Here is a 57,055-nt window from a genome sequence, read left to right on the forward strand (position 1 = left end):
AACGCCAGGTACGGCGCCACCAGCGCCCATTCTTCATCGGACACGTCGGACGGGTAGGCGGGGCGATCGGCGCTCATACCCCTCAACGCCCACGCTACGTCATAAGTTCATAACACGCTCTAGTGTTAAGAGGTATGACGGTGGGGAATGCCCCTTGTATCTTGAGACGCTCTTTCCTCTATTTTTCGTAGAACAAAAGGTTGGGTGGTCAGCGATACCTGGGGCCATTCCTACTCAGTTCCGCATTCGCGAAGTACAAAGACGCAGTGTTGAATATTTATTGGATTTTGATACTCATGATATTGAACTTAGACGTCAAAACATCGAAATGAATATGAATTCAGTTCGAGCCGAATGGACAAAAATCTTTGATGCCACTGCCGCTATGGCATCGATTTCCGGGCTGCGTATTTTAGGACTCCCAATGCATCCTTCTGCATTTTTAGAAGACGTCACACAAGCTTATTTGGAAGTTTTCGAAAATGGCGAATGGCAACGACTACAAAGCTGTATAACGTCCCTTTCAGATAGGATTGAAAAACTTACTCACGAAAGCGTGCCCGACGTTGAGTCTGTCTCTGACGATATCTATTCAGAAATCGAAGATATTTCGCAGCAGATTACTGTTCTAAACACAGAAAGAACCACTCTTTATAGAAATCGTCAAGCCGAAAGGACACAGTACGAAGCTACACAACTGCGCATTATGCAAATTGATGAGGATCTTCAAAAAAATAAAGACGCTTTGAAACTTCAAAATTTTGGATCTACGCTATCCAGGAGGCTCAATCCAAGCCATTGCCCGACATGCGATCAGCCAATAGATCAATCACTTTTGCCACAGGGATCCATCGGATCTGTAATGTCGCTAGATGATAATATTGATTTCCTCGATGCACAACGCAAGGCCCTTAGACGCCTACTAGTAAGATCAGATACTGTAATTAAAGATATCAGTCTTGAGATGATAAAAATTGCCGAAGATGTTCGCAAATTATCAGGACGTTTACGCGCTCTTAAGGCCGATCTTATCGCGCCATCAGAATCGGCGTCCTCTGCCTTCATCGAGCAGCGTTTGAGGCTTGAACAGCGCTTGATTCAACTCAGGGACGTTCAAGCGCGTTTCGATGAAAAAATTACGCATATGTGCGATCAGGTACTAATTTGGCGCGGCTACTTAGCCGAACAGAAAAACTTACCCTCAGACAAGCTCAGCGATGCCGACCGATCAAAGATCCGGTTGCTAGAGAGCTCCATTCGATCGCAGCTTAGTCGATATGGATTCATCACATTCCCGCCTAAAGACCTCACAGTCTCTGAAGACTCCTATAGGCCCGAGAAAGAAGGCTTCGAGATTGGATTCGAACTATCGGCAAGCGATAGCATTCGCTTGAAATGGGCATACCAGCTCGGCCTTCTCGATGTTTCCAGCAAAGCCCAGACGAACCATCCTCACCTAGTCGTCTTTGATGAGCCTCGACAGCAGGAAGCAGCAGAAACAAGCGTTGCTGGACTTCTGGTTGAAGCGGCACGCATGTCTCAGTCTGGCGCTCAAATCATAATTGCTACGAGCGAAAATTTCTCCAATATCACGAGCGTGCTCGAAAAAATACCATGCCAAATTTGCAGTTTTTCTGGCAGAATGATAGGACCTGTAAATTGATCTACTAATTACGCAATGTAGATACTCCACATCGAACTGGTCGGCGAGGCTGACAGTTGACGTGCGCCTACCTTTGAGCTTCAAGCTATATCAAAAAATGAAGATGTGGGGGACAAGTAACTTAATGAAGATTAAAAAAAACCGGCTACAAACTGGTCGCTTGCAGCCGGCAAATATTATTTCAAGAAGCGACCACCAGCGGTCAGCTCTTAACCGCCCCCGCCGTCAACCCACCCACCATATACCGCTTGAATACATAATAGATCGCAGCCGGCGGCAAGGCGTAGATCAACCCGGTGGTCATCAGCAGCTCCCACGGCGAGTCATCCGCCGCCAGAAAGCTCCCCAACGCCACCGGCAGGGTCACGTCGGTGTCGCGGGAGAGGAGCAGGAAGGCGAACAGGTACTCGTTCCAGGCGAGCAGCAGCGCGTAGACGCCGATCGCGACCAGCGACGGGACCATCAGCGGCAGGTAGACGAAGCGGAAGAGCTGGGGCGGCGAGGCGCCGTCCATGATCGCGGCTTCGTCCAGCTCCACCGGCAGCTTGTCGGAGGCCTGCTTCAGCACCCAGATCGCGTAGGGGCTGGCGATCGTCACCATCGCGAGGATCAAAGCCCATTTCGAGTTGAGCAGCCCGTAGGCCCCCATCGTCTTGTACATCGGCACGGCCAGGAACGCGGCCGGGATGAAGTAGGTGAACAGCGCCATGTTCATCACGGTCCGGCCGCCCTTCACCTTCAGGCGGCTGATCGCGAAGGCCGCCGCGGTAGCGACGAGCAGCGTCAGCACGCCGGTCGCGAAGGCGATGACCGCCGAGTTCCAGAATTGCTGCCAGAAGTTCGACAGGAAGTAGTGCTGCTGCCCGAACACGACCTTGAAGTTCTGCAGCGTCGGGTGGGCCGGGAACAGCGCACCCGACATCGCGTCCTGCTTCGGCGAGATCGCGAACAGGACGAGGTGGTAGATCGGGATCACGGTCCAGAGCAGGACCGGGATGCCGACGAGGAGGAGCTTCGCCTCCGTGCCGGCCGCCCGCAGCCAGTTGGTGCGGGCGGCGGAGCGCTCTTCCGCGGAAGGCGCGGCGAGGGGGGCGCGGGCGGTGGTGGTCGTGCTCATTTCGAGAGCCTCTTCATCAGCACGTAGACCAGCGGCAGCACGAAGGGCATCGCGCAGACCACCGCCGCCATCGAGTGGTCGACCTGGTCGAGGCGCAGGTACCGGATGCCGAGCGTCGCCAGCACGTGGGTCAGGTCGGCGGGACCGCCGCCGGTGAGCAGGTAGACCGAGTTGAAGTCGCCCAGCGTCCAGATCATCGACAGGATGGTGCAGGTCACGTAGAGCGTCCGCATCGACGGCCAGGTGACGTGCAGGAACTTCTGCCACTTGGTGGCGCCATCCACCGAGGCCGCCTCGTAGAGGTCGGCCGAGATGGCGAGCCGGCCGGCGAGCAGGATCAGCGTCCAGAACGGCAGCGACTTCCAGATATGGACGCCGATGGCCAGCGTGAGGGCCAGCCACGGGTCGTTGAGCCAGTTCGGGCCGTCCTCGCCGGTGAAGCGGAAGATCAGCGAGTTCACCACGCCCCATTCGGGGTTCAGCATGAACCGCACCGACAGGATGGTGGGGATCGACGGCACCGCCCAGGGCAGGATGAACAGCACCGACAGCCAGCGAATCCACTTCCGCTCGTTGGTGAAGAAGCCCGACAGGAGGAGCGCGATCGCCATCTTCACGTTGATGCCGACGATCAGGAACACCAGCGTGTTGACGACGGCGCGGGCGAAGATCGGATCCTCCGCCAGGTGCACGTAGCTCGCGGGGCTGCGGGCGAGCCACAGGCCGTAGCCGATCGGGTAGATGACGAAGAACAGGAAGATCAGCAGGTAGGGCGCGATCAGGATCAGCCCCCAGGCCTGCCACGAGGTCAGGCGGAAGGGCTGGGCCGCGGCGACCGGCGCTGCCTCAGCGACCGTTGCGGACATGGTCTGGCTCCCTCACGAGACCGGGATGGGGTTGGGGTGAAAACCGAGAGCGGGCCCCGATCAGGATGTGATCGGACCCCGCCCGGGATGGGGTGGATCGAGGCATGTGCGCCTCTCCTTGTGTTCCGTGGGGCCGTCTTCAAAAAGAAAGCGCGGGCTTCCCCTCTCCCCGCGGGCGGGGAGAGGGCTGTGTTCCCGTCCAGGGAACGCAGCGAGGCGTCAGCCGAGGGTGAGGGGGTGTCGCCGGATGAGGCTCGTCCGGAAACACCCCCTCACCCTCGCCCTTCGGGCTAGCCGCGCCGCCTGAACGGCGGCTCGGCCCTCTCCCCGCCCGCGGGGAGAGGAGTATTCCCGCGCCTCGTCCTTCCCCGGGCAGCCCCGTCCTCGTTACTGCCCGGCGATCTGCTTCACCCGGGCCAGCATCTCGTCGGCGGCCTTCTCGACCGGGACCTTCTCGCTCACCACCCGGTTCATCGCCTTGGCGAACACGTTCTCGTTGTTGACCAGCGTGAACTTGTAGTTCTTCACGTAGTCGAACGGCTCGGTGCCGGACTTGAACTGGTTGTAGACCGCCTTGCGGTGCTTGTCGGCCTGCCAGAACGGGCTCTCGATCGACTCCTTGGTCACCGGGAACCAGCGGCCGATCGCGCCCTCGACGTAGGGACGGAGGTTGTCCTCCTCCATGATGAACTTCACGAACTCCTTGGCCGCCGCCTTGTTCTTGGCGCCCGAGAAGACGACGCCGTGCTTGACGTCGGCGCGGTAGGTCATCGGCTTGCCGTCCGGCCGGTTCGGGAACGGCGCGGTGATGATCGTCTCCTCGTAGGCCTTCTTGGCAGCCTCGCGCTGCTCGGGCGTGTTGTTCGGGTTGACGCTGTCCTCGTACCACTTGGCGGCGATCGAGATGGTGAAGTTGTGCGTCATCACCGTGGTGCGGTTGTGGAAGGCGACGTTGTTGTCGGGGTCCTTCCAGGTCGTGGCCGACGGCGGCACGCAGCCCTTCACGTAGGGGTCGGTGTAGTCCCTCAAGGCCTTGATCAGGCCCTCGCGGGTCTTCGGGTCGTCGACGGTCAGCTTGCCGTCGTTGTCGACGAGCCGGGCGTCGTAGGCGTCCATGAAGGCGTAGAAGGACTGGAAGCTGTCGGTCGATTCCACACCCATCGGCGCGCCGATGCCGTAGGTGCGAGTGCCGGACGCCTTGCGGTAGGCCGGCTGGACCTTGTCGCACCAGAACGACCAGTACTCGGCCCAGTTCTTCGGCACGTCGGTCGGCTTGAAGCCGGCCTTCTCGAGCATGTCGCCCCAGGTCTCGGTGTGGAGCGTCTGGCGCTTGAGCGGGAAGCCGTAATAGGCCTTCTTGCCGGTCTGGCCGTTCATGAGCAGCACGTGCTCGACGGTCTGCGGGGCGAAGCGCGGCATCATCGGCTGGAGGATGTCGGTGAGGTCCTCGAGCTTGCCCTCGTAGGCCCACTTGCCGGCGGCCTGGTTGTTGTAGGTGTCGGAATAGCCGACATCGGGCGGCGAGCCGGAATCGAGCGCCGCCACGGTCTTCGGGATCATGTCCTGGATCGCGTATTGCGACAGCTCGACCTTGATCCCGGTCTTCTGCTCGAACTTCTTGATCGTCGCCCAGAGCGACTCGTCCTCGGAGCGGTAGAAGCCCTTGCTGAACCAGACGGTGAGCGTCTTGTTGTCCTGCGCGACGGCCGGCAGCGCTGCCATAATCAGGGCGCCAAACGACAACGCTCCCGCGATCACCCGCTTCATCGATCGAATCCTCCCACCCGCCCCGTTGGCCGGGCGGTCTGCCGGCATATCAGCACGGGACGGCGCGGGAGGCAATTCGGCGGAAGTCAACACAAAGTATGACCGCGCAAAACCCGATTGCGCTCGATCAATTCACCACTGCGAGTATTTCCGCCTTACGACACAATACTCTTGCCGACAATACACCCCGCCGCATCGATCAGGCATCGCCGCCCTGTCTTGACGATGCGGCTAACCGCCCATAGGCCCTGGTCACAACACCGGGCTCACCTGTCCGGGAGCGGCCGAAGAGCTGCGAGATCAGGAGGAACGCCATGCCCCGCATCGTTTCGCTGGAGGCCGGCTACTACCGCGTGCCGCTGGCCGTGACCCTCAGCGACAGCATGCACGGCGACATGCGGGCCTTCGAGCTCAACACCGTGGTCTTGCGCGACGCCGACGGCGCGGAGGGCGTCGGCTACACCTATACCTGCGGCCGCAACGGCGCGGCGATCGACGCGATCCTGCGGCGCGACATCCCCGAGCAGGTCGTCGGGCAGGAGGCCGACCGGATCGAGCGCCTGTGGCAGCGGATCTGGTGGGGCCAGCATTACGGCGGCCGCGGCGGCGCGGCGGTGCTGGCGCAATCCGCCATCGACATGGCGCTGTGGGACCTGAAGGCGAAGCGCCTCGGGCAGCCGCTTTGGACGCTGCTCGGCGGCAACGACCCCAAGGTGCCGTGTTACGCCGGCGGCATCGACCTGCAACTGCCCCTCGACCAGCTGCTGCGCCAGACCGACGACAACCTGGCGAAGGGCTTTCGCGCCATCAAGATGAAGGTGGGGCGGGCGCGTCTCTCCGAGGATGTCGAGCGGGTGCGGGCGATGCGCGAGCACCTGGGCGAGGGCTTTCCCCTGATGGTCGACGCCAACATGCGCTGGAGCGCCGACGAGGCGATCCGCGCGGCCCGCGCCCTCCAGCCCTTCGCGCCGTACTGGCTGGAGGAGCCGGTCATCCCCGACGACGTTGCCGGCCAGGCTCGCGTCGTGCGCGAGGGCGGCCTGCCGATCGCCGCCGGCGAGAACCTGCGCTCCCTGTGGGACTTCAAGCAGCTGATCGCGGCGGGCGGCGTCACCTATCCGGAGCCGGACGTGACGAATTGCGGCGGCGTGACCCCGTTCATGAAGATCGCGCACCTGGCGGAGGCCTTCAACCTGCCGGTCACCTCGCACGGCGCCCACGACGTGACGGTGCACCTGCTCGCAGCCAGCCCCAACCGCTCCTACCTGGAGGCGCACGGCTTCGGGCTCGACGCCTACATCGCCGAGCCGCTGGCGATCCGGGACGGCTTCGCGGTGGCGCCCGACCGGCCGGGCCACGGCATCGCCTTCGACTGGAAGGGGCTCGACGCCATCCGCGCCTGACGCCCCAGGGTCTCAGGCCCGCCGCAGCCGCAGGGCGTTGCCGAGGACGAACACGCTCGACAGCGCCATCGCGCCCGCCGCCAGCACCGGCGACAGGGACGGCCCGCCGACCACCCGCAGCAGGCCGGCGGCCACCGGGATCAGCGCCACGTTGTAGGCGAAGGCCCAGAACAGGTTCTGGCGGATGTTGCGCATCACCGCCCGCGACAGCCGCAGGGCCTCGGCGACGGTGGCGGGGTCGCCCGCCATCAGCACCACGTCGGCGCTCTCCACCGCCACGTCGGTGCCGGTGCCGATCGCGAGCCCGATCTCGGCCTCGGCGAGCGCCGGGGCGTCGTTGATGCCGTCGCCCACGAAGGCGACCGGGCCGTGCCGCTCGCGCAAGGACCGGACGGCGTCGCGCTTGGCCTGGGGCAGCACCTCGGCGAGCACCGTGCCGATGCCAAGCGTCCGGGCGACACCCTCGGCGGTCCCCCTCGCGTCACCGGTGACCAGCGCTACCGCGAGGCCCTGGCCTGTGAGCGCCCGCACGGCCGCCGCCGACCCGGGCTTGACCGGATCGGACACCGCCAGGACCGCCGCCGGCACGCCGTCGAGGGCGACGTAGAGCGGCGAGCGGCCCTGCCCCCCCAGGCGCTCGGCCTCGGGCGCCAGATCCGAGAGGTCGAGACCGGCGAGGTGGCGGGCGTTGCCGACCGCGACCGTGCGGTCGCCGGCCCGGCCGGTGATGCCGTGGCCCGGCACCGCCGCGACCTCGCTCACCGGCGGCAGGCTCAAGCGCTTCTCCGCGGCGGCGGCCACGATGGCGCGGGCGACCGGGTGCTCGGAGCGGGCCTCGAGAGCGGCGGCGGCGGCCAGGACGTCGTCGGGGTCGAAGCCGGGGGCGGGGATCAGGTCGGTGAGCTGTGGCCGCCCTTCCGTCAGGGTGCCGGTCTTGTCGAAGGCGACGACGCGCACCCCCTCGAGCGCCTGGAGCGCCTGCCCGCTGCGGAACAGCACGCCGCGCTCCGCCGCCCGGCCGGTGCCGACCATGATCGAGGTCGGGGTGGCAAGCCCCATGGCGCAGGGGCAGGCGATGATCAGCACCGCGACGGCGTGGACCAGGGCCTCGCCCAGCGCAGGAGCCGGCGCGAGCGCGAGCCAGGTCACGAAGGTGACGAAGGCGAGCGCCAGCACCGCCGGCACGAAGCGGGCAGTGACCCGGTCGGCGAGCGCCTGGATCGGCAGCTTCGCCCCTTGCGCCGCCTCGACCATGCGGACGATCTGGGCGAGCGCGGTGTCGGCCCCGACCCGCTCGACCGCGAGGGTGAGCGCGCCGGTGCCGTTGACCGTGCCGCCGGTGACGGGGTCGCCCGGCGCCTTCGCCACCGGCATCGGCTCGCCGGTGAGCATGCTCTCGTCGATGCGCGAGCGGCCCTCGATCACCCGTCCGTCCGCCGGCAGGCGCTCGCCGGGGCGGACGCGGACGTGGTCGCCGACCGCGAGCTCGGCCGCCGGCACCTCGGTCGCGACGCCGTCGCGCAGGCGCAGCGCGGTCTTCGGCGCGAGGCCGACGAGGCGGGCCACCGCCGCGCCGGTGCGGCCCCGCGCCCGCGCCTCAAGGCTGCGGCCCAGCAGGATCAGGGTGACGATGAGGACCGAGGCCTCGAAATAGACGTGCGCCGCCCCCGCCGGCAGCAGGCCGGGACCGAGGGTCGCGACGAGCGAGAACAGGTAGGCGGCGCCGGCGCCGAGCGCCACGAGCGCGTTCATGTCCGGATGGCCGCGCACCAGCCCGGGCAGGCCGCGGGAGAAGAAGCGCCAGCCTGGGCCGGCGAGGACCAGGGTGGCGAACACCGCCTGGATGCCGGCGCTCCAGGCCCCCGGCAGGAGGCCGTGGCCGGCGAGATGGCTGCCCATGTCGAGTACCACGACGGGGAGCGAGAGCAGGGCGGCGAGGACCAGGCCGCGGGTCAGCGCCGCGGCCTCGCGGGGTTTCTCGGGTGCCGTCATCGCCGCCGGCACGGGGCGGGGCTCGTAGCCGGCGTCCCGGATCGCCGCGTCGAGGGCGTCCGGCGGCACGAGGCCGGCGGGGTGGCGCACGGTGACCCGGCCGGTGGCGAGGTTGGCGCTCGCCTCGCGCACGCCGGGCACGGCCCTGAGCACCCGCTCGACCCGGCCGGTGCAGGAGGCGCAGGTCATGCCCGCGACGGACAATTCGCTCACCGCCTCCGGCACGGCGTAGCCGGCGCCCTCCACCGCGTCGGTGAGCGCCGTCGGGTCGTTGTCGGGAGACAGATCGAGGGTGGCGCGGCCGGTGGCGAGGTTGACGGCGACCGCCTGGACGCCCGGTACGCGGCTCAGCACCCGCTCGACGCGGCCGGTGCAGGAGGCGCAGGTCATGCCCTCGACGGGCAGGGTGAGGCGGCGGGCGGGTGCGGTCATGGTGCGGTCTCCCGCATCCGATGTGGGGGGCGGGGCAGCGGAGCGACATGGCCGGGATCGCCGACGGCCGTTGCGTCCCGAACATGGTTTCGCCGTGCTCGAGCCTCAGAGCGCAGCGGGCCGCCTCGGGAAACCTCCGGGACATGATCCAGGCGGTTTCGGAGGCGGGGCGAAGCGGGAGCGGGCGATGATCGGGCGGGTTGCGGCGGCAGTGGCGATGCTGTGCGGCGGGGCGGGGGCGGCGCTGGCGCATCCGCATGTCTGGGTGCAGGCCCGGGCCGAGCTGGTGCTCGACCAGAAGCGCAACCTAGTGGCTGTGCGCGAATCCTGGACCTTCGATCCGGAATACTCGGCCTTCGCGGTGCTGAACCTCGATTCGAAGCGCGACGGCGTGCCCGACCAGCCCAAACTCGACGCGATGGCGGCCGAGCGCCTGGAGGCGATGGCGGAGACCGCGTACTTCACGCAAGGAAAGCTCAACGGGCGCCCGCTGGCGCTGAAGGGCGGGCCCGCCCCGAAGGCGAGCTTCTCGAACGGCCGGCTCACCTTCGACTTCACCCTGGTGCCTCAAGGGCCCACCGGCCCGGTGCGCACCCTGGTGATGAGCGTCGACGATCCGGATTTCTACGTCGCCTTCGGCTTCCCGCCGGGCGAGGCGGTGCGGCTGTCGGGCGGGCCCGATTGCGTCCTGAAGTTCACCCGCCCGCCCCAGCAGGCTCGGGAAGGCGAGCAGCTGATCCCCGACGGGGAGGCCACCGGCACGCCGGGCGCGGCGGCAGCGGCCGCCGCCGACTATACCGGGCGCCTGCTCGTCGCCTGTCCCTGATCGGCGAGCGCCGCCGGTTCGCCGAGCGCCGGGATGAGCGCGCGGAACGTCGCCCCCTCCCCCGGGGTGCTCTCGATCACCAGCCGGCCGCGGTGGCGGTTGAGGATGTGCTTGACGATGGCAAGCCCGAGGCCCGTGCCGCCCTGCTGGCGGCTCGACGCGGCGTCGACCCGGTAGAACCGCTCGGTCAGGCGCGGCAGGTGCTCGGGGGCGATGCCGGGTCCCTCGTCGCGCACCGCGATCTCGACCTGGGGCGGCCGGCCGTCCTCCGCCGGCAGGGTCGCGAGCCGCAACTCGACCCGGCCGCCGTCGCCGCCGTACTTCACGGCGTTCTCGACCAAGTTCTCGATCACCCGCAGGAGCTCGTCGCGGTCGCCGAGCACGCGGTGCGGCCCCGGCCCGGACTCGAGGGTGAGGGCGACGCCGCGCTCGCGGGCGATCAGCCCGAGCGCGTCGGCGATCTGGCGGGCGAGCGGGCCGACATCGACCCCTTGCGTCGGCGGCACGTGGGCGCGCAGCTCGATGCGCGAGAGCGACAGGAGGTCGTCGATCAGCCGGGTCATGCGCAGGGCCTGGACCCGCATGATGCCGAGGAAGCGCTCGCGCGCCTTGGCGTCCTCCCGGGCCGGTCCCTGCAGGGTCTCGATGAAGCCGAGGAGCGAGGCGAGCGGCGTGCGCAGCTCGTGGCTGGCATTGGCGACGAAATCGACCCGCATCGTCTCCAGGCGCTGGGCCGAGGTGAGGTCGCGCAGGAACAGCACCAGGTTCGGCCCGGCCCGACCGGCCTCGCCGCCCTGCATGGCGCCGATCTGGACCTCGAAGGTGCGCTCGGTCGGCACCCGCGGGGAATAGACCGTCTTCAGCGGCTCGCCGGTGCGAAGCACCGTCTCGATGCCGGCGAGCACGTCGGGATCGCGCAGCGCGAAGGAGAGCGGGTGGCGGGGCCGCAGCGACGGCAGGAGCGCGCGGGCGGCGGCATTCGATTCGATCACCAGGGCGCGGCGGTCGATCAGGATGACGGGGTCGGGGATGTTGGCGAGGAGCGCCTCGGCGAGGCCGTGGCGGCCCCGGCCCGGCGCCGCGTCGGAGCGCGGCACCGGCTCGCCCCGGCGCGGCGAGGCCGCGAGGCCGCCGGCCACGAGCGCGACGAGGCCGGACAGCGCGGTGCCGAGATCGAAGCCGTGGTGCCAGGCATGGATGGCGAGGACGACCAGCACGGCGACGAGCGCCCCGCGCCAGGCCGCCCGCCGGGCGGAGGTGAGGGCGCCGGAGGCGCCGGGCAGGATGGGGGGCACCGCCGGATCGTCGGGAGGCGCGTCGTCCGGAACGCCGGCGTCAGGACGTCGGGTCGCTCTCGGCATCATCGTCGGGCGCCTCCCGCGGGGTGAGGCGCGCCCGCTTGGCGATCTCATAGGCGCCGAGCGCGGCGAGCGCCACCACGAACGGGATCAGGTAGTAGCAGACCCGGAACAGCAGGAGCGCGCCGAGCACCGATTCCCGCGGCAGGCCCGAGAGGGCGAGCAGCACGGTCGCCTCGAACACCCCGAGCCCGCCCGGCGCGTGGCTGGCGATGCCGAGCATCGCGGCGAGCACGTAGATCGCCACGAAGGCCTCGAAGCTGACGCCGTGGCCGGCCGGCAGCAGCACGTAGAGCACGCCGGCCGCCGCGCAGACGTCGCCGGCGCCGACGAGCATCTGGCTTAAGGACAGCTTCAGGCCCGGCAGCTCCAGGCGCCAGCCCCGCACCTTGACGCTGCGGCGCTTGAGCGAGACCCAGGCGAGATAGGCGACGACCGCGGCGAGCGTCGCGAGCCCGAGGCCCTGGTTGAACAGGACGCTGGTATAGGTGAGGTGCGAGAGCGGCCCGGCCTCGCGGATCAGGCTGATGCCGAGCACCGCCCCCATGCCGAGCCAGAAGGTGAAGCCCGCGACGATGGTGAGCGCCGCGATGCGCCCGGGGCTGAGCCCTTGTCCGGAATAGATCCAGTAGCGCACCGTGCCGGCGGTGAGCAGCGGGAAGCCGAGGTTGAAGCTCACCGCGTAGCTGGTGAAGGAGGCGAGCGCGGTGGTGCGGTAGGGCACCTTCAGCTTGAGCTGTCGCAGCGCCAGGGCGTCGTAGCAGGTGAGGAACGTGTAGCTCACCACGACGAGGGCGATGGCGATCCCGACCTGCTCGGGCGTCGCCGCCAGGAAGGCGGTGCGCAGTTCGGCCCAGGTGACGGTGGAGACGAGCTTGCCCAGCACCCCGAGGGAGATGACGAACAGCACCACGCTGGCGAGCGTGCCGATCCAGGCGTAGCGGCGCCGGTGCCGGGCCTGGCGCGCGGCTTGAGGATCCTGCTGGGGATCGCGAGGCGCGGGGTCGCGGCCCGGATCCTGCCCGGCCGGGTCCTCGTCGCGCGGCATCCCGGCGCCGTCGTCGCGCAGGGGCTTGGCCTGCGCGAGGTTGTTGTCCTGCGTGGCGAAATTCATCGCGTCGGCGTCAGACCCCGCTGGTCGCCGGCGCGAGCCCGCGGCCGATCGCGGCCAGGCTCGCGCACAAAAGTGCCCGGCGGCACTCCGACCGAGCCCCGCTCGCATACCGGGCCATGTAGGCCGTCTGCCGGCGAATGACCAGCCGGACCATGCGGCAGGCCAGGAGGAACGGGCGGGAAATCAACCGGAAGGACGGAGATGGCGCGCCGCCTCCGCGAGCCCCGCGGCGATGCGCTGGGCCACCAGCGGGCTGGTGCAGACGTAGGTCGGGCTCGGATGCGGGATCGCCACGGTGGGGAGGTCGGGCCGGATCCCGGCGAGGTCCGGCGCGAGCGTCTGGGAGACCCGGCCGGACAGGACGACAACCGCGAGCCTCGGCATCAGGGCGAGCAGCGGCGGCAGGTAGGCTCTCGCTGCCCGGATCTCCCCGGTGCGCGGCGCCCGGTTGCGGGCCCCGGGCTCGTGGATCACCCACGGCACGGCGTTCCAGATCAGGGTGTCGGCCCGCGCGATGCCAGCCTGCGACAGGAAGCGAAACAGGTTGGCGGCGGTGCCGGTCGGGTTGTCGCGGGAGACGAAGGCGGTGCGGCCGGTCGCCGGGCCGGGCGTCTCGAGCAGCAGCAGCAGGCGGGCCTCGACGCCGCCGTCGAGGGGATCGGCCTCGGGCACCGGCCGGTCCCGCTCGGTCCGGATCCGCCCGGCGAGGCGGCGCAAGGGGGCGAGGTGGGGGCTGACCTCGACGAGGGCGTGGCGCGCCGCGACGGCGCCGGGATCGGCGAGGCTCTTGGGCGTCGCCGGCCCGCCGCTCACGCGAGAACCAGCCCCTCGGGCACGGCGCCGGCGAGGCGGAAATGCTCGCGGGCGCCCTCGGCGTCCAGGCGCTCGGCGAGGCCGTCGGGACCGCCGAACTGGAAGCCGATCTGGCTCGTATACGCTGCGCAGGCCGCGTGCTTGGCCGCCGCCTCATCCGGGGACAGGCGCACGGTGAGGGCGGGAAGGCCCGCGAAGGTCTCGCGAAAAGGCTCCTTCGGGTCGGGGTGGCGCACGGTGTAGGGAAAGTCGCGCCACCACAGCACCGGGCAGGCCGGAGAGAGCGCGGTGAGCGCGCGCACCAGCTGGACGTGATCGACGTGGCCGCCCACCCCTTGCGGGGCGAGCAGCAGGTCGGGCGCGGCCTCCTCCATCAGGCGGGCCAGCACCGGGGCGAGGTCGTCGGCGAGGGAATCGTCGGGCCGGGTCCCGGCGAAGAGTTCCGGCGCCGAGGCGTAGCCGCGATGCGGCGCCTCCCGAAGCGCGACGTGGACCGGGGGGTTCACCCTGAGCGCGTCGGCGGCGACCCGGTCCTCGTCGCGGCGCAACGCCATGTAGTCGATATCGGGCCCGAGCCCCTTGTCGAGTTGGCAGGCGAGCGCGAAGCCGGTGGGATCGGGCACGCTGGCGGTGAGCAGCGTCACCATCACCACCCGCCAGCCCCCGCGCGCGAGCTGCGCCAGGGTGCCGCCGCAGGAGAACGCGGCATCGTCGAGATGGGGCGAGAGGGCGAGGGCTGTGGGCATCGACTCACATATTAAGAGGAAACCAGCAGAGCGCAGGGTTCTCCTCTCCCCGCGGGCGGGGAGAGGGCCAAGCCCTCGTTCAGAGGGCGCGGCAAGCCCGAAGGGCGAGGGTGAGGGGGTGTTGCCGGATGAGGCTCCTCCGGAAATACCCCCTCACCCTCGGCTGACGCCTCGCTGCTGACCCGACAAGGGGTCAGCAGCCCTCTCCCCGCCCGCGGGGAGAGGAGATATGCGCGTAGCCCAGGAGGGAAACTTCCGTCCGCGCCGGAATTGCCCTCACAACAGATGCGGCTCCGCCCGGAACCGGCAGCCCGGATCGTGCGGCAGGTTCGGGTCGAAGGCCGGATCCGGCCGCTCGCCCTTCACCGCGGCGTAGACCTCCATGATCTGCCGCCCCACCGCCTGCCAGGAATAGACCCGCCGGCACTCCTCCAGCGCCGCCGCGGCGAGGCGGGCGCGCAAGGGCCGGTCGGTGATGATCCGGTGCAGGGCCTCGGCCAGCGCCGGCACGTCGCCGGGCTGGACCATCAGCCCGTTCTCCTCGTCGCGCAGGCAGTCCGAGACGCCGACGGAATGGGTCGAGACCACCGCCTGCCCCGCCGCCATCGCCTCCAGGATGGTGTTGGAGAACCCTTCCGCGTAGGTCGGCGAGACGAACACGTCGCCCATCGCGTAGAGGCCCGGCACCGCGTCGTATTCGGCGTAGCCGGTGAAGCGCACCTGGCTCTCCGAGAAGCCGAGATCGGCGGCGAGCGCGCGGGCCGGCTCCACGTCGGGGCCGATGCCGGAGATGATGGCGGCAAACGGCGTGCCGCGCAGGCGCAGCAGGCTGAGCGCGTCGAGGAAGTCGAGCACGCCTTTCCGGCGGTCGACCCGGCCGTGATAGAACAACCGCACCGGGTCAGTCGCGTCGCCCGGCTTCCATCCTTCAGGCGGGCGGAAGCGCGCGGTGTCGACCGCGCCCGGCACGATGGTGAAGCGATCGGGATCGCTGCCGAGCCGGTCGCAGACCTCGGCCACGAAGGAGCGCCCGCCGATCAGGAGCGCGTTGGCGTGGGCGAGCACCCGCACCATGGCGAGGCGGTGGGTCTCGCAGCACGAGCCGACCCAGTGGCCGTCGCCGCCCTGGATCGAGACGACGTTCGGCACGCCCAGCCTCTTCGAGGCGATCAGCGTGGCAAAGCCCGTGGGGTAGCCGTACTGCGCGTGCAGCACGTCGAAGGGCTTGCGCGCGTGCTCGGCCGCGATGGTCTCGACCATCGTGGCGATGTCGCGCTCGAAGTCGCCGCTCTCCTGCTCGCCGACCTGCTCGAGGCCGACCACCCGCACGCCGGGCACGGGAGGGGGCGGACCGCCGCCATAGACCTTGGTGCCGAAGGCGTCGCCCCGGTACTGGCTCACCATCGTGACGTCGTGGCCGGCCCCGGCGAGCTCGCGCAGCAGGTTCTGGGCGTAGACGCTCATGCCGGAGATGGCCGGGAAGTAGCGCCGGCTGACGAAACACACCCTCATCGGCGGCACTCCCGGAGGTAGCGGAGCGAATCCGGGATCATCCGGTCGGCCCGGTGGCTCTCGCGGGAGAGTTCCACGCAGACGAGCTTGTCGAAGTCGATCGCCTCCAGCGCGTCGAGCACGCCCGGCACGTCCATGTCGCCCTCGCCGAAGGGCAGGTGGATGTGGGTGCCCCGCGCCATGTCCTCGATCGCCACGGTACCGAGCCGGTCGGCGAATTCCTTCACCGCGGCGGCCGGCTCGCGCTCCTGCGTCACCAGGCAGTGGCCGGTATCGAGCGCGAGCCGGAGGCCGTGCACGTCGAGGGCGACGTAGTCGTCCAGGGTCTCGACCAGCATGCCGGGCTCGGGCTCGAGCGCTGCGACGACCCGGCGCTCGGCGGCGTAGGCGACGACCTGTTCGAGGCCGTCGCGCAGCCAGCCGCGCGCCTGTCCCGGATCGACGCCGGGCTTCGGCACCCCGGCCCAGAACGACACCGCCTCCGAGCCGAGGATCGCCGCGATGTCGATCGCCCGGTGCAGGAAGGCGACCCGGCGGGCGCGGCCGGCGGGATCGGCCGTCACCAGGGTCGGCTCGTGCTTGGCGCGCGGATCGAGCAGGAACCGGGCGCCGGTCTCGATCACCGAGCCGAGATTCAAGTTGTAGAGCCGGCCCCGGACCCGCTCGGCCGCCTGCGCCCAATCCTCGGCGAAGGGGTCGAGGTGGTGGATGTCGAGGGTGAGCGCCACGCCATCGTAGCCGGCATCGGCGATCAGGCCGAGCGCGTCGTCGAGGCGGTGGTTGGCCGCCCCGTTGGTGTTGTAGGCGAAGCGAAGCGTCATGCCGCCCTCCCCCGGCGCTCCAGGCGGAACGGCGCGTGGTGCGATTCCGGCTCGCGGTAGAGCGGATAGAGCGGACCGACGATTTTTTCCGCCAGTGCGACGTCGAACAGCGGCTGGCCGCCGAAGCGCTCCAGCGCCTCGGGCGTCAGGCGCACCGGGCGCAGGGACTCGCTCGGCTCCCCGAAGCGGATCAGCGGGTGGTCGCGCTCGATGAGCTTGGCGGTGTTGCGCTCGCCGATGCGGTAGTAGCTCATGGTCTCGACCTCGAGACCCGGCACGATCGCCTTGACGATGCCGACCCCGCCGCCGGGCGGCGAGGCGTCGACGTAGAGAACGTCGAACCCTTCCGCCTCCAGCCGCTCGCGGGCGATGCGGCCGCGGTCCTGGCCGGTGGGCGCGGCTTGCGTCGGCAGGTCGGTGAAGCGCTTGGTCGCGCGCTCGGAATAGACGGTCTGGCTAAGGAAGCCCCGCAGGGTCTCGGCCGGCTTGTCGATCCAGTCGAGCATCGCGGCGAGCGCCCGGCCCTCCTCCAGGTCGAGGCTCGGCAGCGCCTTCTCGATGAAGGCATCGACGTAGCCCGGCGGGGTGATCGAGCGGGCGAGAGCGAGCGGCCCGTGCCCGAAGGTCTTGCGCACCCGCGCGGCCTGGAATTCCAGGATCGCCTTGCGCAGGGCACGCTCGCGGTCGGGGTCGCAGGCCTCGCCGCAGGCCGAGAGCGCGATCGGCGCCGGCGTCCGGGAGGCGTCGAGGTCGTAGCCGACGCAGTAGACGTTGGTGAAGCCGAACTGGTCGGTGGCGAATTTCGGCATCGCACGGATGCCGAACGCCTCCAGCCGGTCGAGCATGCCCCGGGTCTCGGGGCCCAAGCCCTCCGACACGTCGAGCATCACGCCCTGGTCGAGGGCGCGAAACAACAGGCCGTTGCCGTCGCGCTGCAAGAGTTCGAGCAGCCCGTGCCCGAGGGCGAACGCGACGTCGGGCCCCGCGCCCAGACCGTTGGTGATGAGGTTGGTGAAGGGCTGGTAGCCCTCCGACAGCTCGAAATAGTCGGTCGCCGCGAGATCGAGCGGCATCAGCACGGTCTCGCCGGTGCGCGCCCGCACGGTGCCGGTCCATTCGAGCACGGTGTCGCGGTCGACGGGGCTGCCGGCCGGCAGGCCGAGGGTGAGCGGATCGGCGACGGAGTTCGCGCCGAACACCCGCACGAGGTCGTGGTAGCTGCCGCGCTCCTTCTTGCGCGGGATCAGCGCCAGGCTCGGCATCAGGTTCTCGGCGATCTCGGCCACCGAGCCGATGATCGCCTCGTCGTCGGTGGCGCCGTAGCCGATGCCGCTCGGCATCGCGCCGACGAAGTACGGATCATCCAGGAACAGCGACACGAACCAGCACGGCACTCCGGTCCGGTCGAGGGGCGCCAGGGGAAAGCCGACGATCTTTCCGGGCGGCAGCACATCGAGATAGGCGCGCACGGCGTCCGGCAGGCGCTCGGGCAGGCCTTCGATGACGCGGCTCGAACCGTACGAGTAGGGGCGGGGTGCGGCGGGTTTGTCCACGAGCGATCAGACTCCTCGGGGGCCGTCAGGCGGCCGGCACGACGGGGGATGGGTCAGGCAGATGCGAGGGCGAGGCGGCGTAGGCGCGGGCGAGCAGCCGCATCGTGTGCAGGTCGCGCGCGGCCGACCAGGCCTCGCGCCCGGCGGGATCGCGCAAGGAGCGCCCGAAGGCCCGCACCTGCTCCAGGAACGGCGAGGCCTGCGTGTCGAAGGAGAGCGGCATCGTCCCGCCGGTGGCGCCGTCGGTGAAGGTGACGCTGCCGCCCGCCTCCTGGCCCATCGTATCTTGAGCAACCAGCAGCCCCTTGGTGCCGGCGATCTCCAGGCGCCGGCGCGGGAGGGCGTCGGGGCAGTTATAGGCGACGTGCAGGCTCGCCAGCACGCCCGAGCCGGTCCGCCCGATCAGCAGCGCGCCGTCGTCGACCGCGTAATCCTGCGCCCTCGCCTGGGTCAGCGCGGTGACGTCGAGGACCGGCTCGTCGAGCAGAAAGTCGGTCAGGTCGAGGCCGTGGGGGGCGAGGTCCATCAGCGCGCCGCCGCCGGCCTGGGCCTGGTCGATGCGCCAGTTGGCCTGGCCCGGAATCGCCGTCCAGCCCCGGTCGAGCCAGCAGGCATAGACGATGCGGACCGCAGTGACGGTGCCGACCCGCCCGTCGCGGATCTCGTCGCGAAGCAGGCGGTGGGCCGGGTGGTGGCGCTGGTCGAAGGCGGTGCCGTAGAGCGTGCCGGTGCGGGAGACCGCCGCCGCCATCGCCTCGGCGTCCTCCAGCGCCGCCGCCATCGGCTTCTCGCACAGGATCGCCTTGCCGGCATGAGCCAGGGCCTCGACGGCGCCGCGATGCAGGTGGTTGGGGGTCGCGACGTAGACCGCCTCGACCTCCGGCTCGGCGATGAGCCCGGCGAGGTCGGCATGCGCCCGCGCGCCGCGCGCCAGCGCGGCCTCCCGCGCCTCGGCGCCGGGATCGCAGACCGCGACGAGGCGGTGGCCGGCATCCCGGATCGCCGGGGCCATGAAGTCCCGGGCGACCCAGCCGAACCCGACGATGCCCCAGCCGATCGAGTCTCCCATCACCAGCGCTCCGGCAGGTCGACGAACTCGCGGATGCGGGCGCGTTCGATGGTCTCGGGGCTGGCCTCCAAGGTCTCGGGGCCCTCGGAATGCAGCGGATAGGTGGCGCGGGCCGCGTACTCGTCGCGGTAGCGCTCGGAAGGCCAGGCGATGGCGTAGCCCCCGGCCGGGTCGGGCGCGTAGAGCGGGTTGAGCCGCAAGGTCGCGCCTTCCCGCGGCAGGGTCAGCCCGTCGACGAGGGGCCGGGGCGCCGGGCGCATGCCGGGGCCGCAGACGACCGAGAACGCCTCGGCGTGATCGAGGGCGGCCGCTTCCGCCGGCACCGGCGCGCGCGCCTCGACCAGCGCCCGGGTCAATTCGTCGTCGTCGTAGACGAGGCCGTCGGGAAACAGCTCCTCGATCTCGGCTGCCGAGACCGCGTGCCCGGCCGAGAAGCCGGGGCGGGCGCTGTTGTGGACGTGGCTCAGGGCCAGCCAGCCCTCCTCGCCGGCGGTCTTGCGCAAGGCTTCGAGGATGCGGGCCTTCTCGGGCAGGAAGTAGAACGCGTCGTGGCACATCACGAGGTCGACCGGCGCCTGGTCGATCGGCCAGTGCGGGCCGGCGGCGTCGAAGCAGACGAGCTGCGGCCGCTGCCCGGCGACCCAGTGGCGGGCGACCCAGAGCTTGGCGAAGACGACGTCGCCCCCCGACACCCGCACCCCCCGCCCCTGCAACTCGCGCAGGTAGTGGCCGATGCCGCAGGCGAGCTCGAAGGCGCAGAGAGGCTTGTTCCAGTGCGCCTCCAGCAGGGCGAGCCCGGCGAGGTAGGTCGGGTCGGTCCAGCGGTTGACGAAGTAATCGCCGACCCGGCCCCAGCCGAGGCGGGCACAGGCCTCGCGCAGGGACACGTACTTCATCTCGCGCACGAGGTCGCGCAGGGCCGCCGGATCGGCCTTCGGACCGGTCCACCAGTCGTCCTGGTCGGCGAGCAGCAATTCGAGGGCGTGGCCCGGCGCACCCTTGTCGAGGTGCCCCAGCACTTCACCCACCAGGCCCTCGCGCCCGACACGCAGGTAGGGGATGCCGTCGACCACCGGCCAGCGCGGGCCGCGCTTGCCCTCGCGCAGGGAATGGGGCGTGTCGTGGTGCAGCGCCTCGCCGGTGACCGGCGAGAGGAGCCCGAACGGGATCACGGATGCGTTTCCTCGCGGCGCCCGCCCAACAGCAGGCTCTGACGTGAGATAGGGCGCGGGCACGGACGCCCAAGGACGCGCGGACCCCGAACGGCGTCCGCGATCCTCGTCACGGCAGCCGCATGTCGGCGAGCACCCGGTCGTGAAAGCCCTTCACGGGGCCGTCGTGGACCAGCGCCATCTCGCCCAGCACCGTGTCCATGGTGAGCGAGGCCGCCCGCAGGTGCTGGGCGATCTGCAACACCCGGTCGATCACGTCGGCGGCGTGGAAGGCACGGCCCTCCGCCGTGCCGTCATCCGCCAGGATCTTTCGCGAGGAGACGACCGTGGCGCGCAAAGGCGCATCGAGTTCGGCGAGCGCCCGCTCGCTCAAGGTCGCGATCACCGCATCGAGGTGGTCGCCGAGCAGGATCTCGCCGGTGAAGCCGGCATCGGGCATCAGCGCGTTGTGGAGGTGGTGGGCGAGGGCCGCCACGAACACCGTCGTCGGGTCGGCGCCGTAGAACGGGCTCAAGGCGACGCCGTAGGCCGCCACCATCAGGCAGTGCTCGGCGTGGTTCTCCGGCGGCTCGAGCAGGATGCGCGGCTTGCCCGGACAGGTGACGCCGGCCCGCGGCTGGCCGGCCTGGAGCACGGCGAAGTGCGGCAGCGGACCGGGCGTCCAGTCCCGCGGCGCGGCGAGGCAGGCGCGCAGGCGCTGCGCCAGGGCAGGATCGAGCGGGCCCGCCACCTCGTCGAAGCCCCGCACCAGCACGGCTGAGGCCTGATCGGGCGAGAGGCCGGCGACGGAGAGGAAGGCGGCGTCGAGGTCGCCGAGGCGGGAGGCGGCGAGCGCCTTGGCGGTGATGTCGAGGGCGAGCGCCTCCGGGTCGGCCCCGCCGGTCAGCGCCGCCCAGGCCTGGAGGAAGAGGCGCTGGGCGATCGAGCCGTCGCGCCCGGCGGACCGGACGCGCTTGATGTCGTTGAGCTCGACCAGGAGCTCGCGCAGGGGAAGCGGGGCCGTAGCCCCGCCCGCCGAGTCGTTGCTGCCGGCCATCCCTAGTGGACGCCGAGCCAGTCGAGCAGCATGCGCTCCTGCGCGCCGAAGGCGTGCTCGGGGCCGTGGCCGTTCTTGACCATCGGCGCCTTGAAGAACAGCGACAGCTGCTCCTGCACGCCGCCGTCACCGCGCTTCTTGGCGAGATCCAGCACGCGGGCGATCTCGATCACCAGGGGAGCGGCCAGGATCGAGTCCTTGCACAGGAAGTTGATCTTGATCTGCATCCGCTGACCGAGGAAGCCGGTGACGTCGATGTTGTCCCAGGCTTCCTTGTCGTCGCCGCGCGGGCGATAGTAGTGGATGTGGACCAGGTGATCCTCGACCGGATAGCCGAGGATCGAATCCAGCACCGTGCCCTTGGTGTTGAGCTTGGACTGGAGCGAGTCCTTGTCGTTCAGCGCCAGGCCGTCGCGGTTGCCGAGGATGTTGGTGGAGAACCAGCCGTCGACGTGGAGCGCGCGCGACTTGAGCGCGGGCGCCAGCACCGTCTTCATCATCGTCTGGCCGGTCTTGCCGTCCTTGCCGGCGACCGGGACGTTCATCTGCTTGGCCAGATCGACGAGCGCCGGCACGTCGGCGGCGACCGACGGGGTGAAGTTGGCGTAGGGAATGCCGTTCTTGATTGCCGCGTAGGCGTAGAGCATCGCCGGGCTGATCGCCTCGTCGCTGGCGTCGAGGCCGCGCTCGAAGGCGGCCGCCGAGTTCAGCGTCGGGTCGTCGAGGTCGGGCCAGCGCTCGGTCGAGGCGAGGTTGACCACCACCACGTCGTCGACGCCCGATTCCTCGCGGAAGCGCTTGAGGTCGTCGGCGATGCAGTCGACCGCCTCGCGGTGATCCTTGGCGACGATGCGGTTGCCGCCGTCGATGTTCTTGCAGAACTTGGCGCTGCCGACCGCCGGCCACGGCTTCATGCCGTTGAGCACCTGGGCGCCGTTCTCGATGTCCTGCTTGGTGAGCACGCCGTGACCGGTCGCCGCGGCGCCGAGATCGTCACCGTTGAGGTCCCAGCCACCGAAGACGAGATCCTTGTACCCGACCATTCCGGCCACCGCGTGGCCCGCAAGGGGCAGACCGTCGAGACGATTCGAACCGGACTTGATCATCTCGATGCCGGCGATGGCGGTGGTGGCGACAGCCCCACCCATGCCGACGAAAGCGACGCCAACGCGCCGACCGGGCTGCATGCTCATCGGTAGGGTTTGTCCTCTTCATGGCCCGCGGACCCCGGACGGGGCGCCGGGGCAATCGTTCGCCCACTCCGCGTGGCGACTGGAAATGCCCCGGGACGTGTTTGGTTCCGGCTCTTGCGCGATTTTTTCGTGCCCTCGCGGTCGGCCGGGACGACCCGCCGGGCTCGCGCGCAACGCCTCGTTAACCATCCCGAGAGAAACGGTGCCGCAAAATGACCTCACGGCTCGCCGCGGCCTCGTCCCATTCTGGACACACCGGACGGCCAGAGGTGCCGGCGAGCGAAGCACGAAACACGGCGCGGCCCTCCAGGACAGGACCCGTGCCAAGGACAAAAGGTTGGAGATGGGGGTTTACCCGGAGCCGGCGCCCCGCGCCGACGACGCTGGCCGACTCGTGCCCGAGACGGGCACCGACACCATCCGCTGGCTCGATGCCCGCGAAGGCCACCATTCCGTAGCGCGCGGCCGGGCCCTGTCCCTGACCGCCTCGCTCGGCCGCAAGGCTGCCGCCGTGCTCGCCGTCGGCGTCGCCTTCGCGGCCTGCCTGCCGCAGGACGCCGTCGCCCCGGCGGCGGAGGCGCATGACCGGATCGACTTCTCCGCCCCCCGCCCGCCGGCGTCCCGCGGCGTGACGCCGGACTGGCAGGGCCCGGCGCCGGCCGAGGAGACCCCGAGCACGACGGCGCTGATCCGCGACGACCTCGAGCGCCTGCGGGCCGAGATGCGGGAGACGGTGCCGGCGCTGACCGCGCCGGACGAGGCGGCCGGGACCGCATCGGCCCGGGAGGCCGCGTTGCCGCAAGGATCCCCCGCGGCGCAGGAGCCTTCCCCGGTGCAGGAATCCCCCTCCGCTCAGGACCTCCCCTCGACGCAGGAGATCCGCCCGACGCCGGAGGCGTCGCTGTCTCAGGACGCCCTCGCGTTCGACGAGATCTCCCTGCCGGAGGTCACGGCGCTTCCCGAGGTGACCGCCGACGGCCGGGTGGTCTTCGGCGACAAGAAGGTACCGCAGGCCCTGGTCGAGACCATCGTGCGGGCCGCCCGCGAGACCGAGACCGACCCGGTCTACCTGATGGCGCTCGCCGACAAGGAATCGAGCTTCCAGCCGAGCGTGCGGGCCGCGACCTCGACGGCGGAGGGGCTGTTCCAGTTCCTCACCGGCACCTGGCTCGAATTGCTGCGCAGCTTCGGCGCCAAGCACGGCTACGCCGCCGAGGCGGAGATGATCGAGAAGCGCGGCGGCACGCTGGTGGTGCTCAAGGAGGCCGACCGGCGCCGGGTGCTGGCCCTGCGGCGCGACCCCTACGTGGCGAGCCTGATGGCCGGCGAGATGATGAAGCGCGACCGCTCGCGGGTCGAGCAGCGCCTCGGGCGCGACCTGACCACGACGGAATGCTACTTCGCCCATTTCCTGGGCGCCGCGAGCGCCGGCAAGTTCATGGAGTTGACGGCGGAGAAGCCGCACCAGCCGGCCCAGGCCTCGTTCCGGGCGGCCGCGAAGGCCAATCGCAGCCTGTTCTTTCGTCGCGAAGGCCGGAAGACGCGCAGCCTGACGGTCGCCGAGGTCTATGATCGACTCGACGGCATGATCGACCAGCGCCTCGACCTGTACCAGCCGGTCGTGGCATTCGTGGAGCAGATCGACACGCGCCGCCCGAGCGATGCCCCGCCCGCGGCCCTGAGCCAGCTGCCCTGATTTTCACACCCTGGGCCTCAACTTGAGCGAAGCGGCCGTGGGGACGGCGCACGGGAAGGACGGCCCGTCGCCTCTGGACACTGCGACAACGTCGGATGCGCCGACCGGTTCCGGCTCGTTCGCGATTTTTTAACCGGCCTTCCGGATCGGCTCGTGCTCCCGCACCGGCAGCTGGAAATAGAGGTGGGCGACGCCCGGCAGGCCGTGGCGGATGGCGGCCCGCAGGTCATGGATCGCGCGGCGCAGCTCCTCGCCGGAGAGGCCCGGGGCGAGGTCGAGGGTGACGGCGAGCAGCACCGTGCCGGGGCCGAGCTGAAGGCTGCGCATCCGCTCGATCCGCACCACCCGGGGATCGGCCGCGAGGATCGCCTTCGCCTGCTCGATCACCCGCGGCGAGGCGCTCTCGCCGGTGAGCAGGCTGCGGGTCTCGCGAAACAGCACGCCGGCGGTCGCGATGAGCAGGCAGCCGATCGCCACCGAGGCGACGCCGTCGCCGTGCGGCCAGCCGAAGAAGCCGCTGGCGACGACGCCGACGAGCGCCAGGCCGAGTCCGATCAGCGCCGCCCCGTCCTCCAGGATGATCGCGAAGGTGCCCGGGTCCTTGCTGCGGGTGACCGCGGTCCAGAGCGATTCGCGGGCAAAGCGCGCCCGCATCTCGCGGCGCGCCGTGCGGAACGACAGCCCCTCGAAGACGCCCGACAGCACGATCACCCCGACATTGACCCACGGCGCCGTCATCGGCTCGGGATGGTGGAGCTTCTCGACGCCCTCGTAGACCGCGTAGGCGCCGCCGAGGGTGAAGATCAGCAGTGCGACGACGAAGGACCAGAAGTACAATTCCAGCCCGTGCCCGAAATTGTGGCTGTCGTCGGGAGGCCGCGCCGCGCGCCGCATCCCGTAGAGCAGCAGGCCCTGGTTGCCGGTATCGACGAAGGAATGCACCGCTTCCGTGAACATCGCCCCCGACCCGGTATAGGAGGCGGCCGCGAGCTTGGTGACCGCGATGGCGAGGTTGCCGGCCAGTGCGGCGTAGACGACGAGCTTCGATCCCGTTGGGGCCAAGGTTTCGGTATCCTGGATCTGCGTGTATCGAGCCGGCGGTTCCGACACCCTCCGCGTCATCCCGGGGCCGTGGAGGGGAGACAGCTCCGTCCTCAATGCCCGCCCACCGGCGCCTCCCCGCCCCGCTTCACGTTCTTGAGGATCATCGCGAGCGGCACCGCGCAGGCCGAGACCATGGCGAGCGCCCAGAACACGTCGATATAGGCGAGGAAGGCGGACTGGGTCTGGACCTGCTGCCCGATCCAGGCGATCGCCTGGTTCTGCGCGTCGACCGTGCTGGCGCCGCGGGTGGAGAAGAACTGCGTCGCGGCGCGCAGGGCCTCCTGGTAGGCCGGCTCCGAGGGGACGACGTGCTCGACGAGCCGGCTGGTGTGGAATTGCTGGCGGTAGGCCAGGATGTTCTGGGCGAGCGACACGCCCATCGAGCCGCCGACGTTGCGGGCGACGTTGATCAGCGCCGAGGCCTGGTCGGTCTGATCCTTGGTGATCCCCTCGTAGGAGGCGGCGGTGATCGACAGGAAGATCATCGGCAGGCCGATACCGATATAGACGCGCGACCAGACGAAGAAGCCGAAGTTCAGATCGCCGTAGAGGTTGGTGAGGTCGTACATCGCGAAGGCGATGATGGTGGCGCCGGTGGCGATCAGGTACTTGGGCTGGACGTAGCCCGAGACCCGGCCGATCACGAACATCATCACGCAGGTGACGACGCCGCCGGGCGAGAGCGCCAGGCCGGCCCAGGTGGCGGTGTAGCCGAAGTAATCCTGGAGGAGCTGCGGCAGGAACTGCGTCGTGGCGATCAGGATGGCGCCGGTGGCGAGCATCACCAGGAAGCACGAGCCGAACTGGCGCTGGCCGAGCAGGCGCAGGTCGACGACCGGGTTCTTGTGGTTCAGCTCCCACGGGATCATCGCCACGAACGACACCACCGCCACGCAGGCGAAGATGATGATCATGCTCGAGCCGAACCAGTCCTTGCGCTGGCCCTCGTCGAGGACGACCTCGAGCGAGCCGAGGAAGGTCGCCACCAGGACGAAGCCGACGATGTCGAAGCGCACGCCCTCGCGGCGCAGGCGCTTCCGCTCCTCGATCGCCGATTTCGGGTCCTGCACCAGCCACCAGATCAGGAACAGCGCGATGGCGCCGACGGGTGCGTTGATGAGGAAGCACCAGTGCCAGGAATACTGGTCGGAGAGCCAGCCGCCGAGCGTCGGCCCGACGACGGGCGCCACCACGATGGCGACGCCGTAGAGGGCGAAAGCCTGGCCGCGCTTCTCCGGCGGGAAGGAATCCGCCAGGATCGACTGCGCCAGCGGTGCCATGCCGCCGCCGCCCAGGCCCTGGAGCACCCGGAAGAACAGCAGCGATTCGAGGCTCCAGGCGAAGCCGCACAGGATCGACGAAACCGTGAAGAGCGCGATCGCCGCCATGAAGAAGGCTTTTCGCCCGTAGCGCTTGGCGAGGAAGCTCGACGCGGTGAGCACGATCGCGTTGGCGACGAGGTAGCTCGTCACCACCCAGGCCGCCTCGTCGGGGCCGACCGCGAGCCCGCCCGAGATGTAGCGCAAAGCCACGTTGGCGATGGTGGTGTCGAGCACCTCCATGAAGGTGGCGATCGCCACCACCATGGCGATGATCCACGGGTTGTGGTCGCCGGCGGCGCTGTCGGCGGGGTTCTGACCGCTCACGGCACCATCTCCGGGCTAGCGGACGCGCACCGTCGGCACGATCGACATGCCGGGGCCGATCGAGACGTCCTGCGGCCAGTTCTCGACCGTGATCTTCACCGGCACGCGCTGCACCACCTTGACGTAGTTGCCGGTGGCGTTCTCGGCCGGCAGCAGGCTGAAGGCGGTGCCCGAGCCCGGCTGCACCGAATCGACCTTGCCGGTGATCTTGTGGTCCGGATAGGCGTCGATCTCGACGTCGACCGACTGGCCGGGGCGCATGTCGGTGATCTGGGTCTCCTTGAAGTTCGCCGTGACCCAGATGTCGTCCGGCACGAACATGCTGAGCGCCTGGCCGGCCTGGGCGAACTGCCCGACCGCGCCGGTGAGGCGCACCACGCGGCCCGCCTGCGCGGTGGTGACCGTCGTGTAGGCGAGGTTGAGCCTCGCCTGCGCCTCCTGGGCGCGGGCCTGGGCGAGGCTCGCCTCGGCCCCGGCGCGCTGCGCCTGGAGCGAGCCGATCTGGCGCTGCGCCACCGTCACGGCGGCGTTCGAGCGGTCGACGTTGGCCTGCTGCTGCTGGAGGTTCGAGGTCGATTGCTGCGATTGCTGCACCGAGCCGGCGCCGCGCTGGGCGAGGTCCTGGTAGCGGGCGGCGTCCTGCTTGGCGAATTGCAGCGCGGCCTTCGCCTGCTCGACCTGGGCCTTGGCCTCCTGGATGCTCCCCTGCTGCGCCTGGATCTGCGCGTCGAAGCCCTGGATCTGGGCCTGGGCCGACTGGATCTGCGCCTGCGCCTGCTGGAGCGCCACCTCGTAGTCGCGCTTGTCGATCTGGAACAGCACCGCGCCGGCCTCGACGTGCTGGTTGTCGGTCACCGGCACGGCGGTGACGTAGCCCGACACCTTCGGCGAGACCGCGAACTGGCGCGCGTCGACGAAGGCGTCGTCGGTGCTCTCAAAGGGATGGATGAAGGTCAGCCAGTACCAGTAGCCGCCGGCCGCGGCGACCAGGAGAAGAACCGCCCCGAGGACGAACCAGAGCGGATGGCGCTTGATCAGGCTCGGCTTCTTCTGCTCGGCCTCGTCGTCCTGTTCGTCGGATTGCTTGTCCTTGCCGTCCTGGTCTTTGCCCTCGGCCTCGTCCTGCGGCGTGTGCTCGCGCAGGGCGCGGGTGTTCTCCCACAGGGCGCGCGTGTTCTCGTCGCGCGCCGAGTCCTCCCGCGAAAAGTCCTCTCGCGCCGAGTCATTTCGCGCCACGACGGGCGCCGGCGCGTCCCGCCCCACAGGGGCCTCCGCCCGCGACTGATCGTCCAGCATGTCGTGAATTCCACGCGACGGTCCAACCGGACCGGGCAAGGCGCCCGCCTCGGCCTGGGAGACGCCCGGGCGCGGGCACCGGTTCCGCAATGCGGCAAAAAAGTCCGCGCGACCCCGGGATGAATTCTCGTCACCGGCCGTCCGCAGCGGCTCCGCTGCCGATCCGTGGAACAGCCACGCTCGGCGGACGTTGACGCGTGAATAGCGGGGCCTTTCGCGACAGCCCACTGCGCGTCGTCCTGGAGGATATTGCCATGAGTACTGGTACGCCGCTGCCTAATACCAATCCTGGCGTCTCGTCTCCCTACGGCTCGCCGCCCGATCCGCTCGCGCGCCTGACCGCGATGAGCGCGGTGCTCGCCCGCAACTGGTGGTTGATCGCGCTCCGCGGCGCCTTCGCGATCCTGTTCGGGATCGTGGCCCTGATCGCGCCGGGCGCCACGCTGCTGACCCTGGTGATCTTCTTCTCGGCCTACATGCTGGTCGACGGCATCGCCGAGATCGTGGCGGCGGTGCGGGCGGCGGAGCGGCACGAGCGCTGGGGCTACCTGCTCGCCGCCGGCCTCCTCAACATCCTGGTCGGGGTGCTGGCCTTCCTGATGCCGGGCAGCACGCTCGTCGCCTTCGTCTACCTCATCGCCGCCTGGGCGCTGGTGACCGGCGGCCTGATGATCGCCGCGGCGTTCCGGCTCCACCTCGACCACGGCCGCTGGTGGCTGGCGATCGGCGGGGTGCTCTCGGTGCTGTTCGCGATCGCGCTGATCGCGAGCCCGATCCTGTCTCTGCTGGTTCTGACCTACTGGATGGGCGGCTACGCCATCGCCTTCGGGGTGTTCATGCTGATCCTGGCCTTCCGGCTGAGGAGCCGGTTCGTCGCGACGGGCACGCCGGGCGGGTCGATGCGGCCGGTGTGACGCGACACCCTCCCCTCCCCCTCTGCGGGGGAGGGTTTCAGGCGCGGCGTGCTGCGACAGGTCTACGCCGCCTCCGTCCCCACCGCCGCGAGCGCGAAGGCGTAGATCAGCGCCACCTCCTCCAGACGGTCGAACCGGCCCGCCGCCCCGCCGTGGCCGGCCTCCATGTTGGTGCGCAGCAGGACTGGGCCGCCCCCGGTCATCGTGGCGCGCAGGCGCGCCACCCACTTCGCCGGCTCCCAGTAGGTCACCCGCGGGTCGGTGAGGCCGCCGAGCGCCAGGATCGCCGGGTAGGCCTTAGGCACGACGTTGTCGTAGGGCGAGTAGGACAGGATGGTCTCGAACGCCTGGAGGTCGGCGCCCGGGTTGCCCCATTCGGGCCATTCCGGCGGGGTGAGCGGCAGGTCGCCGTCGAGCATGGTGTTGAGCACGTCGACGAAGGGCACGTCGGCGACGATGCCGGCGAACAGCTCCGGTGCGAGGTTCGCCACCGCCCCCATCAGCATGCCGCCGGCGCTGCCGCCATGGGCGACGATGCGGCCTACCCCGGTGTAGCGCGCCTCGATCAGCGCGCGCGCGCAGGCGACGAAATCCGTGAAGGTGTTGGGCTTCTTCTCGCGCTTGCCGTCGAGGTACCAGCGCCAGCCCTTCTCGGTGCCGCCGCGGACATGCGCGATGGCGTAGACGAAGCCGCGATCGACGAGCGAGAGCGGGTTGGTGCGGAAGGCCGCCGACATCAGCGAGCCGTAGGAGCCGTAGCCGTAGAGCAGCAGCGGCGCGGTGCCGTCGAGCGGCGTATCGCGCCGGTGCATGAGCGAGACCGGCACCTGCTCCCCGTCCGGCGCGGTCGCGAACAGGCGGCGGGTGACGTAGGACGCCGGGTCGTGGCCGCTCGGCACGTCCTGGCGCTTGCGCAAGGTCCGCTCGCGGGTGGTCGCGTGGTAGTCGTAGGTCTCCGCCGGCGTCGTCATCGACGAGTAGGTGAAGCGGATCAGATCCGTGTCGAAGGCGTGGCCCGGCGACAGCCCGAGCGAGTAGGCTTCTTCCGCGAAGGCGACCGTATGCTCGGCGCCGCTCTCGGCGTCGCGCACGATCAGGCGGGGCCGGGCGTTCTCCAGCTCCAGCCGCACGAGGTGGCGCGCCAGCACGTGCTGGAACCGGATCATCACGCCGGCCCGGTGCGGGATCAGGTCGCGCCAGTTCGCCCGGCCCGGGCGATCGAGCGGCGCCACCGCGATCTTGAAGTCCTCGGCGCCGTCGGCGTTGGTGAGCACGAACAACTCGTCGCCCCGATGCTCGACCGAGTAGATCAGCTTGTGCTCCCGCGGCGCCACGACTCGCAGGGGGCCGTGGGGCTTCGCCCGGTCGGCGAGGTGGACCTCGGAGGTCTCGTGGTCGTTCGCCGTCACCATCAGGTAGGCGCCGGACTGGGTCTCGCCGATGCCGACGAAGAAGCCGGCGTCGCTCTCCTCGTAGATCGTTTCGTCGTCGCTCTGCGGCGTGCCGAGACGGTGCAGCATCACGGTGGCGGGGCGGTGGTTCTCGTCGACCGCGACGTACCAGAAGGCACGGCCGTCGGCGCTCCACACCACGTCGCCGGTGGTGGCGAGCACCCGGTCGTCGCGATCCTGGCCGGTCGCGAGGTCGCGGACCCGGATGGTGTAGAGCTCGGAGCCCTTGGTGTCGGCGCTCCAGGCCACCAGCGCGTGGTCGTCGGAATGGGCGGCGCCCTCCAGGCTGAAGAAGGCGTGCCCCTCCCCCTCCCGGTCGCCGTCGATCAGGATCTGCTCGAAGATCTCCTGGCCCTCACCCGCCAGGTCCCCGACGAGGCCGGGGGCCACGCGGTCGGCCGGGCGGCGGCAGACCAGCGGGTGCTGCCCGCCCTCGCGGTAGCGGGTGTAGTAGGCGAAGGGGCCGTCGCGATCCGGCACGCTGCCGTCGTCCTCGCGGATGCGCCCGCGCATCTCGGCCACCAGCGTCTCGCGCAAGCGCGCGGTGCCGGCGAGCGCGGCGTCCGCATAGGCGTTCTCGGCGCTCAGGAGATCGCGGATCTCCGCCGGCAGGGCGGAGGGGTCCTTGAGCACGTCCTTCCAGTTCTCCGCCTTGAGCCAGGCATAGGGGTCGGTCACCGCGCGGCCGTGGACCGTGACGGTGACGGGCCGGACAGGCGCCGTCGGCGCGGCGGCGGGCGGGCTCAGGCGAAGGGTCATGCGGCTCCCCGGGAGGTGACTGTCACGGCGGATGTGCCGTCCCGGGGCCGCCGCCGCAAGATTTGGCAAAGGGCACGGGCGGGCAAAGGGAGAGACGGCGTTACGCCGCCGCGGCGACGCCCTCGGCATCGGCCCGGATGCGGTCCATCATCGCCCGGGCGCCGTTCGAGCGCTGCGCCGTCAGGTGCTCGGAGAGGCCGAGCTTCTGGAACAGCCCGAGGGCGTCGGCCCGGGCGGCGTCCGTGGCGGTGCGGCCGTCGAAGAACGCGATCAGCACCGCGACCACGCCCTTGGTGATGTGGGCGTCGCTGTCGCCGAGGAAGTGCAGCCGCGGCTCGGGGCCGGAGCGGTCGACCTTCGTCTCGAGCCAGACCTGGCTGACGCAGCCGCGCACCCGGTTGGCCTCGTTGTGGGCCTCCTCGGGCAGGGGCGGCAGCTTGCGGCCGAGCTCCATCAGGTACTGATGGCGGTCGTCCCACTCGTCCAGGAACTCGAAGTTGGAGACGATCTCGTCGATGGGCGGCAGCATGGGACCCGGAGGAATCGTTGCGGAGTGGAGACCCGGCATATAGGCGTGCGGGCGCCCACCCGCCACCGTGCCATGGAGCTTCCGGAGTTGCCTCCCGGATCCGGCGTCACCGATAGCCGGCCGCCTGGAGCTCGAACAACTCGGCATAGCGCCCGCCCGCCGCCACCAGCTCCGCGTGCGTGCCCTCCTCCAGCACCCGGCCGCCGGCCAGGACCACGATCCGGTCGGCCCGGCGCACGGTGGAGAAGCGGTGCGAGATGAGGAGCGCGGTGCGCCCCGCCGCGAGGTCGCCGAAGCGGCGAAAGACCTCGGCCTCCGCCCCGGCATCGAGGGCCGCCGTCGGCTCGTCGAGGACCAGCACGGCCGCGTCGCGCCGGTAGGCCCGGGCGATCGCGACCTTCTGCCACTCGCCGCCCGACAGCTCGACCCCGTCCTCGAAGCGCCGGCCGAGGCGCTGGTCGTACGTGCCCGGCAGCCGCTCGATCACCGCGTCGGCGAGGGCCCGCCGGGCGGCGGCCGCGATCCCCTCCCGGTCCGCCCGCGCCTCGATCCGCCCGACCGCGATGTTGTCGCTCGCCGTGAAGTCGAAGCGCATGAAGTCCTGGAAGATCACGCCGATGCGGGCGCGTAAGGACGCGATGTCGTACTCGGCGAGGTCGCGGCCATCGAGCAGGATGCGCCCCTCCGTCGGCGCGTAGAGCCGGGCGAGGAGCTTGACGATCGTGGTCTTGCCGGCGCCGTTCTCGCCCACCAGCGCCACCACCTCGCCGGCCCGGATGTGCAGGCACAGATGGCGCACCGCCCAGCGCTCCTCGCCGGGATAGCGGTAGCCGACATCCTCGAACACGAAGCCCTCGCGCAGGCGCTCGGGCACCGCCCGCCCCCCTGACCGGATGGTCGGCGCGATGGTGAAGAACGAGAACAGGTCGTCGAGGTACTGCGCCTGGCCGAGCAGCTGCGAGGCGCCGAGCAGCAGCCCCTCGACGAGGCCGCGCAGGCGCAGGAAGGCGCCGCCCAGGAAGGTGAGGTCGCCGACGGTGAGCGTGCCGGCGAGCGCTTCGCCGGCGATGACGAGGTAGGCGGCGTAGTAGGCGAGCGTGCCGAGGCTCGCGAAGGCGCCGCCGGCGAGCGCCCGGTGCCGGGCCAGTTCCCGGTTCTCGGCGAGCAGCCGGCCGGCGAGGTCGCGAAACCGGTCCGAGAGGTGGGAGGCGAGGCCGAACAGCTTCACCTCCTTGGCGCTGTGCGCGTCGGCGCCGAGGTAGCGCAGGTAGTCGGTCTCGCGCCGGTCCGGGCTGCGGCGCCAGGCGAGGCGATAGCCGCGGGCGTTGAAGTGCAGCTCGTTGAGGAAGGCCGGGATCAGGGCGAGCACCAGGAGCAGCACCAGCCCGGGCAGCATCGTGCCGACCGCGGCCGCCAGGGTGATGGCGGTCACGAGGTCCTGGAGCTGGCCGAGCAGCTGGCCGATCAGGTTCGAGCGCCACGCGACCTGGCGCCGGGCCCGCTCGAGCTGGTCCTGCACCGCGCTGTCCTCGAACTGCTCGAGGTCGAGGGCGGCGGCATGCGCCATCAGGCGCAGGGTGGTGGCGTTGCCGACTTTTTCCGCCAGCACCCCGTCGACGTACGAGGTCGCCCGCCCGAGCAGGTCCGAGACGATCGCGAGCCCGAGCTCGATGCCGACGAGGAGCCCGACATGGTGCAGCCGCGGATCGGCGAGCCAGCCCTCCGCCGGCGGCGGCCCGGCGCGCCCCGCCACCACGGCATCGACCACGAGCTTGGCGACGTAGAGCATCAGGGCCGGCAGCCCGGCGCGCAGGAGGCGCAAGGTCAGGCTCGCGAGGGTGAGCCGCGGATCGGTCGCGAAGGCGAGGCGGAACAGGGCGGGTAGGTGGCGCAAGGCCCCGAGCCGGGCGCTCGCGGCGCGGCGCCAGGCGGTGAGGCGGCTGTCGGCGGGGATGTCCATCGGGGAGATATAGGCGGGCGAGGCGCCGCGGCCCGGACCCCGGGACCACACACCCAAGCGGATGTCGCCGAAGTGGTTGCCGGTTCGGCGCCAGAAATCTGCGGCACAACAAGAACCTGAGCGGACGAAGCGTTGGCCTGCCAACGCTTCGTCCGCTTAGACCTGGAACTCCCGGTCCACTGGCACCTGCATGCCGGTGACGAGGGCGTTGGTCGTGTTCGCCATGCCGATCACCGCCAGCAACTCGCCGTACTGCGCCTCGGTCATGCCCTTGGCCCGCGCCGCGGCGGTGTGGGAGTGGATGCAGTAGCTGCAGCCGTTGGCGGTCGAGACCGCGATGTAGATCAGTTCCTTCGTCAGCGGATCGAGGGCGCCGTCGGCGGCCATCACCTGCTTCAGGTCGGCCCAGGTCCGCTCCAGCACCGCCGGCTGGTTGGCGAGCGCGCGCCAGAAATTGTTGATGAAGTCGGAGCGCCGCGCCGCCCGGATGTCGTCGAACACCGCCTTGACGCGGGGGTCGGCCTCCGCCTCCGCGTCGCTCCAGAGTTTCACGGTCGCCATGCTCGCTCCTCCCGGTGGGGCGCGCAGAATCGATCAGCCGGCGGCCGGCGTCGAGAGGGTCAGCGCCGCGCCGCCGCGTCGAAGCCGTCCGGCACCCGGCCCGAGGGGGTGGCGAGCGCGTAGGCGCCGCGGGCGAGGAAGCGGCCGGAGCCCGGCTCGGCCAGGACCTCGCCGTCGCGCACCGCGACCTCGCCGCGCCGGATGGTCATGGTGGGCGCGCCTTTCAGGCGCATCCCCTCCCACGGCGTGTAGTCGATGGCGTGGTGCAGGTCGGCGTTGGTCAGGACCCGCTCGGTATCGGGGTTCCACAAGACCAGGTCGGCGTCGGCGCCGGGCGCCAGCGTGCCCTTGCGGCCGGCGAGCCCGAACAGGCGGGCGGCGTTGGTCGAGGTCAGGCGCACGAAGGTCGGCAGGTCGATCCGCCCGGCCGAGACGCCCTCGGAGAACAGCACCGGCAGCCGGGTCTCGATGCCCGGCACGCCGTTCGGGATCGCGTTGAAGGCCGGCATCCCGTCGGGCCGGGCCCCCGCCCCGCCCTGGCCGTAGCCGCTCGAGCCCGGATCGCGCTTGGCGGTGGCGAAGGAGAAGCCGCAATGGTCGGACGAGACGACGTCGAGGGTGCCCTCGCGGATGCGCGCCCAGATCCGCTCGGATTCGCCCGGCGCCCGCAGGGCCGGCGAGCACACCACCTTGGCGCCCTCGAAATCGGGCTTGGCGAGGTCGTCGGTGGACAGCGTCAGGTATTGCGGGCAGGTCTCGCCCCAGACCTTCACGCCGCGCGCCCGCGCCCGGGCGATTTCTTCTGCCGCCTCGTCGCAGGAGACGTGGAAGACCTGGATCGGCTGGTCGACGAGCTCGGCGAGCGCGATGGCGCGGTGGGTCGCCTCGCGCTCGACCACCGGCGGGCGGGCCCAGGCGTGCTGGAGCGGATCGGTGAGGCCGGCGTCGAGCAGCGCGCGGATGCGCCAGCCGATGGCGTCGTAGTTCTCGCAATGCACCGTCACGAAGGCGCCCAGCCGCCGGGCGGTCGCCAGAACCTCGAGGAACTGGCCGTCGGTGAGGCGCAACGGATCGTAGGTCAGGAAGACCTTGAGGCTGCGGATGCCGCGGGCGACGAGCGCCGGCACCTCGCGCTCCAGCACGTCCGGCGTCGGGTCGGTGATGATCTGGTGGAAGCTGTAATCGGCGCGGGAGGCCCGGGCGCGGGCCTCGTAGTCGGTCGCCGTCGCGGCGATCGGGTGGCCCTTCCATTGCGGCACGAAGCAGATGAACGAGGTGGTGCCGCCGGCAAGCGCCGCGGCCGAGCCGCTGGCGAAGCTCTCCTCCTGCACGCCGCCGCCCTCGGAGGGCTCCTCGATGTGGCAATGCGGGTCGAGGCCGCCGGGCGTGACGACGAGGCCCCTGGCATCGATCTCCTCGAAGCCCCGCCGCAGGTTCCGGCCGAGTGCCGCGATCACCCCGTCGCGCACGCCGAGATCGCCCTCGAACACCTCGGCCGGGCCGGCGAGCGTCGCGCCGCGCACCACCAGGTCGTAGTCGAAATCGTGGCTCGGCATCGAAAGGCCCTCCCTAGTTGCGAGCGGTGTAGGAACCGCCCCGGAGGGCTGTCAATTCGGGCGCCGGCGGCGATGGCTCGGGGTGCCGGGGGTTTGCGCAGGGCGCCCGCAATTCGGGCGGGGACGCCGGATCCGTGCCCGCGCCGGCGGCACATGACCCAATGGCCGGTTTGACAAGATTTTCGGGCCAGCGGACAAAGACGGCGCCGCAGAGGTTACCGGCCGCGCTCGCGCCGGGGGACATCCCGCCGATCGAGCGCGCGCACAAGGGCGCCCGCGGCTCGCAGCGTGGAGGGAACCCCAGATGACGATTCGGTTGGACGGCCCGAGCTTGCCCATTCCGAGCCGGCGCGGCCTGATGCTCGGCGCCGCGGCGGCCGCGGTGACGGCCGGGCTGCCGGGCGCAAGCCAAGCCAAGGCGCCGCTGCTGCGCAGCCAGAGCCCGTACTTCTACCGCTTCACCCTCGGCGACGCCGAGGCGACGATGGTCTCCGACGGCACCCTGCCGCTCGGCGACCCCCACGCCAACTTCCTCGGCCTCACCCCGGCCGAGATGGACGCGCAGCTGACCTCGAACTTCCTGCCGCTCTCGAACGCGGTGCTGGAGCAGAACATCCTGATCCTCAACACCGGCAGCAAGCTGGTGCTGTTCGATACCGGCATGGGCTCGCTCAAGCTGTTCGGGCCGACCACCGGCAAGCTGCTCACCACGATGCGCCAGGCCGGCATCGACCCGAAGGACATCGACGCGGTGGTGATGAGCCACGCCCACGTCGACCATTGCGGCGGCTGCGTCGGCGACGACGGCGCGCCGCACTTCCCCAACGCCCAGTTCTACATCTCGCAGGCCGATTTCGACTACTGGACCGATCCGGGCAAGGTGCCGGCCTCGTTCAGCGCCTTCCTCGACACGGCGCGCAAGAACCTGCTGCCGATTCGCGACCGGCTGGTCTTCGTCAAGGACGGCCAGGAATTCCTGCCCGGCATCCAGGCCCTGGCGGCGCCGGGCCACAGCATCGGCCACACGATGTTCATGATCACCTCGGGCAAGGACAGCCTCTGCTACCTCGGCGACCTGACGCACCATCCGGTGCTGCTGATGGAGAAGCCGCTGACCGAGTTCGCCTACGACACCGATCCGAAGCAGTCGGCCCAGACCCGGCTCAGGATGCTGACGATGCTGGCCAAGAACCGGATCCCGGTCCTCGCCTATCACTTCGCCTGGCCGGGCATCGGCCACGTCGCGGAGAACGGCCAGGGCGGGTTCCGGTACTACCCGCAGGCGATGAAGATGGAGTTGTAGGGCGGAAGATCGCCGACCTCGCCACCGCTCCATGTCGTCCCGGGGCTCGTCGAAGACGAGAACCCGGGATCCATAACCGCCGATGGAAACGAACCACGCGGTATGCCATCCGCTTCATCCTGCATCGTCATCCCGGGTTCCGCTGCGCGGCCCCGGCATGACGATGCAGTCTGTCGAACGATCGCACATGCCCGAGAAGTCGGGCCACGCCCTCACCCCGCCTTCGGCCGCGGCCCGTACGACTTGAACCGCTCCATCGCCTCCGCGACCTCGGCCTCGCTGAGGATGTGCGGCCGACCGACCTGGAGCGCCACGGCGTATTGCCGGCACAGGGTCTCGAGCTCGACCGCGAGCCACAGGGCCTTGGGCAACGTCGGGCCGGTGGCGATCATGCCGTGGTTGGCGAGCAGGCAGCAGGTGCGGTCCTGGAGCGCCTCCAGGGCGCGCTGCGACAGCTCCTCCGTCCCGAACAGCGCGTAGCCGCCGCAGCGCACATTCGGCCCGCCGGCCGCCGCGATCATGTAGTGCGCCGCCGGGATGTCCTTGCGGCACATCGCGAAGGCGGTGCAGTAGGTCGGGTGGGCGTGGACGATCGCCGACACGTCGGGCCGCGCCCGCAGGATGTCGCGGTGGAAGCGCCATTCGGAGGAGGGCGCGAGCGCGTGCTCGGCCCGGCCGTCCATCGTCATCGGCACGATGTCGTTGGGCGTCATCTCCTCGTAGGGCAGGCCCGAAGGGGTGATGAGCAGGCCGTCGCCGAACCGCGCCGAGACGTTGCCGGAGGTGCCCTGGTTCAGGCCCTGCTCGGCCATGCTGCGGCAGGTCGCGACGATCGCCGCCCGCAGGCTCGCCTCGGTCTCAGCCATCGCCCGTCTCCCGCCTCTCGCCCGCCCTGGCCGAGGCCATGGATTCTTGCATAGTTTCTTGCCGGCGCCCGAGCCAGAGTCCGTTGACGAGCCAGGCGAGCGAGAGCGGCACCGCCACGACCGACAGGGCGGTGGCGCTCAAGCCCAGGACCCCCACGAGGCCGTAGGACCAGGCGCCGACTTGGTCACCGAGGCGGTAGACCACCGTGTCGATGAAGGCCTTGGCCTTGTAGCGGTCCTCCCGCGGCAGCACCGTGAACAGCACCTCGCGCACCGGCCGGGCGATGGCGAAGTTGCCGGCCCGGCGCAGCACGCCGAACACCACGACGCTGGCGATGGTGGGGGCGACCGCGAGCAGCCCGAAGCCCAGCGCACTGACGAGCGGCAGGATCGCCAGGGTGAGCCCGACGCCGAGCCGGCGCACGATCCGCCCGGTGAGGAAGAGCTGGACGCCGAGCGTCAGCACGTTCACCGCGAGGTCGACGGAGGCGAAGAACGCGGTCTGCGAGCCGCGGTCGGGGAAGCTGCGCTTCGCGATGCCGGCCTGCTCGAAGTACAGGAAGGTCGATGTGATCGAGAACAGCAGCAGGAACAGGCAGATGCCGAGCAGGTAGGGCGAGCCGAGCACCCGGCTGATGCCGGCGAACGGGCTGCCGCCGATCGCCTGGGCGGCCTCTCCCGGCTCGCGCGACAGGGCGTCGGAGATCCGCGCGAGCCCCCGCATGCTGATGACCGCGACCTCGAGGAGGGCGGCTGCCGCCAGCAGCAGGAACGGGGTCGGCACGTCGCGGGCCAGCACCGCCGTGAAGGCCGAGCCGGTGATGGCGCCGAGCGTCGCGCCGGCCGCGATGAAGCCGAACAGCCGCTTGCCCTGCTCGGTGTCGAACACATCGACGATGGTGGCCCAGAAGATCGAGACCACGAACAGGTTGAAGATCGACAGCCAGACGAAGAACACCCGGCCGATCCACACCGCGTCCTCCGGCCCGGCGCGGTAGAGGACGACCGCGAAGACCAGGATGTTGGCGGCGAAGAACCGGTAGGTGATCGGGATGAAGCGGGCCCGCGGCAGCTTGCGCACCAGCCAGCCGAACGGCACGTTGAGCACCAGCATGCCGATGAGCGTGGCGGTGAACAGCCAGGGCAGGTTCTCGAGTCCGCCGGCCAGCCCCATCTGGTCGCGGATCGGCCGCATCACGTAGTAGGACGAGAGCAGCGCGAAGATGTAGAGCCAGGCCCAGCCGAGCGCCGGCACCTCCTCCGGCCGCACGTCGGTGAGGCGGCGCAGCCAGGCCGGCACCTTCAGGCCGGCGCGCGCCGCCTCGTCCGCCGAGGCGGCGCCGGGGAAGGCGCTCATTCGGCGACCCCGAAGGCCTTGCGCGCCTCGGGACCGGTGGCGTCGCGCTGGAAGGCGGGGCTGCCCATCTGGAACTGCCGCGCCGCGTCGAGCCCGCCGACCACCACCGGGTCGAAGCCGGCGTCGCGCACCAGGGCCGCGGCGACGCCGAGGGCCTGCCGGTCGTCGCCGGCGATCGGCACCGCCATCGGGGCGCCGCTGCGATGGGCGTTCTGGGTGAAGAGGCGGTAGTTGGCGGCGTTGAAGGCCCGCACCAGCCGGGCGCCGGGCAGATACTTCGCCGAGGTGGCGCCGATGCCGGCGCTCTCGGCCTCGGCCGCGAGTTCGCCGTCGCGCGCCTTGGTGGCGTTGCCGGCATCGAGCACGATCTTGCCCTTCAGGAGCCCGGCATAGGCCTTGCCGAGTTCCGGATAGGCCTTGTAGGGCACCGCGATCAGCACCGCGTCGCCGAAGGCGAGCGCCTGCTCGACGCTGCCGGCCTTGGCGAGGGGCCCGAGCGTCTCGACCAGCGGCTTCAGGTCCTCCGGGTGGCGCGAGGCGAACATCACCGGGTGGCCGGCCTTGACCCAGAGCCCCCCGATGGTGCCGCCGATATTGCCGCCGCCGATCACCGCGATCGGGATCTTCGGCTCCTGCTGCGCGAGGGCGGGGCCGGCGGCGAGCGCCAGGGCGAGGGCGCTGGCGCGCAGGACCATGCGGCGATCACAGGCCATCGATGAACTCCTCCATCTTGCGGCGGGTGGCGGCGTCGGGCAGGCGGCCGCGGGCGGCGCCGAGATTGTCCTCGGCGTAGCGGACCTGCGCCGTGCCCGGCACCGGGCAGGTCACCGCCTCGTGCGACAGGACGTACTTGAGAAAGAACTGCGGCCAGCTCGCACAGTCGAACTCCGCCGCCCACGGCGGCAGCTCGCGGCCGCGCACCAGGTTGAACAACCGCTCGCGACCGAACGGCACGTTGACCATCACGGCGATGCCGCGGTCCCTCGCGAGAGGCAGGATGCGCTCGGCAGCCTGGCGGGCGTCGACGGCGTAATTGACCTGGATCACGTCGAGCGTCTCGGCCTTCATCAGGGCCTCGAGGTCGCCGTACTGCTTCTCGGCCCAGGTGGTGGCGCCGAGGTAGCGGATGCGCTTTTGCGCCTTCAGGTCGCGTAGGAGCGGCAGCTGCACCTCCGGGTCGATCAGGTTGTGGACCGCGATCAGGTCGATCCGGTCGGTGCCGAGGCGGCGGAACGACTGCTCGATCTGCGCCTGTCCCGCCTCGCGCCCCCTGGCCGCGACCTTGCTGCACAGGAAGATCTTTTCGCGAAGGCCGGTCTCCTTCAGGATCAGGCCCAGCACCTCCTCGGCCCGGCCGTAATCCGGCGCGGTGTCGATCACCGTGCCGCCGCGGGCGACGAACGTCGCCACCGTCTCGCGCAACGGCGCCATGCCGTCGGAATCCGGCGCCACGTCGTAGCGCCGCGATGTGCCGATGCCGACCGCCGGCACCGTCTCGCCGCTGGAGGGGATCGGGCGGCGCAGCAGCCCGTCGCCTCGCGCCGGGGCATCGGCTTGCGCGAAGGATCGGCCCGAGAGCAGGCCCGCGGCCAGGGAGCCGGCCAGCACGGCGCGGCGGTGGAGCTTCATGCGGCATCTCCTCGGTCGACCTGCCCGGCACGAGCTAGGGCGTCCGCGGCCCCGCGCCATGCCTGCCCCGGACACGACCGCTTGAGGTCACTCAGGTCAGAGGAGCGATGAAGATGTCGACGCGGCGGTTGAGGCTGCGCGTGGCCTCCGAGTTGTCGACCCGCACCGGCTCGCTCGCCCCCTTGCCCTCGCGCCGGATCCGGCCCGCAGCGACGCCGCGCTGCGCCAGGAACCCGGCGACGGCGGCGGCCCGCTGCCCCGACACGCCGGCAGGCTCCTCGGCCGAGGTATGGCCGATCACGTCGACGCGGTTGCGCTGGAAGCGCGCAAGGATCAGGCCCACCGCCCGCAGCTTGCGCACCGCCGCGGGGCTCGGCGCCGCGCTGTTCTGGGAAAACCGGATGCCGTCGCCGATCTCCAGGACGACGTTCAGCCCCCGGGGCGTCGCCTTGACGCCGACCGCCTCGAACTCCTTGAGCAGCCCGGCCTCGAACCGGTCCATGGCGAAGCCCGCGAGCACGCCGTTGAGGCCGACCGTCACAGCGCCGTTGACCGCCTCCTGCGCGACGTTGCGCCCGTTCGTCACCGCGCTCAGAGCCCCGAGCGCCGCCCCGGTCGCCGCGCCGCCCAGGCCCTGGCTCACGGCGTTCGGCACCTTGTCCTCGCGGGTCGCGGGGTCCTTCGTCATGCAGCCCGTGCCGGTGAGGCCGAGGGCGAGGGCGGCCATGACGGAGCGGAGGGCGGGCGGGATCATCGCACTGGTTCCTCGTGGTGGGGATTGGGATGACGTCAGCGGGAGCAGGTCCCGTCTGTGATCGGGCCGAGTTGCGCGAAGCGCCGGTCGGAGAAGACGGCGGGAGCCTCGGGGCAGACCCTGGCGCGCCAGGCGCCGCGGGCGTTGTCAGCCTCGGGTCCGGGAAGGCCGGCGAGCCAGGAATAGGATTCGAAGTAGCAGCCCCGCAGGAGCAGGCGGTCGGAGATGTCGCGGCGCTTGTCGAGGGACAACGATCGTCCGAGTCGGACCGGACAGATCGCATCTGTCGCCATGTCGCGCCCGGTCGATCGCGCGAGACCGGCACAGAGATGTACCGAGGCCGAGCACGCAAAGATGGATACACAATTGTCTACTGTGTCGTAGAAATTAACATTATTGATGCCTGAGCCACATGTTTTTGCATTTGCTACATTCTCGTTTGTATCTGTAGCCTGATCGCCTGAGCTCCGATCTTGAATAGAAGATTCCAGGACAATAGCAGTTGATTTGCCTTGATTCGAACCGATAGCACTGCTTTTTTGCAAATTTTTTTCTTTATCCGCAATCACGAAAAAATAAGACGTCGCTATACTAAGTAAGAATATTGATACGATTATCGTAATGAATCTTTTATTGCTGGATTTTTTTGTCCATTTTTCAATAGATCCCTCATAATCAACGTAAAATTTAACGACGCTGAAAATGAAACTCGCGATCGCGGCCGCTGCCGGAATCAGCGACAGTAAACCTCCATAATCCATCAGGTGCAGACTCCCCCCGGCAATTCCGGAAAGCCCCGTCTGATTCGACACCGGATCTCTCGCGTTGTCCGGCTGAGCCGATCGCGGTCCGCCGCGGCCGCGTCGCGCTGGTTGGCGAGGGAGCAGGTCGGAAGTGCGTGCGGGATCCAGGCGGTGACCTGGCGGTTGGCGGCGCGGATCCGGGTCAGAACCGTGCGGGCTTGGCCGCGGCAACTCGCCCCCACGGCCGCGCCGAGTCGGTCGAGGCGAGCGGCGATGTCCTCCTCCATCGCCGGGCTGGTATAGTAGCGCGCGGCGGCGACGTCGCAGGCGTCGATGTGGGTGACGACGTCGAACCAGCCCGAGACGACGATTTGCGCGGCCTCGGCCTCGGGGCCCCGGCAGGCGTCGAACAGGTCCGTGCCGGCCGACGCACGGGCCGCCGTGGTGAGGGTCGCGCCCAGCTCCTCGGCGCGGATCGGCGCTGGAGCGCGGATGGCGGTGCAGGAGACCAGCCCCAGCAGGAGCGGCGCGAGAAGAAGCGGAAAGCGAGTCGGACGCCGCTGGATGGGCCCCGTGGCCAAAGCAGCACTCGATCGCGTTGCAGTTGGATGCTGCTCTAGGTCCTGGATCTTATCGCATTTCCTACGGCCAACGAGTTTCCATTTCTTCGGAAAACACCCTGGTGGCTTCATGGCAGTCGACATCATGGCCAGACCCGCGCCAGGCCGGCGGCCTCCGCGAGCATGCGTGCCACCGGCAGGGCGGGGTCGGCCGGGTCGTAGCTGCGCACCTGCAGCCGGCGCTTGGGATCGAACAGCAGCACCCGGTCGGCCTCGGGGCGGGTGCGCACTCGGCAGTGGGCTGCAGCCTCCTCGGCCTCGGCATCGCGCCGGGACGCCTGTGCCGCCAGGCATTCGTCGAGCCGCTCCTGCGAATCGTCGAGCACGAAGAGGAGGCGTCCGTCGCCGCTCGCGGCGGCGGCGCGGCGCACGGCGCTCCGCTCGCCGTCCCGCAACGCCGCCAGATCGACGTAGAGCGCGAGCCGCGGCCGCGGCGGCCGGGGTGTCGTGATCAGGCCGCGCTCGAGCAGGGCCTCCGCCCGGGGGAGCGGCGCGGCGAACTCCGCCCGCGACCAGAACAGGCTCTTGGCGCGGCCGTCCGCCCAAAGGTCGAAGGCCCGCACGGTGGCGGCGCCGTCGAGCCACTGTGCGATGAGGGTGCCCGTCAACCGCGGCGCCACCGGATGCAGGTCGCGCTCGGCGCCGCGCGCGACCAGCGGCGCGACGTAGCGCCGCCAGACCGCCGCGGTGACGGCCGGAATGCCGTTCTCGACCCCGTTGCCGGCCTCGACCTGCCGGATCGCGTCGAGGGAGCGGAGCACGCCGACGAGCAGGTTGGCCTCGGCCAGATCGACGTCGCCGCCCTTCGCGTCGCTCCGAGCGATACCGTCGAGAGCCGCCAGCACGACCTCGCGCCGAGAGAGGCCATCCCGCACGCCGGACGCAACGGCACCCTCGCGCCCCCGCAGCACCGTCGAGGCGAGGGCGGTCCCGTTGCGCCCGCTCGTGATCGCCTCGGCGATCGCCCGATCGATCGCCGGCAGTTCCGCCGCGAAGCTCGGCAGGCTGGTGAGCCAGATGGCGGTCAGTCCGCATGCGGACAATCGAATGAAACGAGAGATGTTCATCGTCGCCTTAGAAGCCACTTCTCTTGTATCTCGATGTTTGATCCAGTAGCTCTCGCAGCTCTCGTTCAAGATTTTGCTCGATCTGCGCGATCTTCTGATCATTCAGCACGCGCGCACCTTCCCTTTCGAGGCGCTCGACTTCTCGCTTTATCAACGCGACATCGCGAGCGATGATGTCTGCCATCGCCGAGAATCTGCGGATCGTTTCATCGAAACCGGCCCGATCGGCCTGGCATCGCTGCACGGCCGGCACCAAGCGCGGCACGAACGGACTGTTCTCCTTCTGCAATTCTTCGAGCTCGCGCTTGCGCTCGAAGCAGTTAATTTCATAGACTTTGAAGCTTTCCCGGTATTCGGCCAGATTACGCGTGATCAGTTCGAAATAAGTGACGATTGCCTTCGCATTGCGGAGTGATTCCTGGATCTTGGAAAGCTCGTTCTTTGCGGTGGCGAGGCGCTGCTCGACGATGGCTGCCCGGTCGGCGGGAGAGGGCGCCTGGGCCAGAACTGCGACGCCCGATGTCCCGCCGAGCAGGACACCGGAGACGAGCAGACGGCAGACCATCCGGCGACGAAGGCGAGTCACGGCCGCATCTCCTTGGCGGGGTTCGGATCGGAAGGGCATCCGGCGGTCGCCCGCGCCTGCTCGGCCTCGGCGGCCGCGCGGCCCTGCGCGATCTCGGCGAGGCGGGTCCGGCACAGGTCGGTCACGGCCGATGCGTCGGAGGAGGCGCGGCATCGCGCCTGGGCCGACGCGGCGAGGCGGTCGAGATCCGCGATCTGGGCGTCCAGGGCCGCGGCGCGGGCGCGCAGGGTGCGGCACGAGGGGCGGCCGCCGGCGAACTCGGCCAGGTTCAGGCGGATCGAGAAGATCTTGTCGTCGATGTCGCGCAAGAGGCCGCGAAGCTCGGCCTCGGTGGCGGCCCGCTCGGCCTGCTGGCGCGCCCTCTCAGCCTCGGCGCGCTCGATCTGGTCCATCAGGTCCCGGCGCGACCCGCCGCCGGTGACGCGGTCCATGATCGTGCCGATCGGGTCGGCTCCGTCCGCGGCGCGGGCAGTACCGACGCAGAGGAGGGCAAGGCCGAGGACGACCGGGCGCAGCCGGCCGCCCAGACTGGACGAACGTGACATCATGCGACGACCCGAGCTTCGTGCGAGCGAGCTTACGGCTCAGCTTGGTCGTAGCATCGATCGGCCACCCGACAATAGATCCGCAAATGGAAAACTGTTTTTCCCGGCCCGTCGATTGACCGCTGCTAGCCCGGATACTCGGGATATCTACCCCGATCTCACCCCAGCCGCGCCGGAAGCCGCAGGAAGCCGCGGAAGCGCACGCGCTGCGAGCGGACGGGCGCGCCGTCGAGGCGGTAATCCGGGAAGCGGGCGAGGAAGCGCGACAGCGCGATCCGGCCCTCGAGCCGGGCCACCGCCATGCCGACGCATTGGTGGATGCCGCTGGCGAAGGCGAGGTGGCGGTTGGGGTCGCGGGCGACGTCGAAGGCGTCGGGGTCGGGGAACTGCGCCGGGTCGCGGTTGGCGGCGCCGATGCACAGCGTGATCTGGGTGCCGGCCGGGAAGTCGTGCCCGCCGATCGAAAAGGCGCCCGTCGCGACGCGGTTGCCGAGCTGGTTCGAGCTCTCGACGCGCAGGATCTCCTCCACGCCCTTGCGCATCAGGTCCGGCTCGGCGAGCAGCCGCGCCCGCGTCCCGGGATGCTCGGAGAGCAGGTGGAGCCCGTTGCCGATCAGGTTGGTGGTGGTCTCGTGCCCGGCATTGAGGATGAAGATGCAGTTCTGCAAAAGCTCCTCCGGCGAGAGCCGCTCGCCGCCGACCTCGCCCTGGGTCAACCGGGTGAGGATGTCCTTGTCCGGGTCGCCCGGGTGCCGGCGGCGATCCGCGACGAGGTGCGCGAGATAGGCCAGGAACTCGGTCACCGCCCGGTTGCCGGCGGCCTCGACCTCGGCCGACAGCACCGGTTCGAGGGCGCCGAGGATCGCCAGCGACCAGTACCGCAACGGCCCGCGCTCCGCCCGCGGCACGCCGAGCAGGTTGCCGATCACCTCGACGGGGATCGCGGCGGCGAAGTCCTCGATCAGGTCGATGCGTCCCTGCTCCTCGGCCGCGTCGAGCAGGCCGTCCACCAGCGCGACGATGCCGGCCTCCATCGCGGCGACCGCCCGCGGCGTCAGCGCCCCGGCGATGATGCGCCGGACCCGGGTGTGGCGCGGGGGATCGTTGAAGACGAGGCTCGTGGTGTGGTGGCGGTAGAGCGGGCAGGCCCCGTCCTCCGCCACCCGGAACTTCGCGCCGAACTCGACGGTCTTGTCCGAGCTGAAGGTCGCGGCGTCCTTGTAGACGCGCTCCAGGTCGGCGTAGCGCGACAGCAGGATCTGCGCCTCGCCCGCAGGGCCTGAACCCATCACGTGGACCGGCGCGTGCTCGCGCAGCGCCGCGTAGACCGGGTAGGGATCGTCGATGAAGCCCTCCGGCAGGCGCCGGAGGTCGAAGCCGCGGACGAGGGCGGGGTCGCTCATCACCCGCGCCCGTTGCCGGCGCAGGCCGGGTTCATCGGCAGGAACGCCTCCTCCTTCGGGATGGTGCGCAGCACCTCGTAGAGGTCCCACGGGCCCTTCGAGGCCGACGGCTCCTTCGCCCGGTAGAGAACGGGGTCGTAGAGGAGGCGCCCGTCGGCCCTCAAGGTGGCGGGGTGGTCGAAGAACGCCACCGGCAGGCTGCGCATCGCGGCATTCGCCGCCACCGCCTCGTCGGTGCCGGCCTTGTCGACCCCCTTCAGGTAGTGGGTGACGGCGGCGTAGATCAGCGCCTGGTTCTTCGTCGGCATCGCGCCGGTGCGCTCGAAGAAGCGCTTGGCGAAGGCGCGGGCGGCGTCGTTCTGGTCCCAGTAGAAGGCTTCCGAGAAGGTCAGGCCGTGCGCCACCGGCAGGCCGAGGCCCTTGATGTCGGTGACGTAGACGAGGAAGCCCGTCAGCGTCTGGCGCCCGTTCGTCAGGCCGAACTCGTCGGCCTGCTTGACCGCCTTGGTGAAGTCGTCGCCCACGCTCGCGAAGGCGACCACGTCCGCCCCCGAGCTCTGGGCCTGGAGCAGGAAGGACGAGTAGTCGGCGGTGTTGATCGGGTGGCGCGAGGTGCCCACCACCTTGCCGCCGAGCGCCTCGACCACCGTCGTCGCCTCCTTCTGCAAGGCGTGGCCGAAGGCGTGGTCGACGGTGATGAAGTACCAGGACTTGCCGCCGCGCTCGAACACCGCGCGCGCCGTGCCGGCGGTGAGCGCATGGGTATCGTCGGTCCAGTGCGAGCTGACCGGGGAACAGGTCTTGGCGGTGAGGTCGGAAGTCGCCGCCGCGGTGATCATCACCGTGCGGTTCTTCTCCTTGGCGACCGCCTGGACGGCGAGCGCGATCGCCGTCACCGGCAGGTCGACGACGGCGTCGACCTTGTCGACGTCGTACCAGCGCCGGGCGATGCTCGATGCCACGTCCGGCTTGTTCTGGTGGTCGGCCGAGACGATCTCGATCGGCTTACCCTTCACCGTGCCGCCGAAATCCTTGGCCGCCATCTCGGCCGCCGCCACCGAGCCGCGCCCGCCGCTGTCGGCGTAGGGCCCGGACAGATCGGTGAGCACCCCGATCCGCACCACGTCGTCGGAGATCTGCGCCGCGGCCGGAGCGCTGAGCGCCGCGAGCGCGAGGAGCGCCCCGCCCAGGGCGGTGGTGAAACGGATCATCGCTCGGTTCCTCCCGGCGCCCGCGTCGTCCGCGCGTGGTCGCCTTTGTCGTCACTTCCGCCTTCACAGCCGATCCGCGCCGGCATGGCAAGGCTTCTTCGACACGAGGGCCCTTCGGCACGAGGGTTCTTCGGCACATGGGTTCTTCGGCACCGGCGCTCCGGTCCGGACGCATCCTGCGCCGCCCCGCGGGCGGACGATGGTCGAACTGTCCGTGCAAACCCGGTTCGCGGGACCTTGGGCCGGGCCGCGAAGCGCGCTACGCTTTGCCGCTGCCGAAACGTCCCGGGAGTGGGCGGCGACGGCCGGCACCGACGCCAGGAAGAGCCACCGAGGTCGCTCGCATGTCGAAGCCATGCTGAAGCCCAAGCCGAGCCTCGGCCTCCTCGCCGACCTGCTCGACGGCCTCGACATCGGCCTGTGCGTGTTCGACGCCGAAGACCGCACGCTCGCCTGGAACCAGACCTTCCTGTACTTCTTCCCCGAGCACGACGGCTTCGTCCATGTCGGCGAGCCTTACCGCGAGAACCTGCTGCGGTTCTACCGCACCCGCCTGACCGCCGACGAGCTGCCCTACGTCGAGGAATACATCGCGAGCGGGATCGCGCGCCACCAGGCCCAGACCCGGCCGTTCGAGTTCGAGCACCGCGGCACCTGGCTCCAGGTCTCGGCCCAGACCATCCCGGGCCTCGGCCGGGTGCGGCTGTGGCGCCAGATCACCCGGGAGCCCGATCCCTCTCCCCGCTCCAACCCCGCCGATCTGCGCATCGGCGCGCCGGACGGCATCGCGGCGGCCAATGCCGACGGGCGCATCGTCTCGGCCAATGGGCAGTTCGGCCAGCTCTACGGCCTGCCTCCGGGCAAGGCCGCGGGCCTCACCCTCGAGGCGGTGGTGGCCCGGGCCTGGCAGGAATCCGGCGCCGCACCGCCGCCCCATCTCCTGGCGCACCTGCGCGAGTCGCAGCGCTTCGCCGGCGCGCCGTTCGAGGTGCCGCTGCCGGGCGAGCGCTGGATCCGGGTGATCGAGCGGGTGCGCGAGGGCGGCGAGCGCACCGGCTTCCACTTCGACATCAGCGCGCTCAAGCGCGAGCAGGCGGCGCTCCGGGCCGAGGGGGCCGAGGCCCGCCGCAGCGCGAGCCTGTTTCGCGGCATCATCGAGCACGCGCCCGCCGGGATGCTGGTGGTCGCCGCCGACGGACGGCTGGCGGACGCCAACCGCGCCTTCCGCTCCGCCCTCGGCGACGGGCCCGACCCGGTCGGGCAGGCGCTCGCCGCCCTCGTCCTGCCCGAGGATGCCGGCGTGCTGGAAGGGCTGCTGGCGGAAGCGGTAACCCGGGCGGAGGAGCACGGGCCGGCGGTGGGCGAGATGCGCTTTCCGCGCCGGGACGGCAGCCCGATGTGGGCGCGGGTCTCGGCGGTGCGCCTGCACCTGCCGCCCGACCCGGCCGGGACGCTGCTCCAGGTCGAGGACATCACGGCGCGGCGCGAGGCCGAGCGGCGCATCGCCCACATGGCGCGCCACGACGCCCTCACCGACCTGCCGAACCGCACCCTCTTCCGCGAGCGCCTCGACGCCCTGCTCGCCGCCGGCGCCGGGGCGATCCTGTGGCTCGACCTCGACCGGTTCAAGGTCGTCAACGACACGCTCGGCCACGCCGCCGGCGACGCGCTGCTGTGCGAGGTCGCCCGCCGCCTGCGGGGCGTCCTTCAGGCCGGCGCCACCATCGCGCGGCTCGGCGGCGACGAGTTCGCGGTGCTCCTCGCCGACGGCGACCCGCTCTCGGCGTCGCGGACCGCCGCCGCCCTGATCGAGGCGATGCAGCAGCCCGTCACGGTCGCCGGCCGGCCGATGCATGTCGGCGTCAGCATCGGCGTCGTGCTTAGCCCCTGCCACGGCGGCGACGCCGACACCCTGATGGCCCGGGCCGACCGGGCGCTCTACAGCGCCAAGGCCGCCGGCCGCAGCACCTTCCGGCTCTACGACCCGGGCATGGACGCGGCGCTCGCCGAGCAGCAAGGCCTCGAGCTCGACTTGCGCCTCGGGCTGGAGCGGGGCGAGTTCGAGCTGCACTACCAGCCGATCGTCACGGTGGGCGAGCGCCAGGTGGTCTGCCGCGAGGCGCTGGTGCGCTGGCGCCACCCGACCCGCGGCCTGGTGCCGCCGGCCTCCTTCATCCCGCTCGCCGAGACGACCGGCCTGATCGACCGCCTCGGCACCTGGATCCTGCGCCGGGCCTGCCGCGACGCCGCCGCCTGGAGCGACGGCACCCGGGTCGCCGTCAACGTCTCGGCGGCGCAGGTGCAGCACGGCTCGCTGACCGCCGCGGTCCAGTCCGCGTTGCGCGAAGCGGCTTTAAGCGCCGACCGGCTCGAGATCGAGATCACCGAGAGCCTGCTGATCGACGGCGGCGAGGCGGTCGACCTTCTGCCGGCCCTGCGCCGCCTCGGGGTGCGCATCGCGCTCGACGATTTCGGCACCGGCTATTCCAGCCTGAGCTACCTGCGCCGCTTCCCCTTCGACGCGATCAAGATCGACCGCTCCTTCATCGCCGACATCGCCGATCCCGACACCGCCGCGATCGTTCGCGCGGTGGTCGGCATCGCCGCCCAGCTCGGCGCGACGGTCACCGCCGAGGGCGTCGAGACCGAGGCGCAGCTCGCGGCGGTGCGGCAGGCGGGGTGCACCGAGGCGCAAGGCTACCTGTTCGGCCGGCCGGTGCCGCTGGAGGTGGGGTGAGGCGAGGACGTGCCGGCCGGGAGTGATCGACGACGGACGGTCGAGCGCACCCGTAACCCTTCCCCCTCTACGCAGGGGGCTGTCTGGGGAAAAGAATGGCGCGGGTCTTCCCCTCTCCCCGCGGGCGGGGAGAGGGCCGAACCCTCGTTCAGAGGGTTCGGCAAGCCCGCAGGGCGGGAGTGAGGGGGTATCTCCGGATGAGACTTCTCCGGTACCACCCCCTCACCCCCGCTCCACCCCCGACAAGGGGGGCGGAGCCCTCTTCCCGCCCGCGGGGAGAGGGGATTCCTGCGCTTTGTCTTTTCCCGGGCAGCCCTGCCTTCTGCGAGGGATGGGTCGCCGGAAGCGGCGGCTCTCACCCCGCCTCGGACCGGAACACGTCCTCCATCTCGCGCCGGAACCGGATCACCGGGTCGTCGGCCGCGAACGAGACGTCGTTCCACGACACCGGCCGGCCGGCGGCGACCGGGCGGGTGAGGGTGAGGCCGTGGGCGAGGCCGATCGGCAGGCCGCCGGCCCTGAGCGAATCGGCCGCCGGCATCAGCTTTCCGTAGACGGTGTAGCCCCCCTCCCCGTCGAGGCGCTCGCTGGCTTTCAGGTCGCGCTTGGCCGTCGCCACCACGTCGCCGGAGAAGCCGCGCGTTGCGCCAGTCGGCTCGCCTCGCACGGCGATGCTGGCGACCGAGAGCCCGAGTTCGAGCCCGATCAGATGGTAGGGCTTGTACATCGCGCTGTAGCGTCCGCTCGGGTCGGTCTTCAAGCCGTACTCCGAGAAGCACTTGCGGACGTAGTCGGAGGGCGCCTCGAAGGTGGCGTAGACGCCCCAGCGCAGGTCGCGGAACACTGGGCGGCCGTCGCGCTCCAGCGACGACACGACCTCGACCGTGCCGTCGACCGGCAGGATGCCGCCGGCGGATTCGGGGCGCAGCAGGGTCGGCAGGTCGTCGACGCCGCAAGCCGGGAAGGCGAGGCCGGCGGGCGGCGGGGTCAGGTCGCAGGCATTGGCCACCGCCGCCATCTCCAGCGCCGACTTGGTGCCGTCGAGGAAGGAGTTGAACATCTGCGGGTTGAAGTCGCCGCCGGCCACCTGCTCCTCGGAGAAGCCGTAATGGCCCCAGACCGTGTCGGGGGTCGAGGCGTGGTAGACCGGCAGGTACTTCGTGCCCTTGCCGGCGCAGACCACCCGGAAGCCCGCCGTGCGGGCCCAGTCGACGATCTCGGCGATGAGCGCCGGCTGGTCGCCGTAGGCGAAGGAATAGACGATGCCGGCCTCCGCCGCCCGGCGGGCGATGAGCGGCCCTGCGAGCGCGTCGGCCTCGACGTTGACCATCACGATGTGGCGCCGGTGCCGGCAGCAGGCGAGCGCGTGGCGGATGCCGGCGCCCGGGTGCCCGGTCGCCTCGACGATCACCTCGATCCCGTCACTGGCGATCAGCCCTTCGGCGTCGTCGGTGAGGACGGTCGTGCCCCGGCGCATCGCCTCGGCGACGCTCGTCGCCGCGTAGCGCTCCGCCGGCCAGCCGACCCGGGCGAGGGCGGCGCGCGCCCGCTGCGGATCGAGATCGGCGATACCGACGACGTGCAGCCCCGGCGTGCGCGGCGCCTGCGACAGGAACATCGAGCCGAACTTGCCAGCGCCGATCACCCCGATCCGCACCGGGTTGCCGGCCTCGGCCCGCGCGGCGAGCTTGTGGTACAGGCTCATGTTCCCCCTCCCCGTCCCGATATCTCGGCGCTCACGGCGCCGTTGCGTGAACCGTCGGGGATCGACAGCGTGAGGTCAACCGGGGTCGGGATGGGGACGAGCATGACGATGACGCTGGCGCGCGCCAAACTGGTCCCCGAGCTCGTAGTCGCCGATCTCGCCACGAGCCTACGTTTCTGGATCGGCCTGATCGGCTTCCGGATCGCCTATGACCGGCCGGAGAACCACTTCGCCTACCTCGATCTCGACGGGGCGCAGGTGATGCTGGACCAGTACAACCCATCCGCCCGGCACTGGCTGACCGGCCCGATGGACAAGCCCTTCGGCCGCGGGATCAACCTCCAGATCGAGGTCGCGGCGGTGGAGCCGGTCCTGGGCCGGCTGGAGGCGGCCGGCTGGCCGCTGTTCATGGCGGTCGAGGATGCCTGGTACTGGGCCGGTACCAGCTAGGTCGGGCAGCGCCAGTTCTTGGTGCAGGATCCGGACGGGTACCTGCTCCGGCTTGGGACGAAGCTGGGGGAGCGGCCGGTGGCTGGGACGAAATCATGACTCCGATCCGCATCCGCGCCATTGACCACTTCGTGCTGGTCGTCCTCGACATCGACGCGACGGTGAAGTTCTACCAACGCACGCTCGGCCTTGAAGCACGCGAGATCGCGCCGAAACGCTGGGCGCTGCATTTCGGGTCCCAGAAGATCAATCTCCAGCAATTGCACGCGAGCGTCGATCCGCAGACCCGCCACCCGAGCCGCGGCGCCGGGGATTTCTGCCTGCTGACCGATACGCCGCTCACCGAGGTCGTCGCCCACCTGACGCGGGAGGGTGTCGCGATCATCGGCGGGCCAATCGAGCGCACGGGCGCGACCGGCCGGATCCTGTCGGTCTACTTCTACGATCCCGACGAGAACCTGATCGAGGTGAGCAACCTCATCAGCTGAAGCAGGGCTGGCAAGGATCCTCAGATCTCGATCTCCGTCCCCACCTCCACCACCTGCCGGGCCGGCACGCAGAAGAAGGCGCCGGTGCGCTCGCCGTTGCGCATCATGAAGGCGAACAGGGTCTCGCGCCACGTCGCCATGCCGCGGTGGTCGCGCTTGGGGATGATCGTCTCGTGGCCGACGAAGACCGTGACGTCCTCGACGAAATCGGCCGGCAGGCCGCGATGCGCCACCGCGCAGGCCAGCCCTTCCGGGATCGAGGCGTCCTCCATGAAGCCGTAGCGCAGGGTCACCCGGTAGAGGTCGGGGGCGATCCGGGTCACCTCGGCGCGCTCGGATTCCGGCACCACCGGCATCTCCTCGTAGAGCGCGGTGACGATGGTGCAGCGGGACGGCAGGGCGTGGCTGCGCTCCAGGAAGCGGGTCAGGTGGAGCGGGATGCCCTTGGTGGCCGCCGAGAGGAAGGCGGCCGCGCCGGGCAGGCGGATCGGCGGGTCGTCGCGCAAGCGGGCCAGGAACACCGCCTCGTCCTGGCGGGCGCCGACCCGGTAGGCCTCGATCAGCCGCGTGCCCTGGAGCCAGGTCAGCATCGTCACGGCGACGATCGCGGTGAGGACCAGGGGGTACCAGCCGCCCTCGAGCACCTTCACGCTGTTGGCCGACAGGAACACGAGGTCGATCACCAGGAACAGCCCGTTGACCAGGAGGACGAGGAGGAGGCTGTAGCCCCAGCGCCGGGCGATCAGCCCGGCGAGCAGCGTCGTGATCGCCATGAGCAGCGAGACCGCGATGCCGTAGGCGCCGGCGAGCGCGTCCGAGGTCTCGAAGATCAGCACGGCGCTCAGGGTCGCGGCGGCGAGCAGCCAGTTGACGATCGGCACGTAGATCTGGCCGCGCTCCTCGCGCGCGGTGTGGACGATGCGGATGTAGGGCAGGAAGCCGAGCTGCACCGCCTGCTGGGTCAGCGAGAACACGCCCGAGATGATCGCCTGCGAGGCGATGACGGTGGCGAGCGTGGCGAGCCCGATCAGCGGGTAGTGCGCCCAGTCGGGGCTGAGGCGGTAGAACGGGTTCTCGATCGCGTCGGGCTCGGCGAGCAGCACCGCCCCTTGCCCGAAATAGTTGATGACGAGGGCCGGCAGCACCAGGCCGAACCAGGCGAGCCGGATCGGCCGGGCGCCGAAATGGCCGAGGTCGGCGTACATCGCCTCGCCGCCGGTCACCGCCAGGAAGGCGGCGCCGAGCATCGCGAAGCTGACGGCAAAGCCCGCATGGGTGAGGAAGTCGACCGCCTTCAGCGGGTTGAGGGCGGACAGGATCTGCGGCGACTGGAAGATGCCGCCCAAGCCGAGCAGCGCCAGGACGCAGAACCAGACCAGCATCACCGGCCCGAAGATCCGCCCGATGAAGGCCGCGCCCTTGCTCTGGATCAGGAACAGCCCGACCAGGATGACGAGGGTGATCGGCAGGACCGCGCGGGCGAGGCCGGGCGCCTCGACCTTCAGTCCCTCGACGGCGCTGAGCACCGAGATCGCCGGGGTGATCGCCCCGTCGCCGTAGAGGAGCGCGGCGCCGACGAGGCCGACGATGAGGAGGAGGCCCGCCCAGCTCCTCGGCTCGGCATGGCGGGCGCCGAGCAGCGCCAGCATCGCCACGATGCCGCCCTCGCCGTGGTTGTCGGCGCGCAGGATCAGCACCGCGTATTTGAGCGAGACCACGATGATGAGCGCCCACAGGATCAGCGACACCGCGCCGATCACCGCCGCCGGCTCGGCATGGCCGTGGCCGGCCGCCCGCACCGCCTCCTTGAAGGCGTAGAGCGGGCTCGTGCCGATGTCGCCGTAGACGACTCCGAGGGCACCGAGCAGCAGGGCGGGCTTCAGCCGCCGCGCCGGCTCGTGCGCCTGTGCCGTCCGCCCCGTGTTCGACGAGGTCTCGTCCTCGGTGCCGATGAGCTGGCCCACGGGTCGCCTCCGCCGGCATGCCCGGGCGCTCAAGGCCCCGCTGCCGCGTCAAGGAACGCGGATCTTCCCCTCGGGCTCCGTGCAGGCCATGGCTTAGGCGAGGAAGCTATGCCCTGAGGGCAGGGCGCGATTGCCGCGCGGGACCCGCCCGCCCGACAGGCGTTGTCCCGCCGACCAGGAACGAACAGAGGAACCGGACATGACGGAGACCGTGCTGATCGTCGGCGCGAGCGGGATCGTCGGCAGCGCCGCGGCGACGGTGATGGGGGAGGCCGGCTGGACCGTGCTCGGGCTCGCCCGCAATCCGCCGGCGCAGAAGGGCGTGGTGCCGGTCGCCGCCGACCTCCAGGATCCCGAGGGCCTGAGACGGGCCCTCGCGCCGCACCGGCCGACCCGGGTGGTGCTCTCGACCTGGATGCGCCGGCCGACCGAGGCCGAGATGATCCGGGTCAACGGCGCGATGGTGAGGAACCTCCTCGACGCCCTGCGGCCGGCCGGCAGCGTGCGCCACGTCGCCCTGGTGACGGGGCTGAAGCACTATCTCGGGCCGTTCGAGGCTTACGGGAAGGGCGCGGTGCCCCAGACCCCATTCCGCGAGGAGCAGGGCCGGCTGCCGGTTGAGAACTTCTACTACGCACAAGAAGACGAGGTCTTCTCCGCGGCCAAGCGCGACGGCTTCTCGTGGAGCGTGCACCGGCCGCACACCATCATCGGCAAGGCCGTCGGCAACGCGATGAACATGGGCACCACGCTCGCGGTCTACGCCACCCTCTGCCGCGAGACCGGCCGGCCGTTCCGCTTCCCCGGCTCGGCCATGCAGTGGAACGGGCTCACCGACATGACCGACGCGCGGCTTTTGGCCCGCCAGCTGCTCTGGGCCTCGACCGCGCCCCAGGCCGCGAACCAGGACTTCAACGTGGTCGACGGCGACGTCTTCCGCTGGAGCTGGATGTGGGGCCGCATCGCCGCCTGGTTCGGGATCGACCCGGCGCCCTTCGACGGCACGATGCGGCCGCTGGAGGAGCAGATGGCCGGCGACGCGCCCCTCTGGGCCGAGATCGCGAAGAAGCATAACCTCGCCGAGCCGGACCTGGACCGCCTCGCCTCGCCCTGGCACACCGACGCCGATCTCGGCCGGCCGATCGAGGTCGTCACCGACATGAGCAAGAGCCGCCGCCTCGGCTTCCTCGACTACCAGCCCACCGACGACGCCTTCTTCGACCTGTTCGAGCGCCTGCGCGCCGACCGGCTGATCCCGTGATTCCGGTCCGGCGCCCCGGCGCCGGACCCTCACCGGCAGGATATGTCAGATCAACCAAAGGTTGTGGATCTATAGTAGGAATTGGTTCAGACCCTGTGGCTATCTTGGCTCTGACAAGGAGACACAAGAGAATGTCCATCAGGGCGCGCGTATTCGGGGGGTTCGGCCTCATCCTCCTGCTGACGGTCGCGGTTGCGGTGATCGGTTGGCACAGCCTGACGGGCTTTGCCCGGCGGGTCGACACGGCCAACGCGGCGCAGCTCCTGGCCGGCGAGATCGGCGATCTCGCCCTGGCCACCGACCGCGCCCTGAAGAGCGACGACGCGCGCCGGGACGACGCGCTCAAGGCGGCGATCGGACGGGTGCGGGCGAGCGCCGGCGCCTTCTCGGGCCGCCTCGCCAACGATCCGAGCGCGGCCTCCGCCGCCGCCGGGATCGGCG

General features: G+C 70.2%; 48 protein-coding genes (1 of these 48 cut by a window edge). 11 read left to right on the plus strand and 37 right to left on the minus strand.

The genetic code is table 11. The annotated features are described in order from the left end of the window. Positions 1 to 154: 154 nt before the first annotated feature. On the plus strand, positions 155 to 1,663 hold the full coding sequence (locus tag ACS5PV_RS21000) for a hypothetical protein (RefSeq protein WP_455397287.1): 1,509 nt from the start codon (positions 155 to 157) through the stop codon (positions 1,661 to 1,663). A 202-nt stretch (positions 1,664 to 1,865) separates the two neighbouring features. Here the strand turns inward: ACS5PV_RS21000 and ACS5PV_RS21005 are convergent, their stop codons facing one another. The 3 genes from ACS5PV_RS21005 to ACS5PV_RS21015 all read right to left on the minus strand — a co-directional run bounded on the left by ACS5PV_RS21005 (position 1,866) and on the right by ACS5PV_RS21015 (position 5,413). Beyond that, on the minus strand, positions 1,866 to 2,780 hold the full coding sequence (locus tag ACS5PV_RS21005; RefSeq protein ID WP_455397288.1) for a carbohydrate ABC transporter permease: 915 nt from the start codon (positions 2,778 to 2,780) through the stop codon (positions 1,866 to 1,868). Beyond that, positions 2,777 to 3,646 (minus strand): carbohydrate ABC transporter permease, encoded by an 870-nt coding sequence (locus ACS5PV_RS21010; protein WP_455397289.1) that lies wholly within the window; start codon positions 3,644 to 3,646, stop codon positions 2,777 to 2,779. The genes ACS5PV_RS21005 and ACS5PV_RS21010 overlap by 4 nt, the downstream gene beginning before the upstream one ends. Positions 3,647 to 4,033: 387 nt before the next feature. Continuing rightward, a complete protein-coding gene (locus tag ACS5PV_RS21015; protein ID WP_455397290.1) occupies positions 4,034 to 5,413 on the minus strand; it encodes an ABC transporter substrate-binding protein in 1,380 nt (459 codons plus the stop codon). A gap of 314 nt (positions 5,414 to 5,727) precedes the next feature. On the opposite strand from ACS5PV_RS21015, the gene ACS5PV_RS21020 reads away from it, so the two are divergent. Continuing rightward, positions 5,728 to 6,816, plus strand: a complete 1,089-nt coding sequence (locus ACS5PV_RS21020) for a mandelate racemase/muconate lactonizing enzyme family protein (protein ID WP_455397291.1) — start codon at positions 5,728 to 5,730, stop codon at positions 6,814 to 6,816. A 12-nt stretch (positions 6,817 to 6,828) separates the two neighbouring features. Here ACS5PV_RS21020 and ACS5PV_RS21025 read toward each other — a convergent pair whose 3' ends face one another. Then, a complete protein-coding gene (locus ACS5PV_RS21025; protein ID WP_455397292.1) occupies positions 6,829 to 9,240 on the minus strand; it encodes a heavy metal translocating P-type ATPase in 2,412 nt (803 codons plus the stop codon). A 187-nt stretch (positions 9,241 to 9,427) separates the two neighbouring features. Between ACS5PV_RS21025 and ACS5PV_RS21030 the strand changes: the two genes are divergently transcribed. Beyond that, positions 9,428 to 10,066: a DUF1007 family protein gene (locus tag ACS5PV_RS21030; RefSeq protein ID WP_455397293.1), complete on the plus strand. Its 639-nt coding sequence runs from the start codon at positions 9,428 to 9,430 to the stop codon at positions 10,064 to 10,066. Here ACS5PV_RS21030 and ACS5PV_RS21035 read toward each other — a convergent pair. The 11 genes from ACS5PV_RS21035 to ACS5PV_RS21085 form a co-directional block, all read right to left on the minus strand. Beyond that, a complete protein-coding gene (locus ACS5PV_RS21035) occupies positions 10,033 to 11,361 on the minus strand; it encodes an ATP-binding protein (RefSeq protein WP_455397294.1) in 1,329 nt (442 codons plus the stop codon). The two genes, ACS5PV_RS21030 and ACS5PV_RS21035, sit on opposite strands and share 34 nt — an antisense overlap. A 40-nt stretch (positions 11,362 to 11,401) precedes the next feature. Continuing rightward, positions 11,402 to 12,538 carry a lysylphosphatidylglycerol synthase domain-containing protein gene (locus ACS5PV_RS21040; protein ID WP_455397295.1) on the minus strand — a complete coding sequence of 379 codons (1,137 nt, stop codon included), beginning with the start codon at positions 12,536 to 12,538 and terminating at the stop codon, positions 11,402 to 11,404. A gap of 183 nt (positions 12,539 to 12,721) precedes the next feature. Then, on the minus strand, positions 12,722 to 13,351 hold the full coding sequence (locus ACS5PV_RS21045; RefSeq protein WP_455397296.1) for a uracil-DNA glycosylase: 630 nt from the start codon (positions 13,349 to 13,351) through the stop codon (positions 12,722 to 12,724). Further along, positions 13,348 to 14,097, minus strand: coding sequence for a PIG-L deacetylase family protein (locus ACS5PV_RS21050; RefSeq protein WP_455397297.1), 750 nt, complete (start codon positions 14,095 to 14,097; stop codon positions 13,348 to 13,350). The genes ACS5PV_RS21045 and ACS5PV_RS21050 overlap by 4 nt, the downstream gene beginning before the upstream one ends. Before the next feature lie 276 nt (positions 14,098 to 14,373). Next, positions 14,374 to 15,609, minus strand: a complete 1,236-nt coding sequence (locus ACS5PV_RS21055) for a glycosyltransferase family 4 protein (protein WP_455397298.1) — start codon at positions 15,607 to 15,609, stop codon at positions 14,374 to 14,376. Beyond that, positions 15,606 to 16,430, minus strand: coding sequence for a sugar phosphate isomerase/epimerase family protein (locus ACS5PV_RS21060; RefSeq protein ID WP_455397299.1), 825 nt, complete (start codon positions 16,428 to 16,430; stop codon positions 15,606 to 15,608). The genes ACS5PV_RS21055 and ACS5PV_RS21060 overlap by 4 nt, the downstream gene beginning before the upstream one ends. Further along, positions 16,427 to 17,983, minus strand: coding sequence for a YcaO-like family protein (locus ACS5PV_RS21065; RefSeq protein WP_455397300.1), 1,557 nt, complete (start codon positions 17,981 to 17,983; stop codon positions 16,427 to 16,429). Before ACS5PV_RS21065 ends, ACS5PV_RS21060 begins: the two co-directional genes overlap by 4 nt. Positions 17,984 to 18,008: 25 nt before the next feature. Next, complete coding sequence (locus ACS5PV_RS21070; RefSeq protein WP_455397301.1) at positions 18,009 to 19,052, minus strand: Gfo/Idh/MocA family protein; 1,044 nt, start codon at positions 19,050 to 19,052, stop codon at positions 18,009 to 18,011. Continuing rightward, complete coding sequence (locus ACS5PV_RS21075) at positions 19,052 to 20,224, minus strand: class I SAM-dependent methyltransferase (RefSeq protein ID WP_455397302.1); 1,173 nt, start codon at positions 20,222 to 20,224, stop codon at positions 19,052 to 19,054. Before ACS5PV_RS21075 ends, ACS5PV_RS21070 begins: the two co-directional genes overlap by 1 nt. Positions 20,225 to 20,333: 109 nt before the next feature. After that, a complete protein-coding gene (locus tag ACS5PV_RS21080; RefSeq protein WP_455397303.1) occupies positions 20,334 to 21,260 on the minus strand; it encodes a hypothetical protein in 927 nt (308 codons plus the stop codon). A gap of 2 nt (positions 21,261 to 21,262) precedes the next feature. Beyond that, positions 21,263 to 22,453, minus strand: coding sequence for an inositol-3-phosphate synthase (locus ACS5PV_RS21085; RefSeq protein ID WP_455397304.1), 1,191 nt, complete (start codon positions 22,451 to 22,453; stop codon positions 21,263 to 21,265). 343 nt (positions 22,454 to 22,796) lie between these two features. Between ACS5PV_RS21085 and ACS5PV_RS21090 the strand changes: the two genes are divergently transcribed. Beyond that, entirely contained in the window at positions 22,797 to 24,149 is a 1,353-nt protein-coding gene (locus ACS5PV_RS21090) for a transglycosylase SLT domain-containing protein (protein ID WP_455397305.1), read from the plus strand. A 129-nt stretch (positions 24,150 to 24,278) separates the two neighbouring features. Here ACS5PV_RS21090 and ACS5PV_RS21095 read toward each other — a convergent pair whose 3' ends face one another. From ACS5PV_RS21095 to ACS5PV_RS21105, 3 genes are all read right to left on the minus strand, one after another. Then, the gene (locus ACS5PV_RS21095; RefSeq protein WP_455397306.1) at positions 24,279 to 25,211 is read right to left on the minus strand and encodes a cation diffusion facilitator family transporter; all 933 of its coding nucleotides are present in this window, start codon (positions 25,209 to 25,211) and stop codon (positions 24,279 to 24,281) included. A 92-nt stretch (positions 25,212 to 25,303) separates the two neighbouring features. Then, positions 25,304 to 26,839, minus strand: a complete 1,536-nt coding sequence (locus tag ACS5PV_RS21100; protein WP_455397453.1) for a DHA2 family efflux MFS transporter permease subunit — start codon at positions 26,837 to 26,839, stop codon at positions 25,304 to 25,306. Positions 26,840 to 26,914: 75 nt separating this feature from the next. Beyond that, positions 26,915 to 28,195, minus strand: a complete 1,281-nt coding sequence (locus ACS5PV_RS21105) for an efflux RND transporter periplasmic adaptor subunit (protein ID WP_455397307.1) — start codon at positions 28,193 to 28,195, stop codon at positions 26,915 to 26,917. Between the two features lie 254 nt (positions 28,196 to 28,449). Here ACS5PV_RS21105 and ACS5PV_RS21110 point away from each other — a divergent pair, with 254 nt between their 5' ends. Then, positions 28,450 to 29,109 carry an HdeD family acid-resistance protein gene (locus ACS5PV_RS21110; RefSeq protein ID WP_455397308.1) on the plus strand — a complete coding sequence of 220 codons (660 nt, stop codon included), beginning with the start codon at positions 28,450 to 28,452 and terminating at the stop codon, positions 29,107 to 29,109. Between the two features lie 62 nt (positions 29,110 to 29,171). Here ACS5PV_RS21110 and ACS5PV_RS21115 read toward each other — a convergent pair whose 3' ends face one another. The 5 genes from ACS5PV_RS21115 to hydA form a co-directional block, all read right to left on the minus strand. Then, positions 29,172 to 31,319, minus strand: a complete 2,148-nt coding sequence (locus tag ACS5PV_RS21115) for a S9 family peptidase (RefSeq protein ID WP_455397309.1) — start codon at positions 31,317 to 31,319, stop codon at positions 29,172 to 29,174. Between the two features lie 100 nt (positions 31,320 to 31,419). Then, positions 31,420 to 31,848, minus strand: a complete 429-nt coding sequence (locus ACS5PV_RS21120) for a SufE family protein (RefSeq protein WP_455397310.1) — start codon at positions 31,846 to 31,848, stop codon at positions 31,420 to 31,422. A gap of 106 nt (positions 31,849 to 31,954) precedes the next feature. Continuing rightward, positions 31,955 to 33,808 (minus strand): ABC transporter ATP-binding protein, encoded by a 1,854-nt coding sequence (locus ACS5PV_RS21125; protein ID WP_455397311.1) that lies wholly within the window; start codon positions 33,806 to 33,808, stop codon positions 31,955 to 31,957. Between the two features lie 156 nt (positions 33,809 to 33,964). Beyond that, positions 33,965 to 34,369, minus strand: coding sequence for a carboxymuconolactone decarboxylase family protein (locus tag ACS5PV_RS21130; RefSeq protein ID WP_455397312.1), 405 nt, complete (start codon positions 34,367 to 34,369; stop codon positions 33,965 to 33,967). A 59-nt stretch (positions 34,370 to 34,428) separates the two neighbouring features. Further along, positions 34,429 to 35,925, minus strand: a complete 1,497-nt coding sequence (gene hydA / locus ACS5PV_RS21135; RefSeq protein WP_455397313.1) for a dihydropyrimidinase — start codon at positions 35,923 to 35,925, stop codon at positions 34,429 to 34,431. A 304-nt stretch (positions 35,926 to 36,229) separates the two neighbouring features. On the opposite strand from hydA, the gene ACS5PV_RS21140 reads away from it, so the two are divergent. After that, entirely contained in the window at positions 36,230 to 37,228 is a 999-nt protein-coding gene (locus tag ACS5PV_RS21140; protein WP_455397314.1) for an MBL fold metallo-hydrolase, read from the plus strand. Between the two features lie 212 nt (positions 37,229 to 37,440). Here the strand turns inward: ACS5PV_RS21140 and ACS5PV_RS21145 are convergent, their stop codons facing one another. The 12 genes from ACS5PV_RS21145 to ACS5PV_RS21200 form a co-directional block, all read right to left on the minus strand. Next, entirely contained in the window at positions 37,441 to 38,094 is a 654-nt protein-coding gene (locus tag ACS5PV_RS21145) for a class II aldolase/adducin family protein (RefSeq protein WP_455397315.1), read from the minus strand. Beyond that, positions 38,087 to 39,451, minus strand: coding sequence for an NTP/NDP exchange transporter (locus ACS5PV_RS21150; protein WP_455397316.1), 1,365 nt, complete (start codon positions 39,449 to 39,451; stop codon positions 38,087 to 38,089). The genes ACS5PV_RS21145 and ACS5PV_RS21150 overlap by 8 nt, the downstream gene beginning before the upstream one ends. Further along, positions 39,448 to 40,164 (minus strand): NADPH-dependent F420 reductase, encoded by a 717-nt coding sequence (locus ACS5PV_RS21155; protein ID WP_455397317.1) that lies wholly within the window; start codon positions 40,162 to 40,164, stop codon positions 39,448 to 39,450. The genes ACS5PV_RS21150 and ACS5PV_RS21155 overlap by 4 nt, the downstream gene beginning before the upstream one ends. Continuing rightward, positions 40,154 to 41,080 carry an aldo/keto reductase gene (locus ACS5PV_RS21160; protein WP_455397318.1) on the minus strand — a complete coding sequence of 309 codons (927 nt, stop codon included), beginning with the start codon at positions 41,078 to 41,080 and terminating at the stop codon, positions 40,154 to 40,156. Before ACS5PV_RS21160 ends, ACS5PV_RS21155 begins: the two co-directional genes overlap by 11 nt. 91 nt (positions 41,081 to 41,171) lie before the next feature. Next, on the minus strand, positions 41,172 to 41,834 hold the full coding sequence (locus ACS5PV_RS21165; protein ID WP_455397319.1) for an OmpA family protein: 663 nt from the start codon (positions 41,832 to 41,834) through the stop codon (positions 41,172 to 41,174). A 35-nt stretch (positions 41,835 to 41,869) separates the two neighbouring features. Beyond that, a complete protein-coding gene (locus ACS5PV_RS21170; protein WP_455397320.1) occupies positions 41,870 to 42,646 on the minus strand; it encodes a hypothetical protein in 777 nt (258 codons plus the stop codon). Further along, the gene (locus ACS5PV_RS21175; protein WP_455397321.1) at positions 42,595 to 43,158 is read right to left on the minus strand and encodes a hypothetical protein; all 564 of its coding nucleotides are present in this window, start codon (positions 43,156 to 43,158) and stop codon (positions 42,595 to 42,597) included. Before ACS5PV_RS21175 ends, ACS5PV_RS21170 begins: the two co-directional genes overlap by 52 nt. 122 nt (positions 43,159 to 43,280) lie before the next feature. Next, the gene (locus ACS5PV_RS21180) at positions 43,281 to 44,240 is read right to left on the minus strand and encodes a hypothetical protein (protein ID WP_455397322.1); all 960 of its coding nucleotides are present in this window, start codon (positions 44,238 to 44,240) and stop codon (positions 43,281 to 43,283) included. Between the two features lie 31 nt (positions 44,241 to 44,271). After that, the gene (locus tag ACS5PV_RS21185; protein WP_455397323.1) at positions 44,272 to 44,850 is read right to left on the minus strand and encodes a hypothetical protein; all 579 of its coding nucleotides are present in this window, start codon (positions 44,848 to 44,850) and stop codon (positions 44,272 to 44,274) included. Then, positions 44,847 to 45,398 carry a hypothetical protein gene (locus ACS5PV_RS21190; protein WP_455397324.1) on the minus strand — a complete coding sequence of 184 codons (552 nt, stop codon included), beginning with the start codon at positions 45,396 to 45,398 and terminating at the stop codon, positions 44,847 to 44,849. Before ACS5PV_RS21190 ends, ACS5PV_RS21185 begins: the two co-directional genes overlap by 4 nt. A 155-nt stretch (positions 45,399 to 45,553) precedes the next feature. After that, entirely contained in the window at positions 45,554 to 46,798 is a 1,245-nt protein-coding gene (locus ACS5PV_RS21195) for a cytochrome P450 (protein ID WP_455397325.1), read from the minus strand. Next, on the minus strand, positions 46,798 to 48,009 hold the full coding sequence (locus tag ACS5PV_RS21200; RefSeq protein WP_455397326.1) for an ABC transporter substrate-binding protein: 1,212 nt from the start codon (positions 48,007 to 48,009) through the stop codon (positions 46,798 to 46,800). Before ACS5PV_RS21200 ends, ACS5PV_RS21195 begins: the two co-directional genes overlap by 1 nt. A gap of 355 nt (positions 48,010 to 48,364) precedes the next feature. Here ACS5PV_RS21200 and ACS5PV_RS21205 point away from each other — a divergent pair, with 355 nt between their 5' ends. Beyond that, positions 48,365 to 50,746: an EAL domain-containing protein gene (locus tag ACS5PV_RS21205; RefSeq protein ID WP_455397327.1), complete on the plus strand. Its 2,382-nt coding sequence runs from the start codon at positions 48,365 to 48,367 to the stop codon at positions 50,744 to 50,746. Positions 50,747 to 51,101: 355 nt separating this feature from the next. Here the strand turns inward: ACS5PV_RS21205 and ACS5PV_RS21210 are convergent, their stop codons facing one another. Further along, complete coding sequence (locus ACS5PV_RS21210; protein ID WP_455397328.1) at positions 51,102 to 52,451, minus strand: NAD(P)H-dependent oxidoreductase; 1,350 nt, start codon at positions 52,449 to 52,451, stop codon at positions 51,102 to 51,104. 102 nt (positions 52,452 to 52,553) lie between these two features. On the opposite strand from ACS5PV_RS21210, the gene ACS5PV_RS21215 reads away from it, so the two are divergent. Together ACS5PV_RS21215 and ACS5PV_RS21220 are read left to right on the plus strand one after the other, a co-directional pair. Continuing rightward, the gene (locus tag ACS5PV_RS21215; RefSeq protein WP_455397329.1) at positions 52,554 to 52,901 is read left to right on the plus strand and encodes a VOC family protein; all 348 of its coding nucleotides are present in this window, start codon (positions 52,554 to 52,556) and stop codon (positions 52,899 to 52,901) included. A gap of 95 nt (positions 52,902 to 52,996) precedes the next feature. Beyond that, a complete protein-coding gene (locus tag ACS5PV_RS21220) occupies positions 52,997 to 53,389 on the plus strand; it encodes a VOC family protein (protein ID WP_455397330.1) in 393 nt (130 codons plus the stop codon). Between the two features lie 20 nt (positions 53,390 to 53,409). On the opposite strand, the gene ACS5PV_RS21225 is transcribed toward ACS5PV_RS21220, so the two are convergent. Beyond that, positions 53,410 to 55,260, minus strand: a complete 1,851-nt coding sequence (locus ACS5PV_RS21225) for a potassium transporter Kup (protein ID WP_455397454.1) — start codon at positions 55,258 to 55,260, stop codon at positions 53,410 to 53,412. 292 nt (positions 55,261 to 55,552) lie between these two features. On the opposite strand from ACS5PV_RS21225, the gene ACS5PV_RS21230 reads away from it, so the two are divergent. Then, positions 55,553 to 56,614 carry an SDR family oxidoreductase gene (locus ACS5PV_RS21230; RefSeq protein WP_455397331.1) on the plus strand — a complete coding sequence of 354 codons (1,062 nt, stop codon included), beginning with the start codon at positions 55,553 to 55,555 and terminating at the stop codon, positions 56,612 to 56,614. A 131-nt stretch (positions 56,615 to 56,745) separates the two neighbouring features. Then, positions 56,746 to 57,055, plus strand: partial view of a methyl-accepting chemotaxis protein gene (locus ACS5PV_RS21235; protein WP_455397332.1) — the beginning only. It continues 2,072 nt past the right edge of the window; 310 of the gene's 2,382 nt are visible here — the first part of the coding sequence; its start codon is at positions 56,746 to 56,748; the stop codon falls past the right edge of the window.

It is taken from the genome of Methylobacterium sp. Gmos1 (assembly GCF_053764715.1).

Bases quoted from the DNA above. Each gene is read 5' to 3' on its own strand.
- ACS5PV_RS21005 (WP_455397288.1), bottom strand. From the start codon at position 2,780: ATGAGCACGACCACCACCGCCCGCGCCCCCCTCGCCGCGCCTTCCGCG.
- ACS5PV_RS21010 (WP_455397289.1), bottom strand. From the start codon at position 3,646: ATGTCCGCAACGGTCGCTGAGGCAGCGCCGGTCGCCGCGGCCCAGCCC.
- ACS5PV_RS21015 (WP_455397290.1), bottom strand. From the start codon at position 5,413: ATGAAGCGGGTGATCGCGGGAGCGTTGTCGTTTGGCGCCCTGATTATG.
- ACS5PV_RS21020 (WP_455397291.1), top strand. From the start codon at position 5,728: ATGCCCCGCATCGTTTCGCTGGAGGCCGGCTACTACCGCGTGCCGCTG.
- ACS5PV_RS21025 (WP_455397292.1), bottom strand. From the start codon at position 9,240: ATGACCGCACCCGCCCGCCGCCTCACCCTGCCCGTCGAGGGCATGACC.
- ACS5PV_RS21030 (WP_455397293.1), top strand. From the start codon at position 9,428: ATGATCGGGCGGGTTGCGGCGGCAGTGGCGATGCTGTGCGGCGGGGCG.
- ACS5PV_RS21040 (WP_455397295.1), bottom strand. From the start codon at position 12,538: ATGAATTTCGCCACGCAGGACAACAACCTCGCGCAGGCCAAGCCCCTG.
- ACS5PV_RS21050 (WP_455397297.1), bottom strand. From the start codon at position 14,097: ATGCCCACAGCCCTCGCCCTCTCGCCCCATCTCGACGATGCCGCGTTC.
- ACS5PV_RS21055 (WP_455397298.1), bottom strand. From the start codon at position 15,609: ATGAGGGTGTGTTTCGTCAGCCGGCGCTACTTCCCGGCCATCTCCGGC.
- ACS5PV_RS21060 (WP_455397299.1), bottom strand. From the start codon at position 16,430: ATGACGCTTCGCTTCGCCTACAACACCAACGGGGCGGCCAACCACCGC.
- ACS5PV_RS21070 (WP_455397301.1), bottom strand. From the start codon at position 19,052: ATGGGAGACTCGATCGGCTGGGGCATCGTCGGGTTCGGCTGGGTCGCC.
- ACS5PV_RS21080 (WP_455397303.1), bottom strand. From the start codon at position 21,260: ATGGCCGGCAGCAACGACTCGGCGGGCGGGGCTACGGCCCCGCTTCCC.
- ACS5PV_RS21085 (WP_455397304.1), bottom strand. From the start codon at position 22,453: ATGAGCATGCAGCCCGGTCGGCGCGTTGGCGTCGCTTTCGTCGGCATG.
- ACS5PV_RS21090 (WP_455397305.1), top strand. From the start codon at position 22,797: ATGGGGGTTTACCCGGAGCCGGCGCCCCGCGCCGACGACGCTGGCCGA.
- ACS5PV_RS21100 (WP_455397453.1), bottom strand. From the start codon at position 26,839: ATGGTGGTGGCGATCGCCACCTTCATGGAGGTGCTCGACACCACCATC.
- ACS5PV_RS21105 (WP_455397307.1), bottom strand. From the start codon at position 28,195: ATGCTGGACGATCAGTCGCGGGCGGAGGCCCCTGTGGGGCGGGACGCG.
- ACS5PV_RS21110 (WP_455397308.1), top strand. From the start codon at position 28,450: ATGAGTACTGGTACGCCGCTGCCTAATACCAATCCTGGCGTCTCGTCT.
- ACS5PV_RS21115 (WP_455397309.1), bottom strand. From the start codon at position 31,319: ATGACCCTTCGCCTGAGCCCGCCCGCCGCCGCGCCGACGGCGCCTGTC.
- ACS5PV_RS21120 (WP_455397310.1), bottom strand. From the start codon at position 31,848: ATGCTGCCGCCCATCGACGAGATCGTCTCCAACTTCGAGTTCCTGGAC.
- ACS5PV_RS21125 (WP_455397311.1), bottom strand. From the start codon at position 33,808: ATGGACATCCCCGCCGACAGCCGCCTCACCGCCTGGCGCCGCGCCGCG.
- ACS5PV_RS21130 (WP_455397312.1), bottom strand. From the start codon at position 34,369: ATGGCGACCGTGAAACTCTGGAGCGACGCGGAGGCGGAGGCCGACCCC.
- hydA (WP_455397313.1), bottom strand. From the start codon at position 35,925: ATGCCGAGCCACGATTTCGACTACGACCTGGTGGTGCGCGGCGCGACG.
- ACS5PV_RS21140 (WP_455397314.1), top strand. From the start codon at position 36,230: ATGACGATTCGGTTGGACGGCCCGAGCTTGCCCATTCCGAGCCGGCGC.
- ACS5PV_RS21145 (WP_455397315.1), bottom strand. From the start codon at position 38,094: ATGGCTGAGACCGAGGCGAGCCTGCGGGCGGCGATCGTCGCGACCTGC.
- ACS5PV_RS21150 (WP_455397316.1), bottom strand. From the start codon at position 39,451: ATGAGCGCCTTCCCCGGCGCCGCCTCGGCGGACGAGGCGGCGCGCGCC.
- ACS5PV_RS21155 (WP_455397317.1), bottom strand. From the start codon at position 40,164: ATGGCCTGTGATCGCCGCATGGTCCTGCGCGCCAGCGCCCTCGCCCTG.
- ACS5PV_RS21160 (WP_455397318.1), bottom strand. From the start codon at position 41,080: ATGAAGCTCCACCGCCGCGCCGTGCTGGCCGGCTCCCTGGCCGCGGGC.
- ACS5PV_RS21165 (WP_455397319.1), bottom strand. From the start codon at position 41,834: ATGATCCCGCCCGCCCTCCGCTCCGTCATGGCCGCCCTCGCCCTCGGC.
- ACS5PV_RS21190 (WP_455397324.1), bottom strand. From the start codon at position 45,398: ATGATGTCACGTTCGTCCAGTCTGGGCGGCCGGCTGCGCCCGGTCGTC.
- ACS5PV_RS21195 (WP_455397325.1), bottom strand. From the start codon at position 46,798: ATGAGCGACCCCGCCCTCGTCCGCGGCTTCGACCTCCGGCGCCTGCCG.
- ACS5PV_RS21200 (WP_455397326.1), bottom strand. From the start codon at position 48,009: ATGATCCGTTTCACCACCGCCCTGGGCGGGGCGCTCCTCGCGCTCGCG.
- ACS5PV_RS21205 (WP_455397327.1), top strand. From the start codon at position 48,365: ATGCTGAAGCCCAAGCCGAGCCTCGGCCTCCTCGCCGACCTGCTCGAC.
- ACS5PV_RS21210 (WP_455397328.1), bottom strand. From the start codon at position 52,451: ATGAGCCTGTACCACAAGCTCGCCGCGCGGGCCGAGGCCGGCAACCCG.
- ACS5PV_RS21215 (WP_455397329.1), top strand. From the start codon at position 52,554: ATGACGATGACGCTGGCGCGCGCCAAACTGGTCCCCGAGCTCGTAGTC.
- ACS5PV_RS21220 (WP_455397330.1), top strand. From the start codon at position 52,997: ATGACTCCGATCCGCATCCGCGCCATTGACCACTTCGTGCTGGTCGTC.
- ACS5PV_RS21230 (WP_455397331.1), top strand. From the start codon at position 55,553: ATGACGGAGACCGTGCTGATCGTCGGCGCGAGCGGGATCGTCGGCAGC.